Annotated in this window: 52 protein-coding genes and 1 tRNA gene (1 of these 53 running past the window's edge); 16 read left to right on the top strand and 37 right to left on the bottom strand. The window is 62.7% G+C overall.

Annotated features, from left to right (window positions below; genetic code table 11):
- Positions 1-687, top strand: partial view of an L-rhamnose catabolism isomerase gene (rhaI, locus tag LCF60_RS04960; RefSeq protein ID WP_292290065.1) — the 3' portion only. Its footprint begins 588 nt before the window's first position; 687 of the gene's 1,275 nt are visible here — the last part of the coding sequence; its start codon lies off the left edge, out of view; the stop codon is at positions 685-687.
- Between the two features lie 29 nt (positions 688-716).
- Here the strand turns inward: rhaI and LCF60_RS04955 are convergent, their stop codons facing one another.
- Genes LCF60_RS04955 through LCF60_RS04940 form a run of 4 tightly spaced genes read right to left on the bottom strand, consistent with a single transcriptional unit; the run spans position 717 to position 4,371 of the window.
- Positions 717-1,475: an aspartate/glutamate racemase family protein gene (locus LCF60_RS04955; RefSeq protein ID WP_292290063.1), complete on the bottom strand. Its 759-nt coding sequence runs from the start codon at positions 1,473-1,475 to the stop codon at positions 717-719.
- Positions 1,472-2,752, bottom strand: coding sequence for a TRAP transporter large permease (locus LCF60_RS04950; RefSeq protein ID WP_292290061.1), 1,281 nt, complete (start codon positions 2,750-2,752; stop codon positions 1,472-1,474). The genes LCF60_RS04955 and LCF60_RS04950 overlap by 4 nt, the downstream gene beginning before the upstream one ends.
- On the bottom strand, positions 2,739-3,350 hold the full coding sequence (locus LCF60_RS04945) for a TRAP transporter small permease (protein ID WP_292290059.1): 612 nt from the start codon (positions 3,348-3,350) through the stop codon (positions 2,739-2,741). The genes LCF60_RS04950 and LCF60_RS04945 overlap by 14 nt, the downstream gene beginning before the upstream one ends.
- Positions 3,343-4,371, bottom strand: a complete 1,029-nt coding sequence (locus LCF60_RS04940) for a TRAP transporter substrate-binding protein (RefSeq protein WP_292290057.1) — start codon at positions 4,369-4,371, stop codon at positions 3,343-3,345. Before LCF60_RS04940 ends, LCF60_RS04945 begins: the two co-directional genes overlap by 8 nt.
- Positions 4,372-4,789: 418 nt before the next feature.
- On the opposite strand from LCF60_RS04940, the gene LCF60_RS04935 reads away from it, so the two are divergent.
- Entirely contained in the window at positions 4,790-5,521 is a 732-nt protein-coding gene (locus tag LCF60_RS04935) for an aspartate/glutamate racemase family protein (protein WP_292290056.1), read from the top strand.
- A 12-nt stretch (positions 5,522-5,533) separates the two neighbouring features.
- Here LCF60_RS04935 and LCF60_RS04930 read toward each other — a convergent pair whose 3' ends face one another.
- Positions 5,534-6,481: a DMT family transporter gene (locus tag LCF60_RS04930; RefSeq protein WP_292290054.1), complete on the bottom strand. Its 948-nt coding sequence runs from the start codon at positions 6,479-6,481 to the stop codon at positions 5,534-5,536.
- 358 nt (positions 6,482-6,839) lie between these two features.
- Between LCF60_RS04930 and LCF60_RS04925 the strand changes: the two genes are divergently transcribed.
- From LCF60_RS04925 to LCF60_RS04910, 4 genes are all read left to right on the top strand, one after another.
- The gene (locus tag LCF60_RS04925) at positions 6,840-8,102 is read left to right on the top strand and encodes an imelysin family protein (protein WP_292290052.1); all 1,263 of its coding nucleotides are present in this window, start codon (positions 6,840-6,842) and stop codon (positions 8,100-8,102) included.
- A 61-nt stretch (positions 8,103-8,163) separates the two neighbouring features.
- Positions 8,164-9,720, top strand: coding sequence for a di-heme oxidoredictase family protein (locus LCF60_RS04920; protein ID WP_292290050.1), 1,557 nt, complete (start codon positions 8,164-8,166; stop codon positions 9,718-9,720).
- Positions 9,717-10,703: an imelysin family protein gene (locus tag LCF60_RS04915; RefSeq protein WP_292290048.1), complete on the top strand. Its 987-nt coding sequence runs from the start codon at positions 9,717-9,719 to the stop codon at positions 10,701-10,703. Before LCF60_RS04920 ends, LCF60_RS04915 begins: the two co-directional genes overlap by 4 nt.
- A gap of 4 nt (positions 10,704-10,707) precedes the next feature.
- The gene (locus LCF60_RS04910; RefSeq protein WP_292290046.1) at positions 10,708-11,778 is read left to right on the top strand and encodes a DUF1513 domain-containing protein; all 1,071 of its coding nucleotides are present in this window, start codon (positions 10,708-10,710) and stop codon (positions 11,776-11,778) included.
- Between the two features lie 36 nt (positions 11,779-11,814).
- Here the strand turns inward: LCF60_RS04910 and LCF60_RS04905 are convergent, their stop codons facing one another.
- Positions 11,815-13,353 (bottom strand): cation:proton antiporter family protein, encoded by a 1,539-nt coding sequence (locus LCF60_RS04905; protein ID WP_292290213.1) that lies wholly within the window; start codon positions 13,351-13,353, stop codon positions 11,815-11,817.
- A 419-nt stretch (positions 13,354-13,772) separates the two neighbouring features.
- On the opposite strand from LCF60_RS04905, the gene LCF60_RS04900 reads away from it, so the two are divergent.
- Positions 13,773-15,272: a phospholipase D-like domain-containing protein gene (locus LCF60_RS04900; protein WP_292290044.1), complete on the top strand. Its 1,500-nt coding sequence runs from the start codon at positions 13,773-13,775 to the stop codon at positions 15,270-15,272.
- A 123-nt stretch (positions 15,273-15,395) separates the two neighbouring features.
- Here the strand turns inward: LCF60_RS04900 and LCF60_RS04895 are convergent, their stop codons facing one another.
- From LCF60_RS04895 to LCF60_RS04880, 4 genes are all read right to left on the bottom strand, one after another.
- The gene (locus LCF60_RS04895; protein ID WP_292290042.1) at positions 15,396-16,382 is read right to left on the bottom strand and encodes a universal stress protein; all 987 of its coding nucleotides are present in this window, start codon (positions 16,380-16,382) and stop codon (positions 15,396-15,398) included.
- Positions 16,379-18,100: a cation:proton antiporter family protein gene (locus LCF60_RS04890; protein WP_292290040.1), complete on the bottom strand. Its 1,722-nt coding sequence runs from the start codon at positions 18,098-18,100 to the stop codon at positions 16,379-16,381. Before LCF60_RS04890 ends, LCF60_RS04895 begins: the two co-directional genes overlap by 4 nt.
- A gap of 224 nt (positions 18,101-18,324) precedes the next feature.
- Complete coding sequence (locus LCF60_RS04885; RefSeq protein WP_292290038.1) at positions 18,325-18,660, bottom strand: DUF983 domain-containing protein; 336 nt, start codon at positions 18,658-18,660, stop codon at positions 18,325-18,327.
- A 261-nt stretch (positions 18,661-18,921) separates the two neighbouring features.
- The gene (locus tag LCF60_RS04880; protein ID WP_292290036.1) at positions 18,922-19,557 is read right to left on the bottom strand and encodes a sulfotransferase family protein; all 636 of its coding nucleotides are present in this window, start codon (positions 19,555-19,557) and stop codon (positions 18,922-18,924) included.
- 99 nt (positions 19,558-19,656) lie between these two features.
- Here LCF60_RS04880 and LCF60_RS04875 point away from each other — a divergent pair, with 99 nt between their 5' ends.
- On the top strand, positions 19,657-20,610 hold the full coding sequence (locus LCF60_RS04875) for a LysR family transcriptional regulator (protein WP_292290034.1): 954 nt from the start codon (positions 19,657-19,659) through the stop codon (positions 20,608-20,610).
- A 115-nt stretch (positions 20,611-20,725) separates the two neighbouring features.
- On the opposite strand, the gene LCF60_RS04870 is transcribed toward LCF60_RS04875, so the two are convergent.
- Both LCF60_RS04870 and LCF60_RS04865 read right to left on the bottom strand, forming a co-directional pair.
- Positions 20,726-21,508, bottom strand: a complete 783-nt coding sequence (locus LCF60_RS04870; protein ID WP_292290033.1) for a ZIP family metal transporter — start codon at positions 21,506-21,508, stop codon at positions 20,726-20,728.
- A 187-nt stretch (positions 21,509-21,695) separates the two neighbouring features.
- A complete protein-coding gene (locus LCF60_RS04865) occupies positions 21,696-22,109 on the bottom strand; it encodes a universal stress protein (protein WP_292290211.1) in 414 nt (137 codons plus the stop codon).
- A 484-nt stretch (positions 22,110-22,593) separates the two neighbouring features.
- On the opposite strand from LCF60_RS04865, the gene LCF60_RS04860 reads away from it, so the two are divergent.
- The 4 genes from LCF60_RS04860 (at position 22,594) to LCF60_RS04845 (ending at position 28,320) form a co-directional block, all read left to right on the top strand.
- Complete coding sequence (locus tag LCF60_RS04860; RefSeq protein WP_292290032.1) at positions 22,594-23,667, top strand: efflux RND transporter periplasmic adaptor subunit; 1,074 nt, start codon at positions 22,594-22,596, stop codon at positions 23,665-23,667.
- Positions 23,664-26,732: an efflux RND transporter permease subunit gene (locus LCF60_RS04855; protein ID WP_292290031.1), complete on the top strand. Its 3,069-nt coding sequence runs from the start codon at positions 23,664-23,666 to the stop codon at positions 26,730-26,732. The genes LCF60_RS04860 and LCF60_RS04855 overlap by 4 nt, the downstream gene beginning before the upstream one ends.
- Before the next feature lie 126 nt (positions 26,733-26,858).
- Positions 26,859-27,116, top strand: a complete 258-nt coding sequence (locus tag LCF60_RS04850; protein ID WP_292290030.1) for a hypothetical protein — start codon at positions 26,859-26,861, stop codon at positions 27,114-27,116.
- A 10-nt stretch (positions 27,117-27,126) separates the two neighbouring features.
- The gene (locus LCF60_RS04845) at positions 27,127-28,320 is read left to right on the top strand and encodes a hypothetical protein (protein ID WP_292290028.1); all 1,194 of its coding nucleotides are present in this window, start codon (positions 27,127-27,129) and stop codon (positions 28,318-28,320) included.
- A gap of 140 nt (positions 28,321-28,460) precedes the next feature.
- Here the strand turns inward: LCF60_RS04845 and LCF60_RS04840 are convergent.
- The 14 genes from LCF60_RS04840 to LCF60_RS04775 form a co-directional block, all read right to left on the bottom strand.
- Positions 28,461-28,537: transfer RNA gene (locus LCF60_RS04840), tRNA-Met, on the bottom strand.
- A 135-nt stretch (positions 28,538-28,672) separates the two neighbouring features.
- Positions 28,673-29,977 carry an ATPase gene (locus LCF60_RS04835; RefSeq protein WP_292290026.1) on the bottom strand — a complete coding sequence of 435 codons (1,305 nt, stop codon included), beginning with the start codon at positions 29,975-29,977 and terminating at the stop codon, positions 28,673-28,675.
- Positions 29,978-30,073: 96 nt separating this feature from the next.
- Positions 30,074-30,565, bottom strand: a complete 492-nt coding sequence (locus tag LCF60_RS04830) for a prepilin peptidase (RefSeq protein ID WP_292290025.1) — start codon at positions 30,563-30,565, stop codon at positions 30,074-30,076.
- Positions 30,566-30,574: 9 nt separating this feature from the next.
- The gene (locus tag LCF60_RS04825) at positions 30,575-31,435 is read right to left on the bottom strand and encodes a tetratricopeptide repeat protein (protein ID WP_292290024.1); all 861 of its coding nucleotides are present in this window, start codon (positions 31,433-31,435) and stop codon (positions 30,575-30,577) included.
- A gap of 27 nt (positions 31,436-31,462) precedes the next feature.
- On the bottom strand, positions 31,463-32,023 hold the full coding sequence (locus LCF60_RS04820) for a tetratricopeptide repeat protein (protein ID WP_292290023.1): 561 nt from the start codon (positions 32,021-32,023) through the stop codon (positions 31,463-31,465).
- The gene (locus LCF60_RS04815) at positions 32,020-33,003 is read right to left on the bottom strand and encodes a type II secretion system F family protein (RefSeq protein ID WP_292290022.1); all 984 of its coding nucleotides are present in this window, start codon (positions 33,001-33,003) and stop codon (positions 32,020-32,022) included. Before LCF60_RS04815 ends, LCF60_RS04820 begins: the two co-directional genes overlap by 4 nt.
- A 10-nt stretch (positions 33,004-33,013) precedes the next feature.
- On the bottom strand, positions 33,014-33,982 hold the full coding sequence (locus tag LCF60_RS04810; RefSeq protein ID WP_292290021.1) for a type II secretion system F family protein: 969 nt from the start codon (positions 33,980-33,982) through the stop codon (positions 33,014-33,016).
- 2 nt (positions 33,983-33,984) lie between these two features.
- Complete coding sequence (locus tag LCF60_RS04805; RefSeq protein ID WP_292290020.1) at positions 33,985-35,427, bottom strand: CpaF family protein; 1,443 nt, start codon at positions 35,425-35,427, stop codon at positions 33,985-33,987.
- An 11-nt stretch (positions 35,428-35,438) separates the two neighbouring features.
- Positions 35,439-36,680 carry an AAA family ATPase gene (locus LCF60_RS04800; protein WP_292290019.1) on the bottom strand — a complete coding sequence of 414 codons (1,242 nt, stop codon included), beginning with the start codon at positions 36,678-36,680 and terminating at the stop codon, positions 35,439-35,441.
- A 193-nt stretch (positions 36,681-36,873) separates the two neighbouring features.
- Entirely contained in the window at positions 36,874-37,548 is a 675-nt protein-coding gene (locus LCF60_RS04795; protein ID WP_292290018.1) for an OmpA family protein, read from the bottom strand.
- A gap of 4 nt (positions 37,549-37,552) precedes the next feature.
- On the bottom strand, positions 37,553-38,974 hold the full coding sequence (locus LCF60_RS04790; RefSeq protein ID WP_292290016.1) for a type II and III secretion system protein family protein: 1,422 nt from the start codon (positions 38,972-38,974) through the stop codon (positions 37,553-37,555).
- A 194-nt stretch (positions 38,975-39,168) separates the two neighbouring features.
- Positions 39,169-40,026, bottom strand: a complete 858-nt coding sequence (gene cpaB / locus LCF60_RS04785) for a Flp pilus assembly protein CpaB (RefSeq protein ID WP_292290014.1) — start codon at positions 40,024-40,026, stop codon at positions 39,169-39,171.
- 211 nt (positions 40,027-40,237) lie between these two features.
- Positions 40,238-40,426, bottom strand: coding sequence for a hypothetical protein (locus LCF60_RS04780; RefSeq protein WP_292290013.1), 189 nt, complete (start codon positions 40,424-40,426; stop codon positions 40,238-40,240).
- Positions 40,427-40,499: 73 nt separating this feature from the next.
- Complete coding sequence (locus LCF60_RS04775; protein ID WP_292290012.1) at positions 40,500-40,700, bottom strand: hypothetical protein; 201 nt, start codon at positions 40,698-40,700, stop codon at positions 40,500-40,502.
- A gap of 356 nt (positions 40,701-41,056) precedes the next feature.
- On the opposite strand from LCF60_RS04775, the gene LCF60_RS04770 reads away from it, so the two are divergent.
- Entirely contained in the window at positions 41,057-41,866 is an 810-nt protein-coding gene (locus tag LCF60_RS04770) for a lytic transglycosylase domain-containing protein (protein ID WP_292290011.1), read from the top strand.
- On the opposite strand, the gene LCF60_RS04765 is transcribed toward LCF60_RS04770, so the two are convergent.
- The 11 genes from LCF60_RS04765 to coxB all read right to left on the bottom strand — a co-directional run bounded on the left by LCF60_RS04765 (position 41,858) and on the right by coxB (position 51,815).
- Positions 41,858-43,279 carry an FAD-binding oxidoreductase gene (locus LCF60_RS04765; protein WP_292290010.1) on the bottom strand — a complete coding sequence of 474 codons (1,422 nt, stop codon included), beginning with the start codon at positions 43,277-43,279 and terminating at the stop codon, positions 41,858-41,860. The genes LCF60_RS04770 and LCF60_RS04765 overlap by 9 nt on opposite strands.
- A 22-nt stretch (positions 43,280-43,301) precedes the next feature.
- On the bottom strand, positions 43,302-44,138 hold the full coding sequence (locus tag LCF60_RS04760; RefSeq protein ID WP_292290009.1) for an MBL fold metallo-hydrolase: 837 nt from the start codon (positions 44,136-44,138) through the stop codon (positions 43,302-43,304).
- 161 nt (positions 44,139-44,299) lie between these two features.
- A complete protein-coding gene (locus LCF60_RS04755; protein ID WP_292290007.1) occupies positions 44,300-44,884 on the bottom strand; it encodes a GNAT family protein in 585 nt (194 codons plus the stop codon).
- On the bottom strand, positions 44,884-46,146 hold the full coding sequence (locus LCF60_RS04750; protein ID WP_292290006.1) for a pitrilysin family protein: 1,263 nt from the start codon (positions 46,144-46,146) through the stop codon (positions 44,884-44,886). The genes LCF60_RS04755 and LCF60_RS04750 overlap by 1 nt, the downstream gene beginning before the upstream one ends.
- Positions 46,143-47,531: a threonine synthase gene (gene thrC / locus LCF60_RS04745; protein WP_292290005.1), complete on the bottom strand. Its 1,389-nt coding sequence runs from the start codon at positions 47,529-47,531 to the stop codon at positions 46,143-46,145. The genes LCF60_RS04750 and thrC overlap by 4 nt, the downstream gene beginning before the upstream one ends.
- A gap of 6 nt (positions 47,532-47,537) precedes the next feature.
- On the bottom strand, positions 47,538-48,221 hold the full coding sequence (locus LCF60_RS04740) for an SURF1 family protein (protein WP_292290004.1): 684 nt from the start codon (positions 48,219-48,221) through the stop codon (positions 47,538-47,540).
- 102 nt (positions 48,222-48,323) lie between these two features.
- The gene (locus LCF60_RS04735) at positions 48,324-49,124 is read right to left on the bottom strand and encodes a cytochrome c oxidase subunit 3 (RefSeq protein ID WP_292290003.1); all 801 of its coding nucleotides are present in this window, start codon (positions 49,122-49,124) and stop codon (positions 48,324-48,326) included.
- Between the two features lie 22 nt (positions 49,125-49,146).
- Positions 49,147-49,734, bottom strand: a complete 588-nt coding sequence (locus LCF60_RS04730) for a cytochrome c oxidase assembly protein (RefSeq protein WP_292290002.1) — start codon at positions 49,732-49,734, stop codon at positions 49,147-49,149.
- Entirely contained in the window at positions 49,731-49,895 is a 165-nt protein-coding gene (locus LCF60_RS04725) for a hypothetical protein (protein WP_292290000.1), read from the bottom strand. Before LCF60_RS04725 ends, LCF60_RS04730 begins: the two co-directional genes overlap by 4 nt.
- The gene (gene cyoE, locus LCF60_RS04720; protein ID WP_292289998.1) at positions 49,892-50,833 is read right to left on the bottom strand and encodes a heme o synthase; all 942 of its coding nucleotides are present in this window, start codon (positions 50,831-50,833) and stop codon (positions 49,892-49,894) included. The genes LCF60_RS04725 and cyoE overlap by 4 nt, the downstream gene beginning before the upstream one ends.
- Before the next feature lie 103 nt (positions 50,834-50,936).
- Complete coding sequence (gene coxB / locus LCF60_RS04715; protein WP_292289996.1) at positions 50,937-51,815, bottom strand: cytochrome c oxidase subunit II; 879 nt, start codon at positions 51,813-51,815, stop codon at positions 50,937-50,939.
- A 188-nt stretch (positions 51,816-52,003) separates the two neighbouring features.
- Here coxB and tldD point away from each other — a divergent pair, with 188 nt between their 5' ends.
- The 3 genes from tldD (at position 52,004) to topA (ending at position 57,544) form a co-directional block, all read left to right on the top strand.
- Complete coding sequence (gene tldD / locus LCF60_RS04710; RefSeq protein WP_292289995.1) at positions 52,004-53,425, top strand: metalloprotease TldD; 1,422 nt, start codon at positions 52,004-52,006, stop codon at positions 53,423-53,425.
- A gap of 134 nt (positions 53,426-53,559) precedes the next feature.
- Positions 53,560-54,690 carry a DNA-processing protein DprA gene (gene dprA / locus LCF60_RS04705; protein WP_363318384.1) on the top strand — a complete coding sequence of 377 codons (1,131 nt, stop codon included), beginning with the start codon at positions 53,560-53,562 and terminating at the stop codon, positions 54,688-54,690.
- 211 nt (positions 54,691-54,901) lie between these two features.
- Entirely contained in the window at positions 54,902-57,544 is a 2,643-nt protein-coding gene (gene topA / locus LCF60_RS04700) for a type I DNA topoisomerase (RefSeq protein WP_292289992.1), read from the top strand.
- The last annotated feature ends 127 nt before the right edge of the window (positions 57,545-57,671 follow it).

The raw sequence follows: 57,671 nt of genomic DNA, 5'->3' as shown, positions 1-57,671 counted from the left end.
GACGCGATGGAGCAGGTCTATGCCGGTTTGCCCGACGATTGGCGGTTGTTCACCGAACACAAGATGTTCGAGCCCGCGTTCTATTCGACGGTCGTTCAGGATTGGGGCAGCAACCTGATGATAGCCCAGCATCTGGGAGCCAAGGCATTCTGCCTGGTCGACCTGGGGCATCACGCGCCGAACGTGAATATCGAGATGATCGTCGCCCGCCTGATCCGGGCCGGCAAGCTGGGCGGTTTTCATTTCAACGACAGCAAGTATGGCGATGATGACCTCGATACCGGGTGCATCGATCCCTACCGCCTGTTTCTCGTCTTCAACGAGCTGGCCATCGCCGAGGGCAATCCGGATTTCCGACCGGCTCACATGCTGGACCAGAGCCATAACGTGACCGATCCGATGGAAAGCCTGATGGTCTCGGCCATGGAGGTGCAGCGTGCCTATGCGCAGGCGCTTCTGGTGGATCGGCAGGCATTGGCAGGCTACCAGGACGCCAATGACGCACTGATGGCCACGACGACGCTCAAGACGGCGTTCCGCACCGATGTCGAACCGATTCTTGCCATGGCGCGCGCAGACCAGGGGGCCGCGATCGACCCGGTCGCCACCTTCCGGGCCAGCGGATACCGGCAACGGGTTGCGCAAGAGCGTCCAGAGGTCACAGGCGCCGGTGGCGGGATCGTCTGATCCTTCGAGACATGGTCGGGCGCGTTCGGTCAGCAGGTCCTTCCCGGCAGGTATGTGCCGGCAATCAGGTCGGTCAATTCGCGCGACAGGTTCCGTGACGGGCCGACGGGTTGCCTTTGCAGGCTCCCGGTTCCTGCCCCCTGTTCGATCTGGGCCACACAGGAGTCCAACGCGCAAAGGCCATCAAAGAGCGGCAGGTCCGAACGGGGTTGCAGCCGCGCTGCGATGCCGGCAACCGCGGTGCCGTAGATGGCGATCGCTTCGGCCCCTGCGGCCTGAAGCGATGCAATCGCCTCGGCGACGGCCTCATCCCTGGACTCGGGTCGCAGATAATCGTCGACAGAGGTGAAATTGATGGCGCGATATCCGACCGGGGTGATCCCGTAACCCGCGGTCAGATCCTCGTAAAGCTGGCGACTGGCCTCGCCGAAGAAGACGACTCCCACGCGCCGCCCGCCCCGTGACGCGGCTTGCAGGGTGGCCTGGGTGATCCCGATGACGGGAACGGGCAGGACCGACTGCAACGCCTTCAGACCGGAATCAAACGAGATCGCGAGGATGATCCCGTCAAATCCCTGCGCGTGTCTGGCGGCCAGTTCCAGCGCGGAAAAGGCCGCGACCACGTTCTCGGCTTCGATCGACACGATCTGTGCGCCGAACGTGCCGGTCACACCGGTCAGCTCGACCCGATCCGGCGCGTCCCCCGCCATGGCCCCGACAAACGCGGTTGTGACCGCGTCCGAAATGTTCGGATTGACCACAAGGATGCGGGTTCGAGGCTTGGTCAAAACAGGACGTCCGGAAAGACTGCGATCAGGGCCACGACGAACAGGATGCACAGGATGAAGGGCAGGACGCCCTTGATGACGGTCCCGACATTGCCGCGCCCGCGCACGCTTTGCGTGACATAAAGGTTCATTCCGACGGGCGGCGTGATCAGCGCAAGTTCGCACATCAGCACGAGGAAAATTCCGAACCACACGCTGTCATAGCCGATCAGCAGAACGATCGGCAGGACGATGGGGATCGTGGCGATCATCATGGCAAGCGCGTCGAGAAAGCAGCCCAGCACCATGTAGAGACAGACCAACAACAGGATCATCACCACCGGTTGCACGTCAAAGGAGGAGACAAAGGCCGACACCTGTGCCGGAACGCCCAGAACCCCCAGAATGAAGTTCAGATAGAACGCCGCGATCAGGATGAGCAGGGTCATGCCGGTTGTCGTGACGCAAGACAGGAAGGCCTCGCGCAGCATAGGCCAGTTGAGCGTGCGGTAAAACGCCGTCAGACCAAGCGCCGCGATGACACCGACGCCCGCGGCTTCGGTGGGTGTGGCAAAGCCAAGGTAGATCGAACCCATGACCAGCAGGAAGATCACCACCGGAGGCACCAGATCGACAAGGCGTTGCCGCCGCTCTGGCCAAGGTGCCATGGCCTGTGGCCGTCCCGCGATATCCGGGTTCCACAGGCAGGCGACGATGATGATGCCCATGAAGGAGGAGGCCAGCACGATGCCGGGCAGGATGCCTGCCGTGAACAGGGCCCCGATCGAGGTGTTGGTGATTGCACCGTAGATGATCAGGTTGATCGACGGCGGGATCAGGATACCCAGCGTGGCCCCCGAAGCGACGCTGCCCGCAACCCAGCTTTCCGCATAATTCTGTCGGCGGAAGGTGGGAAAGGCGACCGTGCCGATGGTGGCCGCGGTGGCGACGGACGACCCGGAGATCGACGCGAACACGGTCGAGGCGGCGATATTGGTGTGCAACAGGCCACCCGGCAGCGGGCGGGTCCAGTCGGCCAGCGCGCTGTACATGCGTTCCGTCACCCCGCCGCGCACGAGGATTTCGCCCATCAGCACGAACAGCGGGATCGCCACCAGCAAGAAGTTGTTCAGTGTGCCCCACATCATCGTGCCGAAGGGCCGGATCATCGCGTCCCCGAAAAACAGGTAAGCGCCGGTCAGGGCGACGACGAAAAGCGCGGTTGCGATATGCAACCCGATGAACAGCAAGAACAGCAAAAGGCCAAACCCGATGGCCGCTCCTTCAATTCCGAGCATCGTCACCCTCTTGCGTATCGGCCCCGACATATTGGTTGACCTCTTCCTCGACCGTCACGGGGCCGTAGACCCGCGCAACCGATGGCCTGTGGCGCGCCAACAGGTAGAGGGCATGTGCCGAGGTCAGACAGGCCGTGATGCCGAAGAACGCGGTACCGAAAACCCAGATTGCCTGCGGCACCCAGAGCGGGGTTTGCAGCGGCGTGTTGGTGATTGCGCCGAACCGCAGGGTGGTCTGCAACTCGGACCAGGCGTGCCATGTCATGAAGACGGCCAAACCCGCGATCGTGACCTGCGCAAGCACATGCAGGACATCACCGGCCAGCCTTGGAAAGAACCGAAAGAAAAGATCGATCCGGGGATGCCCGCGCCGCAGCAGCGTCAACGCCATGCCCAACGATCCGACAAAAGCCAGGACATAACCGCCGATTTCATCGGTGCCCTGTACCGATACGCCGAGGAAATCGCGGCCGATGATGTCGATGAAGATGAGCACCGCCAAGAGGGCGACAGCCCCTCCGGCGCAGAGCGCCAGAAGGACCGCCATCTTTTCGGCCAGCACCAGGAACTGCGGCCGACGGACTGTGTGGTCACTCAAGGCTCAGACCACGTGCAGCGCCCACTGTTTCATTCCAGATCGCCTTGCAACCGGGATAGGAGGCTTCGCATTTCGCCGCCCATTCCGGCAGCACGGCAGAGACCGAGATCTCGGCAACCTTGGCCTTGTCTTCATCCGAGACAGGTACAAGCGCCATGTCGTAAGAGGTATAAAGCCCGCCTTCGGGGCAATCGCCCGCGGTCGAACATGCCTGTGCCGTGCCGTTGGTGTTGATCGCCAGCTCCCACATTGCGGCTTCCATGTCGGCCATCGCGGTGTCAAACGCGGCGCGCTCTGTCTCGCCAAGGCCATTCAGCCATTCAAGGTTGACCATGTGGGACTGGATCGAGCCGGAAACGGACAGCGGATAAAGATGCGTCGTCACCTCTGGCCATTTGCCAGTATTCGACGACGTGGGCGACGTGACTCCACAAGAAGCCACGCCACGTTGCAAGGCCGGGTAGACCTCGGGGAAAGACAGCGTCACCGGCGTGGCACCAAGGTTTTCCAGCAGCGTCGACATGGATGCCGTGAAAGACCGCACCTTCAACCCGTCCAGATCGGCAAGCGATGAGATCTCGGCATTGCACAGGAACACCTGCGGCCCGAACGGCCAGATCGCGGCCGCCTGCACGCCGAATTTTTCGCCCAGACGCGCATTGAACACGTCGCGGTATGCGTCGACGGCGGCCTTGAGGTCGGTCATGTTGGTCGAAACGCCGATGAGGTCGATGCCTTCGAGGAAAGGATCGTCCTTTGCCACGCTGCCGACCTGGATCGTCGCCATGTCAAACGCGCCGGTGCTGAGCAGGCGCAGACCATCGGCAAGGTCGATGCCGACCGCCTGGAATTCGCTCCGTGCAACAGTGAAACCGGTGTCGCCCAACGCGGCCATCCCGGCGATCTCGGGGGCGTGCTGTGCGCGGCCTTCCTGGTTCTGGGTCAGGATGCGCATGTCCTGGGCAGCGACAGAAGTCGCAAGGCTGGCAATAATCGAGAGAGAGGAGAGCAGTGTCTTCATCAGGGAAATCCTTTTTGCAAACGACCATGAAATCAAACCCGCGTGCGGGTTTCAGGTGATCTGTGATAGATCAGGATGACGTTTGCCCTTGAGGTCAAGAAAATAAATTTTATCCGAATCGCCAAGAAGAAAAGTGAATTTCATGAAAGAGATGAATTTTTATGATTGAAAACAGGGACCTGGAGAAAACACGTCTGTTTGACGCCCGTTGCCACACTCGACTCCGCATCATATCGGTGCGCACCCGGCGCCTGAGTTTTCATCTGGCCATCACAGGGCCGCCTCATAAACAGGCGCACTGAGAAAACGATCACTTGGAATACGCTCCGACAACATCCACCCCTTGTTGCGCCACCGGGTTTGTCCGATTCAGTGGCACGAGCCCGCAACAGGCGTGCGAGAACAAGGAAAAAAGACCATGAGCGGAACAGTGCAACGTGTCGGCATGCTGACCCCGTCCTCGAACACGGTCCTGGAGCCCTATACCTCCGCGATGTTCGCAACGCTGGGAGGGGCCGCAAGCGTGCATTTCGGGCGCTTTCGCGTGGTCGAGATCTCGATGAGCCAGACCTCCCAATCGCAATTCACCCTTGCGCCCATCCTCGAAGCCGCAGAGCGCCTGTCGGAAGCACAACTGGGATGTATTGCCTGGAACGGCACCTCCGCGTCCTGGCTTGGGTTGGACAATGACCGTGACCTTTGTGACCGGATTGAACAGACGACGGGTTGCCAGGCCACATCGACGGTGCTTGCCTATGAAGATCACTACCAGCGCGCGGGCATCGGAAAGCTTGGCTTGGTCACGCCTTACCTGAGCGAAATCCAGGATCGCATCATCGCGAATTACGCCGCGCGGGGCATTGATGTCGTGGCCGACAGACGGCTCGAGGATCGCGGGAATTTCAGCTTTGCCGAATACAGCCCCGATGTGATCGCGGACATGGTGCGTGACGTTGCCCGGGCCAAGCCAGAGGCGATCGCCGTGCTGTGCACGAATTTCCGCGGCGCGCCCATTGCTCCGGCGCTGGAGGCGGAACTTGGCATTCCGGTCATCGATTCCGTGTCCATCACCGCTGCCCAAACCCTGCGCCTGGTCGGACTTGATCCCGCGCGTGTGACGGGCTGGGGCAGCATCTTCGCGACCCTATAGGCGCTCGCCGGCTCAGATCGGAGGCGCGGCGCGTTCGGTGACCAGTTGCCGGGCGGTGACCCGTTCGCGGTGGATCATGTAAAGCCCGGAACCGATGATGATGGCGATGCCCGTCAGGGTCAGCGCGTTGGGAAAGTCGCCGAACACCAGGTAGCCCAGCAGGGTTGCCACCGGCAGTTCCAGGTATTGCAGCGGCGCCAGCGTGGCCGACGGCGCCAGCGACAGCGCGTAGGTCATCATCATGTGGCTCACCGTGGCGAAAAACCCGACCCCGAACAGCCAGAACCACGCGATGCCTTGGGGCCAGACCGGATCAAGCAACTCAGCGCCCGTGCCTTGGGCCAGGATCATCACCGGCAGGCAAAGCAGGCTGGCGATCAGCCCGGTATGGAATTGCAGGGTCACCGGATGTACCCGCCGCGACAGCCCCCGTGTCACGAGGATGTAGAACGCGAACCCCACCGCCGTGCCCAGCGGAAACAGCGCCACCGTGCCGAAGGCCGCAAAGCTGGGCTGGATCACGAACAACACGCCCACGAAGCCCACCAAAGCCGCCCCGACGCGGCGCGGGCCGACATCTTCGCCGAGGTAGAACTTGCCCACGAGGAGCACGATGAACGGGGCCACGAAGACAATCGCCAGTGCATCGGCCAGCGGCATGACCCGGATCGCCGCGATGAAGCAGAAGGTCGAGACAAACAGGAACAGCGCGCGCAGCAGGAGCGCCGGCCAGTGTTCGCGCGGAACCCGCAAGGACAGCCGCATGATCCAGACAAATGGCGCCATCAGGGCACATTGAACGATAAACCGCGCGGCCGTGATCTGTCCCACTGGCACAGTGTCCGATGCCAGCTTGGCCGCCACATCGAGCAGGGGGGCGGTGACGCAGAATCCCAGCATCAGGGCGACCCCGGCAAGGATGCGGTCGGTGGAGTGTGGGGGCGCGGGCAGGGTGGTCATGGATCCCCCATAGGGTTTCATCTGACGCAGGTCCATCGTTTTTGCGACGGTCGACAGGGCAGGATTTGCGCCGCCTTCCGTTCGAGGGCGACAGGTTTTTCAGGCCCAGCCTGTCGGTAGATGCGGTTTCCCACCTCATATCTGACTGAGTTACTCGGGTATTGCTTAATCTGACGGAATCTGTCAGCTATTCCCGCAAGTGCAATGAGTCACCAAGCGACGTCAGGCAACCGGGGCGCGGTGCGGAAACGGCAGACCTCGCCGCAATTTCCGGTGGACTGCCTGTCGCATCACGTGACCTGCGCGCGGAAAACCGGCGGCCTCATGCGCGCTTTGAAACACAGAACAGGACAGAGAGATGCTTCGCACCATATTGACCACAACCGCCATAGGGATTGCATTGGCGAGCACTGCACAGGCCCAAACCGCAGCAGAGGTGCTTGACACCTATGCCGACATCGCGGAAGCAAACTATGGCGACAGCCTGGAATCCGCGCGCGGGCTGCAAGACGCGGTGAACGCCCTGATCGAATCCCCCTCTGCGGGAACCATGGCCGCCGCCCGCGAAGCCTGGCTGGAGGCGCGCGTGCCGTACCAGCAGACCGAGGTCTTCCGCTTCGGCAACCCCATCGTCGACGACTGGGAAGGCAAGGTGAACGCCTGGCCGCTGGACGAGGGCCTGATCGACTATGTCGACGGTGCCTATGGTGGCCCGACCGATGCCAACCAGCTGGCCGCGCTCAATGTCATCGCCAACCCGAACTTCACCCTCTCGGGCGAGGAGATCGACGCCAGCGAGATCACACCGGAGCTGCTGGAGGGCAAACTGCACGAGGCGGACGGAATCGAAGCGAACGTCGCCACGGGCTATCACGCGATCGAATTCCTGCTCTGGGGGCAGGACCTGAACGGTCATGGCGATGGCGCGGGCAACCGGCCATGGACCGACTATGCGCAAGGTGAGGACTGCACCCATGGCAATTGCGACCGCAGGGCCGATTACCTGTCTGCTGCGACCGATCTGCTGGTGTCGGATCTCGAATGGATCACCGGCCAATGGGCCGAGGGCGGCGACGCGCGCGACCACCTGATGCAGGACGAACAGGCCGGGTTGTCGGCGATCCTGACCGGCATGGGCAGCCTGTCCTATGGCGAGACCGCAGGCGAGCGGATGCGGCTGGGCCTGATGCTCAACGACCCCGAGGAAGAGCATTCCTGCTTTGCCGACAACACCCATAACGATCACTTCTACAACGGTGTCGGCATTCAGAACGTCTACCTGGGCCGATACGTGCGCATTGATGGAGAGACCGTCAGCGGACCGTCCCTGTCCGATCTGGTGGCCGCCGAAAACCCCGATCTCGACCAGGAAATGCGCGCAAAGCTGAACAATGCCGTGCAAGCCCTCGGCCAGATCAAGACCGCGGCCGAAGCGGGCTTTGCCTATGACGAAATGCTGGCCCGTGGCAACGAAGGTGGCGAGGCGCTGATCATGGGCGGTGTCGACGGGCTGATCGATCAGACCCGGTCGATCGAGCGCGTCGTTGCCGCGCTGGATCTTGGCGGGATCGAGATCGAAGGCTCCGACAGCCTCGACAATCCCGACGCCGTGTTCCAGTAAACGCACAAGATCGTGGGCGCGCGTCATTCGCGCCCCGGTCCTGCCGACGAGCGTGAGCCCCATGCGAAAAAACCTGATATTCCTGTTGCCGCTCGCGGTGGCCTTTTCCGTTCCGGCCCCGGCAAGAGAGGCCGAGGCGCCGCTTTGGTCCGGGCTGGCGGATGTGCATCTTGATATCATCCCCCGCACCCAGGAGGAGCGCGCTCGGGTGGCTGCGGTGACTGCGCCGCCGACGGATTTCTCTTCCGCCTGGGCTTTCGAGCAGAACCCCGCAGGCGCCCAGACCGTCCGGGCCCGCAACACGGCGGACGCGTTTTCCCAATCCGCCGCCAACCTGACCTTCCAACAGGAAATGGAGTTCAAGCTTGGCAACGGCATGTTCGAACGCGTCTGGGTCTCGGCCCCCGCGTCGACTCTGGCCTCGGACGGGCTTGGACCGCTCTACAACGCGCGGTCCTGTCAGCGCTGCCACCTCAAGGACGGGCGGGGCCATCCGCCCGAAGGCCCGGATGACAGCGCCGTGTCGATGTTCCTGCGCGTGTCGGTTCCGGCCCCGAAGGTCGATGCCGACGCAATCGAGTCCTACATCGCCGGCACCCATCCGGTGGCGCCCGAACCCACCTATGGCACCCAGTTGCAGGATTTCAGCCTGCCGGGCCACGCGCCCGAATACCGGCTTCGGATCGACTACGACGACATCGAGATCGCGCTTTCGGGCGGCGATGTCGTCACCCTGCGCGACCCCACCTATTCGGCTGCCGATCTCGGCTTCGGCCCTCTGCACGAGGAGGCCATGCTCAGCCCCCGCGTCGCGCCGCAGATGATCGGGATGGGGCTGCTCGAGGCGATCCCCGCGCAGGATATCCTTGCTTGGGCTGACCCCGATGATGCGAATGGCGATGGTATCTCGGGCCGGGCCCAAGTCGTCTGGTCCGATGTGCATGACCAGCCGATGCTGGGCCGCTTCGGCCTGAAAGCGGGCAACCCGACGGTGCTCGAACAAAGCGCCAGCGCCTTTGCGGGCGACATCGGTATCTCGAACCCGATCCACCCGGCGGGCTCTGGCGAATGCACCGATGCGCAGACCGATTGCACGGCGGCCCTGCATGGCGGCGACGCGGAACAGGGCGGCTTCGAGATCGACCGGGTCGGCCTCGACCTCGTGACCTTCTACAGTCAGACACTTGCCGTCCCGGCCCGACGCGATGTGGATGACAGCCAGGTTCTGCAAGGGCGCGAGGTGTTCTTCGAGACCGGCTGCGCCGACTGTCACCGTCCGAATTACGTGACCCACAGACTGGAAGGCGACAACCCGGCCAGTTTCCAGTTGATCTGGCCTTTCACCGACATGCTTCTGCACGACATGGGGCCAGGATTGGCAGACAACCGCCCTGAAGGCCGCGCGAGCGGTCAGGAATGGCGCACCGCGCCGCTCTGGGGGATCGGCATGACCGAAACCGTGTCCGGTCACACCTATTTCCTGCATGACGGGCGCGCCCGGTCGCTTCTCGAGGCGATCCTGTGGCATGGCGGCGAGGCGCAGGCGGCCCGCGACCGGGTCGTGAACATGCCGCCCGCCAACCGCGACGCCCTGATCCGTTACCTGGAGAGCCTATGAGATACCTGTCCATCCTTGTCCTGAGCCTCGGGTTCGCCGCGCCGACCTTTGCCGGGGTGGATCAGTCGCTTGACCAACACATCCTGCCCGGGTTTGACAGGTTTGCCGAGAGCGCAGACGCGCTTGCGAAAACCGCCGCACAGGATTGTCGGCCGCAGGCCGTACGTCCGGCGTATCAGGCCGCGTTCGATGCCTGGATGCCTCTGGCCGACCTGCGCCTCGGTCCGTCCGAGACCGGCGCCTTGTCCGTTGGCTTCTGGCCCGATCCGCGCGGCTTTACCCCGCGCACGCTGACCCGGCTGGTCGCGGACGAGGACCCGATTGCGCGCGATCCCGAAGGCTATGACGACGTGTCCATCGCCGCGCGAGGGTTCTTTGCGCTGGAGATGCTGCTCTTCGATCCGGCCTTTTCGCATTATGCGCCCGGCAGTTATACCTGCGATCTCGTCGCCACCATCGCCGCCGATCTGGAACATCAGGCCGATGATCTGAAATCGGACTGGCAGACGGGGTTCGCCGCCACCTTGCGCAACGCGGGGGAGGTGGGCAACGCGACTTACCTGTCGCGCGACGAGGCGCTTCGCGCGCTCTACACGCAGGTTCTGTCGTCGCTGGAGTTTACCGCCACCAAGCGACTTGGCGAACCGATGGGCACCTTCGCGCGGCCGCGCCCGGCATTGGCCGAAGCACGCCGATCCGACCGCAGCCTGCGCAATGTCGTGCTGGCCGCCGAGGCGGCCCACGGGCTGGCCACGGCACTGGCGGATTGGCCTGTCCCCGAGATCGATGCGGCGCTCGACAGGGTTCACGAGGCCGCCGCCCGAATCGAGGATCCAGGCTTTCAGGATGTGGACAACCCACAGGGTCGGCTGCGCGCCGAGGTGCTGCAACAAGCCGTCACGGGATTGCGCGCCTCCATCGAGGTCGAACTTGGCGCCCGCTATGGCATCGCGCCGGGCTTCAACGCGCAGGACGGAGACTAGGCCGATGACCACGCGGCGCGGCTTTATGGCATCGCTCTTGGCCACCGGGTTTGCCCCCCGGCTTGGCTGGGCAGCCGTCGGGAGCCCTGCGTATCTGGCTGCCGCGAAAGACCCGGAGGGCGGCTTTGCGCTCTACGGATTGTCCGAGGCGGGTGCCGTGACGTTCCGCGTGCCGTTGCCCGGCCGGGGCCATGCCGGGGCAGGCCATCCACGACGCGCCGAGGCCGTGGCCTTTGCCCGACGTCCCGGCAGCTTTGCGCTGGTGATCGACTGCGCGACGGGCGACGTGATCCATCGGCTGACGCCGCCCGCGGGGCACCACCTGAACGGACACGGCGCCTACGCTGCGGATGGAGCGATCTTGCTGACCAGCGAACAAGAGATCGACAGCAGCGCGGGCAGGATCGGCGTCTGGGACGTGACAGCAGGATATGTTCGTGTCGGGGCGTTTCCGACGGGCGGGATCGGCCCGCACGAGATCCGCCTCATGCCGGACGGCGCGACCCTTGTCGTGGCCAATGGCGGCATCGCCACCGACCCAGATGATCGCAGCAAGCTGAACCTCGACACGATGCGTCCGAGCCTGACCTACCTGACCTTGCAGGGCATCCTGAAGGACCGGGTCGAACTGGATCGGGATTTGCACCGGAACTCGATCCGGCACCTCGCGGTCCGGTCTGACGGGCTTGTGGGGTTTGCACTTCAATGGCAGGGCGGGGCAGGGGCCGCCATGCCCCTGCTTGGCCTGCACCGGATGGGTGACGCTCCGATCCTGGCCGAGGCGCCGCTGGCCGACGAACTGGCCATGCAGGGCTATGCCGGCAGCGTCGCCTTCAGCGGGGATGGGTCCGAGCTTGCCATAACCTCGCCGCGCGGTGGACGGTTGCACCGGTTCGCCGATGACGGAGCGTTCCTTGGCGCTGTGCCCAGGGCCGACATCTGCGGGCTGGCCCCCTTGCGCGGGGGCTATCTGGCAAGTGACGGTCTGGGCGGGCTGATTGCCATCGGCCATGACGGCCCCGCCGCTCTGGCGCGTTTGGACTGCGCCTGGGACAACCACATCGTGCGGCTGTGACAGAGGCCGGTTCTGGAGCACCAGAGGCGCGCCCGGTCAGGTTTTCGCCATCGCTTCGGTTGTCTGCTCGGCCAGGCTGATTCCGGCCTGGTTCATGGTCAGATAGGTGTAATCGGCGCCGGCCTCGCGGATCTGATCCTGGTGCGCTTCGTGCAGGGCATGCGCGACGATCGGACCGGAAAAGCCGCGTTGCCGCAGGGAGCGGGCCGCGATCAGCTTGGCCTCGAGATCGTCCATGGCGAGGATCGCGGCTTTCACCTGGCCAAGGTTGCAACTGCGCCAGAAATTGCTGTCCTCGGCATCGGCGAACAGGACATTGCGCCCGGCCTCGTGATGGGCCTTGGCCGTGTAGGTGTCGGCATCCAGACCAAGCGGCTTCAGGCCCTGTTCCTCGATGGACCTGTAGGCGGCGCTTCCGGTTCGCCCCATCCCGAAGATCAGCACATCCGCATCGCCCATGTTCCGGGGTTGCTCATCGGGATGCATCGTATCCCGTTCATAATGGCGCAGCCTGTTCTCAAGGTGTTCGAAAATCGGATGCGCGTACCGGTTCAGGGGGGCCGAAATCACAAACGAGATCGACACGGCGATGGCCAGCGGCACGAGATATTCGGGCAGAACCCCCGCCGCCACGATCAGGCCGAACTCGGAATAGGCGGTCAGGCTGAGCGCGGTCAGGAACGCGCTGCGCGCGCGCAGCTTGAACGCCACCATGAGCGCAAAGAACAGCACGCCCTTGAGCGCCAGAGCGATGCCGACCGCCAGTGCAAAGACCATCGCCCCCCAATCGGGCAAACCGGTCAGTCCGATTTGCAGGAAGAACCCGACGAGGAAAATCTCCTTGAGCGACCACAGCGAGGCGCCAAGTTCCTTGGCACGGGTATGGGTCGACAGGAGAACGCCCATCACGAGCGCGCCGATTTCCGACGACAGCCCCATCGCCTCGAACCCCATGCCGCCGATGACCAGCGACAGCATCATACCCATCAGAACCAGCAATTCGTCATGTCCGGCAAAATCCAGCAGCCGATGCAGAACCGGGCGCAACAAGGGCACGCCAAAAATCAGAAGCGCCCAGATGTTCGGCACCTGGCCCGACCAGACGGCCAGCACCACCAATGCGATGATGTCCTGCACGATCAGGATGCCAATCGCGGTGCGGCCATGAAAGGCGCCCAACTCGCGCTTGGTTTCCAGCAGCTTCGCGGCCAGCACGGTCGAGGAAAAGGACAACGCGATGGACAGAAGAAGCGCGGCGTTCCAGTCAAGCCCCATGAACAGCTTGAGCCCGGGCATGAACACGGCGACAGAAATGGCGAAGTGCAACAATGCGCCCCCGATGACCTGGGGTTGGGCGATCTGGGCAAGCTTCAGCTTGAGGCCGACCGTGAACAGCAACAGCAGCACACCAAGATGCGCCACATGCCCCAAGGTTTCACCTGTATAGTCCGGCATCCCCAGCGTGGGGCCCGCGATGTTGATGGCGAACCCGGCGGCCAGAAAACCGACCAGCGGCGGCAAGCCGACCTGCCGGACGCACAGGCCGAAAAAGAAGGCAAAACTGATTGTGATCACTTCAAACAAGACGCGTCATCCCCCTGTCCCGATGTGACCCACTTTGGCGCATCCTGCCCGTGGAAACCACATCGTTTGCCGCATCTTTTCGCTGTCATGTGCGCAGCCCGGCCCCTGACAACGAAGAGATCTGCTTGGTCCGACAAGGTGATCGGACGGAACACCGCCAGTTGGTGGTCTTGTGGAACGAACTCATCACCGGCACGTTCAATGCCCCAATGGCAGTCTCATCCCTTCCCAGGACGTTTGCGGTCGTCAACGGGTCTGTCACGCGCCGGAACGAACCGCCTGCTTGCGTCTATCGCGCTTGTTGTGGAACCCTGCGGGCAGGTCGCCATTCCCCCTCAGGAGGCATGCGTGAAGGAGGCAACAATTGAGGTTTAGATTGACTGGAAGCTTTGAAATCCACACCGTCTCACATGGCGATTGATCGCTCGGGCGGACGTGAACAAATGGAACCGACCACTTCTCCACCTTCCGAGGCAGCGGCCACAATATTGCGCCCGGATGACACGTGCTGGCGTATCGCGCATGCGGATCGCCTCTCGGTCATAATCGACGCGGCGCCTTACTTTGCGGCATTGCACGCGGCGCTGCAGAAGGCCCGGCACAGCGTCGTCATGATCGGCTGGGAGTTCGACACCCGCGTCTCGCTCGTTCCGCAAGAGGAGGACGACGTCGTCCCGACCCGGCTCGGCCAGTTTCTCAACTGGGTGGTCGGCCAGAATCCTGATCTGAACATCTACCTCCTCGAATGGGACACGGGCATGGTCCAGGTCCTCGGGCGGGGCTCCACCCCCTTGCGGATCGTCGACTGGGTCTCCAGTCGCCAGATCCACATGAAGCTCGACCACGCGCATCCGGCGGGTGCCGCGCATCATCAGAAGATCGTGGTGATCGACGATACTCTTGCCTTCTGCGGCGGGATCGACACGACGACCGACCGTTGGGACACACGCAATCACCGTGACGACCACCCGTTGCGCAAAAGACCGACCACGGGACGCAGCTATGGTCCATGGCATGACGCCACGGTCGCCGTCGATGGCGACGCCGCGCGCGCGCTGGGGTGTCTCGCCCGTGAACGCTGGAAGCAGGCGACGGGGGACGACCTGGAGCCGCCTCCCCCGACTGAGTCAGCCTGGCCGAAAGAGCTGCTGCCGACCTTCGAACATGTCGATATCGGGATCTCGCGAACGGCGCCGGCCTATGGCGGACGCGATGCCGTGCACGAAATCGAGCGACTGTATCTGTCGATCATCGCGGGCGCGCGCCAGAGCGTCTACATCGAGAGCCAGTATTTCGCAGCCCGGAAGATCGCCGAAGCGATTGCCGAAAGGCTTCGCGAACCCGACGGCCCGGAATTCGTCATCGTGAATCCCGAGACGGCGGATGGCTGGCTGGAAGAGGAGACCATGGGGTCTTCGCGGGCACGTCTCCTTGCGCTGATCCGCGCGGCGGACCACCACGGGCGTTTCCGGATCTACACGCCAGTGGCAGAGAAAGGCACGCCCATCTACGTGCACGCGAAAATCGTGGTCATGGACGACCGGCTCATGCGGGTGGGGTCCTCGAACCTGAGCAACCGGTCGCTCGGGATGGACACCGAGTGTGACGTAAGCGTCGCGGCGCGGCAGGACCCTTTCGGCGACCCCGACCTGCGACGCCGGATCGCCACGCTTCGCAATGATCTCATTGCCGAGCACCTGGACGTGGAAACGGCGGATGTCGAGCGAGAGATCGAACGGGCGGATGGCGGGTTGATCGGCGCGATAGAGGCGCTGCGCGGGACCGGCAAGACCCTGGTTCCGTTCACGCCGCCGGATCTCAACCTGGTCGAAGGGGAGGTTCTGGGCGAGAACGACCTGCTCGATCCCGAACGCCCGGCCCGGCGATGGCGACCGTTCCGCCTGTTCTGACCTCGCCGCAGCGCGCGGCCAGGGTCATCGCATGCGGGTGTGTCGCGCCGGATCGCGACGGCCGCTTTGCCGTTCTTCCCGCTTGCTTTCTCCGTTCGCTTCGGTCGAAGACTGAAGGCTGCGCTATCGCGCGGCCAGTGGGCTGGCGAAACCGTCGGGTTTGACCGCAAGGACAGGGCAGTCGAGACCGTTGATGATGTTTTCGGCCGTATTGCCGATGAAGACGCCGCTCAAACCGGTCCGGGCAACCGTTCCCATCACCACGAGGTCGGCGCCAAGTTCCCGGCTCTGTTCGACGATCCGCCGCTCGGGCGCTCCGCGAACGAGGACGGGAACAAGGCGGGGCGCCGTGAGGGAGGGGTCGTCGGCCGTGACCTCGCCAAGCAGGGTTTCCAAAGCCTTCCGGCGGGTGCCCAGCACGTCGTTGACATAGGTATCGGCCGAGACCCGCGCGCTGCCGCTCGCGCCGAAAGCCCAGACAAGACCCTCTCCGATGGCGTCCCAGGCATGGAGGACGAACACCTCGGACCCGGCCGGCGCGGCGACCTGTCTTGCCACGTCGATCACCCGGCGGTTCAGAGCGGCGAGCGTCTCGGGTTCGTCCGCGTCGAGGTCGTCGATGTCGACCGTGGCCAGCACGCGGTTGGGGACGGGGCGCGCGCCTTCGGTCTGAAGCCAGACCGGGCAGGGACACTTGCGAAGCAGATGCTGATCCGTGCTCGCGTAAAGCAGCCGGGACGCCCCCGTCAAAGGTTCGGCGGCCTTGACCACGAAGTCGCTTCCGCTGGCCATCACGTGCCGGATGATTTCGACAAATGTCTTTCCGACCGCGATCCGCACTTGGCCATGGTGGCCGGGCAGGTGACTGGCAAGCAGCGCCTGCATCTCGGAGCGCGTGCGGTCGCGCAGCGCATCGAGAAGCTGTTCCGGGGCACGCCCCGACAGGCGCGCCAGAGTGGCGATGTTGTGCGGAGGCTCCACGCAGGCCATCACCTCGAGCGCCGCGCCATACCTGTCGGCAAGCGCGGCGGCGCTCAGAAGGGCGGTCTGGGTTGTGCCGGACTCCATGACGGCAAGCACCTGTCGGGGCGGGAAGGCGCCTTTGATCATGCCGGAAGCTCCTTTTGTCCGTCCGCGTCGGCCGGGGGCGGCCCCGGTGTGGCGGTGTCGTCGACGATCATGCGGGCCGCTGCGAAGGCCGCGTCGCGATAGGGCATCAAAACGAGGTCCGCCCGCGCGGCGGTGAGGCGTTCGGCCATCAGTTCGCGATGCGCGGCCATGGCGACCTTGCCGCGAAAGCCGAGGTCGCGCGCCGTCTGCAGCAGGCTCAGACGCGGGTCGTCATGGGTCAGCCCGGTGTCATGTTCGGGAACCGCCATGACAAGCCAGCGGGTTCTTTCCAGCGGGAGATGCGCGAGGAACTCGGGATCGGAGGCATCACCGAACAGCACGTCAAAGCCCTGCGCCTTCGCGTTGCGCACGGCCTCGGGGCTGAAGTCGATGCCAAGGACTTGCCTGCCGCTCGCCCTGAGCTCTGACGCGATTCCGAGACCGTAGCGGCCAAGGCCGAACAGGATCACGTCATGCGCGCTGGTGGCGGCACCGGCGTCGGGCTCGGCCCCCATGTCTCGGCGCTCGAACACACCGAGCACCGGCTCGAATAAGGCATAGAACTGATGCGAGAAGGTGATCATGTAGGTCGAGGCCGCAATCGTCACCAGCCCGACCAGCGTGACAAGGCCAAGCGCCTCTTCGGTCACATGTCCGATCGCCACGCCCATTGCCATGAAGATCAGGGAGAATTCGCTGATCTGCGCCACCGTCAGCCCGGCGAGAAACCCCGTGCGCTTGCGGTAGCCCATCATCCCCATGATCGCGAGCACGATGAGCGGATTGCCGATGAGAACAAAGAGCGACAGCACGATCGCAGGTCCGACGCTTGCGCCGAGCACTGACAGGTCAAGCGAGGCACCGAGCGCGATGAAGAAAAACAGCAGGAGGAAATCGCGCAGGCTGGCCAGGCGCGCCGCGATTGCCTCGCGGAACGGGGTGGAGGCAAGGGAAATGCCTGCAAGCAGGCCGCCAAGCTCCTTGCCGAAGCCGAGATAATGCCCAACGGCCGCCAGCAGGGCCGCCCATCCTATGGCGAACGAGACCAGCAGTTCAGGCGCTTGCGACAGGCGCTCGACCAGCGGATTGGCAAGGTAGCGGACGAACAGCAGAACGAAAGCGAGCATGGCGCAGCCATAGCCCAGCACGCGCAGAACCTCGGTCAACGCGCCTTCGCCCTCGGCCGCGCCGCCGACACCGATGGCCGACAGCGCGATCATCGCGATCACCACTACCACGTCCTGCACGATCAGGAAGCCAAGCGCGATCCGGCCATGCAGGGAGTCGATCTCGCGCTTGTCCGACAGCAGCTTCACGATGATGATCGTCGATGAGAAGGTGAGCGCGACGGCGACATAGAGTGCGGTGCGGGCATCCAGCCCGAGCGCCAGCGCAATCAGGAAACCGAAGATCGTCGTGAAGGCGACCTGCCCGAGCCCGGTGATCAGGGCCACGGGACCCAGCGTGCGCACGAGGTTGAAGTCGAGCTTGAGGCCAACGAGAAACAGCAGCACCGCGATACCCAGTTCCGCCAGCAGGTCGATCTGGGCGTCCGACCGTGCAATGTCGAGCACGGATGGCCCTGCCATGATGCCCACGGCAATGAAGCTCACGATCAGTGGCTGGCGCAGTAGCAATCCGACAAAGCCGACGCCTGCGGCCAACACCAGCAGCGCCGCGATTTCGTAGAACAGATAGTCGCCTATGGCGGCCGTCATGCCTGCGCTCCTGACGTCGACTTGCCTGTGCCAGAGGCCCTTTGCCACGACACCGCGAATGCAGCGCAATCATACAGCAGACGGCAGGATCCAGACCGCGACAATCCATTTCAGCCGCATTATGTCGCACCTCGGAACGCCTGGTGCCAAACCTCCGCGCGCCCGGTGGCGGGGTGAGGCTGCCCGTCAGGGCCATTCGCGACCTTCAGGCAGGTCCCGGCATTCTACGCCCCCGGGTCTCGTTCATCTATCGCCCACAAGTAGCCGACGTTTGCGCCTTTCACCAAGCGCAGAAGCACCAGTGTCAGGAGTACCGTCAAAACGCTGATATACCCGAAGAGCACGAGCGGTTCTGGCCGGAACACGGCGAAGCCCACCCAGAGGATCGGCACCAGGAGAACGCCCACAAGCAGGATCGTGAAGACGGCGGGCAGGTCCGCGGTCTTGTATGCGCTCAACGGCTCGTCGCAGTCACCGCAGCGATCTCTGACGGTCAGGTAGCCGGTGAACACCTTGCCCCTCCCGCAATTCGGGCAGCGGCCAAGAAGACCGCGGCCCATGGCTTTCTTGAGATCTTTTTTCGGCTCATCAGATTCCATTCGCCGGACCCTAAGCTTTGGCGAAGAGATTACAACTCCTGGTCGTCAGCCCGCGTCACGCTGCATCGGGGCCGACCTCGGACATGCCGATGCCGGCGTTTGTCACAGCATGGAAGGTCGCTCCTTCGCGCCCGGTGCAGGTGAGGGCCGATCGGAACAATCGGCCCCTTCAAGCGATCCAACATGTTTGCGACGACAATGGATGGCGGAAGACCCGGCACGTCAGGCCATCGCCGGTTCGCCCCCGAAAAGCGCCCAGAATTCGTCTCTCGCATTGCTGCGCGGGAAATTTCCTTCGGGCACAGGCACGTCGAGGAAGCGGCACAGCGGGTCCCAGCCGTCCACCGGGTTGAAGATCAGCAGTCGGTCCGCCGGAATCGTCGCCCGCACCTTTTCATTGTTGCGCCGGTAGGCGGCCAGTGAGGCGTCCCGGTCGAGGCCGCCGAAGACGCGTTCCAGCAGCAGCGTATCCATCGTGTCGAAAATCTCCGAGACCGGCGGCGGCAGGTCCAGGCTCTTGCGGTGTTGGAAGAACTTCCCGATCGTCGCGGAATAGCTTGCCCACCAGTCGTCCTCGGGGCGTTCGGTGTGGATGATCTTCGCCTCAGGAAAGGCAATCGACAGCTCGTGCCAGACCGAGGCACCGGGGAAATCGACCTGGCTCGTGTAACCGTCGAAGACGTCTTCCCAATCCACGTCCTCGCCCCGGGCCAGGGCCGCCCAATGCGGTGGCTGAGCCGGATTTCCCATGACTTCGACCATGTGATGGCACGGTCCGAACCCGAGCTCTTCCAAGGCCATTTTCGTCGACATCGTGCCTGTCCGACCGAAGCCGGAGCCAATAATCTTCAGTCCCATCTGTCCGGGCCCTTTTCTTTTGTTGCCATAACTTGTTGTGAAGTGACAGAAGATTGCGCGAAGATGCCGTGTCGCTCAAACGAAAGGTTTTCAGCGGTCATGAAGGAAATTCAGCTACATCGCATCGACCTGAATCTCCTGGTCGTTTTCGAGGCGCTGATGGTCGAGGGCAGCGTGGCCGGCGCCGCCGAGGCGCTGGGAAAGACACCGTCGGCCATCAGCCATGCCCTGGCCCGGCTGCGCGAACAGGTCGGCGATCCGCTTCTGGTGCGTGTGGGCGGGCGCATGCGACCCAGCCCGTTCGCCTTGAGCCTGATCGATGACGTGCGCCCCATCCTGCGCAGCATCAAGCGCGTGCTTGCGCTACCCGAGCCGTTCGATCCCGCCACCAGCGACCGTGTATTCCGGGTCGCTTGTCCGATCACCGGGCGGGTGTTGTCCGAGGTGCTGAACCGCCTGCATCACGCCGCCCCGGCGGCAAAACTGGAATGGCTCTCGGCGCCGCGGCAGGTTTACGACGCGGTGGCGGAGGGGCTGGTCGATGTCGCGCATCTTGCCGGCGAGACCCGTCTTCCCGATGGTCTGGACGCGGCCGAGGTTCCGGGCTTCCACTGGACGAGTTTCGTACGTGCCGACCATCCGGCGGTGTCGACCTGGGGGCCAGAGGCCTGGTCGACCTACCCGCATGTGCAGGTGAACATCTCGAACGATGCACCCAGCCCCTTCAATCGTCCTGCCGGGGCGGCGCCGCTTGAACGGACAATCGGGGCGCTGATCTCGGAGTTCTCGAGCCTCGGGCCGCTTCTGGCAAACACCGATTTCATCGGCACGTTTCCGACCGTTCTCATGGCTTGGGACATGGAAACCTACGGGCTGCGGCCGCTGCCGCCGCAAATCCACCTGCCGGAGTTCAGAACCCGTTTTTTCTGGTCCTCGCGGCTTGCCAAGGATCCGGCGTCGCACTGGATCAGGGATCTTGTCATCCAGAGCTATGTCGAGGTGCACGAAGAGGCGGAACGGATGGTGGCGCGCGCTGTCTCGGCGGTTGACTGACGGGCAGGGACTTGGTCTGTGATGGGGGCAGCGTTTACGTTCAGGAAACCGGAAAGACGCGGTGTGATCGCCTGTGGACCATCCATCCACGATAGACAGGACCATCGCCGTCGGTTCACCCCAACCAGACATCCAGGAACAACATGAGGACAAGCCCGATAGACAGGCCGAGTGTTGCCCGGTTCTGATGGCCGCTTCGGTGGGTTTCGGGAATGATTTCATGGCTGATGACGAAAAGCATCGCCCCGGCCGCGAAGGCGAGCCCCCAGGGCAGGAGTGGCTGGGACAGCGTGATGATGCCGGCGCCCAGCAGGCCTCCGATCGGTTCCACCAGCCCCGTGAGCGCCGCGATGCCCCAGGCTCGCCCCTTGGCATAGCCTTCGCCCAGAAGTGCGACCGCCACGGCCAGCCCTTCCGGCGCGTTCTGGAGGCCGATGCCGATGGCGAGCGGCAGCCCGCCCGAAAGACCATCCGCGCCAAAGCCCACGCCAACGGCGAGACCTTCCGGGAAATTGTGGATCGTGATCGCGAAGATGAACAGCCAGACCCGTCGCAGGGATGCAGCTTCGGGGCCTTCCCGACCGGACTTGAAATGCTCGTGTGGCAGGCGTTCATTGATCAGCGCGACCGCGCCCATACCCAGCAGGATCGCAACGCAAACAACCGCTGCGGGCGCTGCCCCGCTCTCGAACTGGCGTTCCGCCGCGTCCAGTGCAGGAATGATGAGCGAGAAAAAGGACGCGGCCAGCATCACGCCCGCAGCAAAGCCGAGCAACAGGTCGCGCGTGGATCGCGACGGAATGCGCCCGAATAGGACAGGCACAGCGCCTACCGCGGTCATCAGACCGGCGGCCAGACTGCCCAGTATTCCGAGCGTGAGTGGCGACATGGTCTCCACCGGGTCTCTCCATTTCGACGTCGTAGCCCTGTGACACCATACAAGCTACAGCAGGGAGAGATTCAAGCGTCTTCGGCTGCGACGCGCGATACGGGCGGATTGGAACGGGACCAAATATCTCGATGACCCCTGTCGGGCGCAAAGCAATGGCATCGGTAGAGAATGGTCCTGTCGCCGGACCAACCCGTTATCCGCGCACGATATAGACCGAGCATTCGGCGTGGGTCACCACATGGCTTGCCGTGGTTCCCAGCAGGTAGTCCGAGATTTTCGGGTTGGCCGCTTCCATCACGATCAGGTCGACCTTGCGCTCGTCTGCCAGCTTGACGATCTGACGATGCACCGCCCCCTTGCGCACAACCGTTTCCACTTCGACGCCGGCTGCCGGGTTCTCCGACACAAACTTGTTCAGTTGGTCGGCCCAATACGCTTCTGAGTCTCGTATGTTCAGATTTCGCTCCATCTCTGGTGCAACCGTTGCGACAAGGAGCTTTGCGTTGCGTCGTTTCGCCATCGCAGCGGCTTCTTGGTATGCACGTTGCTCCAGTTTGACATGTCGCAGATTTACCGGGCAGAGGATCAGATATGTCGTGTCAGGCATCGTGGGTGCTGTTTCCTCGTCCATGCGCAATTGTGCAGCGCCGTTTCCATTGGGTCGACTTGGTCACACAGCCTGCATAGCACAGGACAAGCCAATCTGTCCGTTTCAATCCAGACCGCGATTGCCGGTTGCATGGTTGCCGTGTCGATTGGACCGTTGCATCCGGCTGTGTTGGCCGACCTCCATACTGCGCTCTCGAAATTTCCGGTCAGGGGGAGATTGGTCATAGGTGGACAGGCAAATGCGCCAACTTTGATGGACCCAGATCTTAATTAACGCTGTCGCCGCGCTTTTGGATGCATCAATTCTTTCTGATGGAAAGCCGAGGCTTCAGGTCGCGGTAGAAAAATTTGTTCAAATACAGAGGGTTGATCCACGCAAGCTGCATGAAAATTGTGAGTTGGAATGTCAGTGACGTTGATCGGGACCTCGATGCCCTACGTCCAGCATCACAAATTTCGAAAGGTGGACTGTGGAAGGGCTCTTGAAAATCGTTGTCCGCGTTTGCGTCGTCGCGGCCTTCATTGCAGGTGGCGTGCTTGCGACCGAGGCACTTGTCTCAGGGGACGACGGGTCCTCGGGACAGGACGATACACGGCAACCCATACGGGTCGGGGTTGCAACGCCCGACATGCGGACGATCGAAGACGACGTTTCGGCGGTCGGTACGCTGCGTCCGGCCCGCGTCGTGCAGATCGTTCCCAATGTCGACGGCCGCGTGACCGAGGTGCCGGTGTCGTCCGGGCAGCGCGTATCCGAAGGGGATCTTTTGATCCAGTTGGACGATCGTGCTGCGCGTGCCGACGTCGCGGAGGCCGAGGCAACCCTGAGCGCAGCAGAGCAGGAGTATCGCCGGTTCCAGCGTCTTGAAGACACCAATGCCGCCGCCGAAGCCCGTCTCGAGGAAGCGCGTGCAGCCTTCCTGCGGGCCGAAGCGGCAATGATGAGTGCGCGATCCACACTTGAGGACCGCACGGTGACAGCGCCTTTCGGCGGAACCCTGGGTGTGATCGACACCGAAACCGGCGCCTTTCTGACCGGCAGTGAAAGCGTGACCCGGTTATCCGATCTTTCCGTGGTCGAGGTTTCGGTTGCCCTGCCCGAGAGGTATTTCGACCGTGTGACGCCGGGCCAGACCCTCGAGATCACCACGCCCGCCTATCCGGACGAAACCTTTGAGGGGCACGTGACCCTGCGCGCGCCCCAGATCGATCTGGGCACCCGCAGCTTTGAGGTCCGCGCCGAAGTCGACAATTCCGATGGCAGGCTCGTCGGCGGCATGTTCGCCAATTCCCGGCTGGTGCTGGGCTCATCCGAAGGCCTGGCCATTCCCGATGATGCGATCATCAGCGAGGGGCTGACCACTTATGTCTACACGGTCACCGACGGCACCGCGTCGCGCACCGCGATCGAGGTCGGGGCGTCGCTGGGTGCGTTGACCGAAATCCGTGCGGGTCTGGACACGGAGTCCCGTGTTGTCGTCGCGGGGTGGGATCAGCTCTCCGATGGCGCGCCCGTCGACATCGACGAAGACTTCGCCCGGGACGGTCTGGAATGACCCTTCCCGATCTTTGCATCCGCCGCCCCGTCTTTGCCACGGTGATGTCCATCCTGATCGTGGTTCTGGGAATCGCGGGTCTGACGCGGATGCCCGTGCGCGAATTGCCGGACACCTCCACGGCGCAGGTTACCGTCAGCGTCGGGTATGTCGGCGCGGGTCCCGGCGTGGTCGACAGCGAACTTGCGACGGTGATCGAGGGCGCGATCTCGACCGTTGCGGGGATCGACCGCATCTCAACCGAATCCGAACTGGGCGGGCTGCGTACCGTCATCACCTTTCGCCAGGGTCGCGACGTGGATCAGGCCGCGTCCGACGTGCGCGCCGCGGTTCAAGCCGTCTCGGGTGACCTGCCCGAGGAAGCGGACGAGCCGCAGGTGGAAAAGAACGACAGCCAGGGCGATCCGATCATCTGGATGACGATGACGTCGGCCAACATGTCGGCGCCGGAACTGACCGACTACGCCGACCGCTTCGTGACCGACCGGCTGGAAACGCTGACCGGCGTGGCCGCCGCACAAATCTACGGGGATCGCCCCTACGCGATGCGCGTGTGGCTCGATCCCGCTGCGATGGCCGCACGTGGTGTCACCACGATCGAGATCGCGGATGCCCTGCGCGGCAACAACCTCGAATTGCCGGCGGGCCAGATCGAAAGCAGTTCGCGCACCTACCTGCTGCGCACCGAAACGCGGCTGTCCAGCGTCGAAAGCTTTCAGGACCTGATCGTGACGAACACGGAGTCCGGTCAGATCACGCTTGGCGACGTGGCCCGCATCGAGATCGGCACGGAAAATGACGACAGCCTGTTTCGTTCGAACGGAGACACGGCCATCGGCATCGGCGTATTGCGCCAATCCTCGGCCAACACCCTGACGATCTCCTCTGCCGTTCAGGCCGAGGTCGAGGATATCCAGTCAGACCTGCCCGGTGGCACGACCTTGCAGATCACATCCGACGATGCCGACTTCATTCGCAATTCGATCCGGCAGGTTCTGATAACCTTGGCGATTTCGGTCGCTGTTGTCGTCTCGGTGATCTTCCTGTTTCTGACATCACTGCGCGCCACCATCGTGCCCGCCATCACGATCCCGATTGCCTTGGTGGGCGCCTGTGCGGGGATTGCCCTTGTCGGCTTTTCGATCAACATCCTGACCCTCTTTGCGCTGATCCTTGCCATCGGACTGGTCGTCGATGACGCCATCGTTGTGCTCGAAAATATCGAACGCCGGGTCGAGGAAGGCGACGACCCGACAGAGGCCGCACGCACCGGGGCCAATCAGGTGTTCTTTGCCGTCGTGTCCACTTCGGCTGTGCTGATCTCGGTCTTCGTGCCGTTGTCGTTTCTGCAAGGCGAGATCGGCAAGCTGTTTCAGGAATTCGGCATCACGCTGGCCATTGCCGTCGCCCTGTCGACCTTTGTCGCGCTCTCGCTGTGTCCGGTGATTGCCAGCCGGGTTCTGAAAAAAGGCATGAACACAAGCCGCTTTTCCAAGGCCGTCAAGTCGGCCACGGACAGCATGGCGCGCGGATATCGACGGGTTCTGACACGCGCCATCGGCATGCCATTGGTCGTCCTTGCCATTGCCGCAGCCATTTCCGGCATGTCGTGGACGCTGTACCAGCAACTCCCGTCACAGCTGACCCCGAGCGAGGATCGCGGTATCTTCTTCGTCTCCGTTCAAGCGCCCGCGGGCTCCGCCCTAGGATTGACGGATGCCGCCGTGCAAGAGGTCGAGGACCTGATCGCGCCCTACCGCGAAGACGGCACGGTCGAGGACGTCATCAGCATTGTCGGCCAATACGGCGAAACGGGGCGCGCGTTCCTCGTGGCGACGATGGCGCTTTGGGGCGAACGCGAGATGGGCCCGCGCGACGTTCTGTCGGAACTGCGCCCGCAATTCGCGGAAATCACCTTGGCGAATGTGCGCAGTTTTGCGCCCTCCGGTCTGGATGCCGGCGGCGGGTCGGGGCTCGAGGTGATCGTGACCGCTCCGAGTTTCGAGCAGGCGGCAGACTATTCCGCACAGATGGAGCAAGCCTTGCGCGACTCCTCCGACATCGTCGGCGTCCGCCGCGCCTATGACGTGAACACACCGGGCTATGACATCAACGTCAACCGTGCTTTGGCCCGTGAGATCGGCGTGGAGGCCCGGGCGATTTCCGATGCCGTGCGCACCTTCTTCGCATCCGCCGAGGTGACCGAGTTCATTTCGCAGGACCGGCAATATCCGGTGATCCTGCAAGCCCCGGATGACCGCCGCGCGGCCGCCGATGACCTGCGCGGGATCAACGTGCGCGCGGCCAATGGTGAGCTCGTGCCGCTGGACGGCCTTGTCACGCTGGAGCGCCGCGCCTCGGTGGCGGCGTTCAACCGGTTCAACCGCCAGCCCTCGGTCGAGATTTCCGCCTCGCTGGCCGATGGCGTCGATCTCGGGTCAGCCATCGCCACGGTCGAACAGATCGCAGACGATCTGCCGCCGCAGATGCAGATCTTCTATTCGGGGCAGGCCGAGAGTTTCCAGGAAACGTCAGGCGGGATCGTCATCACTTTTGCCTTGGCCTTGCTGGTGGTGTTTCTGGTGCTCGCCGCGCAATTCGAAAGCTTCATTCAGCCGGTCGTGATCCTGCTGTCGGTGCCTCTGGCGGTGGCCGGTGCGTTGCTCACGCTGTTCATTCTGGGCGAGGCGGTGAACATCTATACCCAGGTCGGCATGGTGATGCTGATCGGGCTGATGGCCAAGAACGGCATCCTGATCGTCGAATTTGCCAACCAGTTGCGCGTGGACGGCTACGCCGTGCGAGAGGCCGTCATCGAAGCCGCAACAGTCCGATTGCGCCCGATTCTGATGACCGTGCTTTCCACGGTGCTCGGTGCCGTGCCGCTCGTGCTGTCCAGCGGGGCGGGTGCGGAAAGCCGGACGTCCATTGGCCTTGTCATCATCGGGGGCTTCATGGCGGCGTCCATCCTGACGCTGTTCCTGACGCCTGTTCTGTATGACCTGATGCAATGGGATCAGGAGGCCGAAAAGGAGCCCGCCGAGGGTGTCGCATCACGCGCTTGAAGACGCGATCACAACCGAAATCCGTGCGACTTGAAAACAGGAACCGGCCCGCGCCGCAAAGCATTGGACCCCGGAGCAGCCATCTTTCTCTGGCTGGTTCCGGCACCGACATCCAAGGGGAAGGAGATGGCATTCCTGACGACGATCCTGGACGGACTCGGCCTCGTCACCGCCGCGGCGGCGGCTTGGTTCTGGTATCTTTCAGGAAATCGCAGGTTGCGCCGGGTGTCTCGTTTCGAGAAACTCGATTACGCCGACCTCAACCGGATCGTGACCGCCTTCAACCGTGCGTCGATCCTCAATCGTCAGGCGGCCAAGGCCGCCGCGGCATCCGCTGCCGCGCTCGCACTGCGGTTCGCGGTGGATCTCGTGGCGCGGATCTGAAAGGGCGACCATGCGAGAGCAAGAGCGCGACCAGATTTCGGCGAACGCGGAGGTGCGTCCCAAGGTCGAGATCGGCTGGCTTCTTGAAGGCGACCTGACCTCCGCAGAGCGTGAAGCGGCGAAAGAGGCCGCCGATGCAATGCAACGATCACTGGCCGCCGTCACGCAGGACTTCGATTGGGTGATCGAGACGCTGGATCGTTCGCCTGCAACTGACCGTGGCCGGATCGAGCCGGTGCGGCTTCTCGATGCGGCGGAGACCGATCGAGACCTGCGGGGCTGGGATTTTGTGCTTGTGGTCACGGCGCGCGAACTTCGCGGGCGCACTCGGTCGCGCGTATTGGGTGTCACATCCGGCATCTTCGCCACGGCGCTCGTGTCGACGGCGTTCCTTCAGGAGTCTCTTTCCCCGCAGCCGCCTCTCGCGTCGCGGCTGCACGCATTCGCCATGCATCTTTTCGGGCGCCTGAACGGGCTGATGCCCGGAAGTTCGCCGACATGGATGCGCCAGGTCGATGACCCAGAGGACCTTGACGGGATGGACGGATTCGCGCCGGCGGAACTCTCGGAGCTTTCGAAGCGGTTGGGCGAGGTCGCGGATCTTCGGGTCGAGGAGATGGGAGATGCGCGACAGGGCCGGCTCGGCTTTTACGCGCGCTCGCTTTGGCAGAACCGCAGCGCCCTTCCGAGCGCCATCCTGCGGATGCGACCCTGGAGCTTTCCGCTCAGGCTGCGCCGCCTGACGACGGCAGCGGGCTCGGCGCTCGTCGTGCTTGTCATGACGGCGGAGTCATGGGAGGTGGCGGCCAACCTTTCGTTCGCGTTCATCGTGGCTCTGTCGCTTGCCGCCGTGGCGGCGACCAGCGTCTACCTCATCAGGATCCAGCGCCTCATCGCTTCCCGGAAGGGGCCACTGCGCGAACAGCGGGCGATGAGCAATGCTGGAACGGTCATTGCCGTCGGAACCGGCATGGCCGTGACCTATGCCGCGGTTTTCGCCGTGGCCTGGTTGCTTGCCTTTGGCCTTTTCGGCGATCCGCTCATCGCATCCTGGACTGGCGCGTCACATGCAGAGAGCACGTCCATCCGCATCCGCCTGTCGGCGCTCGCCGCCTCGCTCAGCATCGCGATCGGAGCGCTTGGGGCCTCTTTCGAACCCTATGGATATTTCCGGCACGTGACCCAGATCGACGCCGAGATATGATCGTCCACGACCATCTGTGTTCGGCGCTTTTCGTATCCGCGATCGGCACTGGCAGGGCAGAGAGGGCCGCCGCGTGACATATCCCGCCAGCAAGACCGACATGCCGTGAAAGCCGAATCAGCCAATTGCATGAGAATAGTTGGTGGCGGTGCAGGGACTTGAACCCCGGACACGCGGATTATGATTCCGCTGCTCTAACCAACTGAGCTACACCGCCAGAACGCCGTGGTGATTACGGGCGACCGTGCTTGGCGTCAAGTGGAAAACTGCCGATTTTTGACCAGTTTCCAGGAACGGCCGGACGGGTTTTCGCGCCCGGTGTTTCCCATTGCCCGAAAACGCCCGGGACGGGTCATTTCACGATCTTTTCGTCCTTCACGAACATGTTCGCCCAGGCCCGGTCGATCAGCTCGGGTGTCATCTTGTAGGGCCAGCCTTCGAAGTCGCAGACCGCGATCATCTGGTCGATCAGGAAGATCGGTTGATAGTTCGCGTAGACGTTCTTGATTGTCGGATACTTGGTCTTGAGAAGATGGATCAGCGACCTCTCGCACAGTTGCATCTTTTTCTTTTTCGCCACCATCGAGAAGATCTTGAGAAAGTTCTGCTGATCCGGCCCGTCGATCTTGATCTTGAAGAAAATCCGCCGCAGGGCGGCCTGGTCGAAGATTTCATTCGGATGGAAGTTGGTCGAAAAGATCACCAGTGTATCGAAGGGCACTTCGAATTTTTCGCCCGATTGCAGGGCCAGGATGTCGCGCGATTCCTCGAGCGGAACGATCCAGCGGTTGACCAGCTTCTGGGGCGGTTCGGCTTGTCGGCCAAGGTCGTCGACGATGAAGATTCCGCCGGTGGATTTGAGCTGCAGCGGCGCCTGGTAGGTACGGGCGGTCGGGTTGTAGACAAGGTCCAGCATGTCGAGCGACAGTTCACCGCCGGTGATCACCGTGGGGCGGGCGCACAGCACGTAGCGCGTGTCGAACCGGTTGGTCAGGCGCAGGCCGATGTTGTTCGCGGCGGTTTCCGCGGCGCTATGCACGATGGGGTCGTAGACGGTGATCACCTGACCGGCATATTCGATCGCGTGCGGGATATAGATCTTGTCGCCCATCGCGTCGCGGATGCCGTTCGAGATCGAGGACTTGCCGTTGCCCGGCGGGCCGTACATCAGGATGGAACGACCGGCCCCCACGGCAGGGCCGAGGTTGTCCAGAAGGTCCGGGGGCAGGATCAGATGCCCCATCGCATCGGTCAACTGGTCGCGACTGATATGGATGTTGCGGATCGACTGGCGCTTGATCTGTTCCGAGTAGACCGCGAGAGGCACCGGCATCGGACCGTAATATTCGGATTGTGCCAGCGCATCGAGCGCCCGCGCCTTGCCCGCATCGGTCAGCTGGTAGCCCATCTCGGTGCCATTGTTGGCATTCAGAGTTCCGGTCGCTTCGAGCAGGAGCTGACCGCGTGCGTAGTCGATCATTTCCTGCGTGATCGGCACCGGAAGGCAGACCGCGGTGGCGATTTCCATCGCGGTCGAGATGTTCTTGCGAAAGATCGTCTTGAGTATGATGTCCCGCATCATCACCGGCTGAAGCTGCATGTCTTCCATGCGCTTGGGCGGAGGAGGCGCCATGACGGCGCTGGGTTGCATGTTCATCGAAAGCCCCGGATCGGTTAAGCCGCATTTGATTGCGTCACCGTGGCAGGGCAATGTGGCAACAGCAGGGCCAGGACTGGACCCCTTGTTGGCGGCTCACCGGCCGAACACGGCCCCGAGGCCAAGGTAGATCGCGAGGGTTCCGCCCAGGGCGAGGCCCATCGGAAATTTCGGATGTGTCCAACTTTTCCAGTGCGGCGCGATGGTTTTCAGGCGACTGTGCTTGCCAATGCGATGGGTGACGAAGGCGGCCAGCAGGTTCGCGGCAAACAGGGCGACCAGAAGTCGGAGATCGCCGACATGGACGAGGGGTGCGGCGGCTGCTGCGAACTTGGCATCACCGGCGCCCATGACACCGCCGGCATTGAGCGCGATCCCCGCGATCAGCACCACGACCATATGCAGGTAGCGCCAGCCGTAGACATCGAACGGGAGCGCGATCAGGCCGACCAGCGCGAACACCACGAAAAGCAGGATGACCATGTGGTTCGGAATGCGCATGTCGCGCATGTCCGAGAAAGCCACATAGATGCAGATCGGAACGACGAAAGGCAGAAAGACCAATGCCGAGAAGGCCGAGATATCCATCACGGCCCCTTAGTTCACGACATTGGATTCAAGTGCCTTGAGGCTGCGGGACGCAGCTTCGAAATGTTGCGGATGAGTGTCGATCGCCTCGCGCATCAGGCCCTGGCCCGTGACGACATCGCCGCGTTTGACCGCCGCCAATCCCATCGAATGCAGCAGCTCGGCCCGTTCCACCTGGGACATCGGCACAACCGGCAGCACGTAATTGCCCTGTGCGCCGCGGGCAAGAACAAGGTTGTTCTTCGCCGTAAAGAGTGAATTGTCGTTCTGGATCGCTTCGGTGAAGAGCCGTTCTGCCCCGGTGAAGTCTCCGCGGGTCAGCTTGGAGAAGCCCCAGTTGTTCATCACGGATGCCGGGGTGGTCGTCAGGCCCACGGCGGTCTCGTAAAAGCTGTCCGCGCGGTCCCATTCCCTGTTGCTGTCGGCGATCATCGCTTCGAGCCGGTAGCGCTTGAAGGTTTCGTGGGTTGGCGGGATCGCGTCGAGGACGGTCTCGGCCCTTTCCCATTCGTTGTTGCGGATCAGGGCGTCCGCCAGTTCCACCCGATCGCCGCTGGTGGCGTCCGCATGTTCGACGACCTTGGCCCAGGCGACAACGCCCTCGGTATGGCGTTTGGCCCGGATCAGCGACACGGCGAGCCCGCGCGACAGGTCGATACGCTCGGGTTCGGCACTGGAGGCGCGCTGGAAATAGGATACGGCCTCGTTCGGGTCGGACACCGTGAGCATCACCTCGTTCAGGTTGGTCCCGTCAATGACGTTGACCCCCTGGAATTCCCGATCGACAGCCTCGGTATCAATGCCTTGCTCGCACCCAGCGAGCGCGAATGCCCCTGTCATACACAGGGTCACGATAAAGGGATGGCGCATGTTTGCGTCCTTTACTGCTCTGCCTCATCACTGTGTCGGGCGGATTAGAAAATCGCTGCTGCCGCGCCGCACAAGCTTGTATTCTTGTTCTATTTCGGAACCATACTGCGAATTTTCCATTTTTGCGAGTGCCAAGCGAAGATTATCGCGAATTGCAACACTTTCGCCATTATCCAGCGCAAAGGCGCGTCGGAAGACCTGTGCCGCTTCGGCGGTATTGCCGCGTTCGATCAGGACCACACCCAGATTGTTCCAGGCATCCGGGCTGTCGGGATCGTCTTTCGTGGCGCGGCGCAGCAGGTCTTCGGCCTGGTTCAGTCGCCCCAGGGCAAGATTGACAGACCCCAGCGACGCCAAGACCTCGGGGGTCAGGCCGTTTTCGGCGGCGGCAAGGCGAAACGCGCCAAGCGCCAGTTCATGTTCCCCGGCGGCCATCAGGCGATGGCCCACGGTCAACTGGTCGACAACGGCCCCGCGGGGATCGACGCTGGGCGCGAAAACACCGTCGTCAGACGCGGAAAAGCCGCCTTGCGAACAGGCGGCCAATCCGAATGCAAACAGGATTGGCCAAAACTGGCCTTTTGTCATTGCCCCACCGAACTTCCGAGACTTCCAAGCTTCTGGATGCCGACGACCGATGGACCCACGAGGATGATCAACAGCGGCGGCACCGTGAGCATCATTGTGGTCAATGTCATTTTGGTTGGCAACTTGTTTGCCTTTTCTTCCGCCCGCATGACGCGTTTGTCACGCATTTCTGCCGCATAGACCCGAAGGGCATCCGAAATCGGCGTACCGAAACTCTGGCTCTGGTTCAGAACGGTCACGAAAGACATCACGTCCTGCACGCCGCAGCGTTCCCCCATGTCGTTCAGCACCACCGATTTGTCTTTGCCGGCCTTCATCTCGTGGCTGACAAGCTCGAATTCGTCGGCAAGGCTGGGGTAGGAGGCGCGCAGTTCGTTGCTGACGCGCACGATCGACTGGTCCATGGACTGTCCCGCTTCGACGCAGACAAGCATCATGTCGAGACTGTCGGGAAAGCCGCTTTCGATCTCTTCCTGGCGCGTCTGGACGCGCTTGGTGATCCAGTATTTCGGAAAGAGATAGCCCGCAGCCCCCGGACCCATCGTGTACATCACGGTCTGCTGGGTCGTTGCCTGCGCGGGGTCGAGGACGAACATGAAGTAGGCCACACCGATAACGAGGCCGCCAATGCCAAGCGCGAACTGGGAAAAATAGTAGAGCTGAACCGCATCCTTGGTCCGATACCCCGCCTGAAGCAGCTTCAGACGGACGTCGGACAGTTCCTTCGCGTCCTGCGGCTCCAGGAACTGGGCGTATTTGTTCAGTTTTTCGTTCTTCTTCTTGTCGCGAAGAACTGCGCGGGTTTCGTCGTCGAGCGCCTTGCGTCCTGCATGCGCGTCCAGACGGTCCATCGGGTTGGACCGCGAGGCGAAGAACATCGGGATCGCCAGCAAAAGCAACATGACGCCCAGCCCGGCGATGATCATCATGGGGCCGGCGGGGCCGAACATGTTGACGGCGAATGCGGTGAAAGCTTGCATGATCCGGACCTCAGACTTTGATGTTCACAAGAGCGCGCATGACGATCAGGTTGGCCAGAAGAAAGGCGCCAACCACGAAACATGCCGGGATGAACCAGGGGTGATCGAGAACCTCGTCGTAATAGTTCGGATCGGTCAGCTGGATGACGATCAGGGCACCCACCGGGAAACCGGACAGGAACTTGCCCGACCACTGCGCCTCGGCGGTGATCGCCTTGACCCTCCGGAACAGCCGGAACCGCGCGCGGATCACCTTGGCCAGACCCTCGAGAATCTCTGCAAGGTTACCACCGGACTGCTGCTGGATCGCCACGGCCACGGCCAGAAAGCGCAAATCCTGCATGTCCAGACGTTCGGCCATCGCCTTGAGCGCTTCGCCGATATCCCGGCCATAGCTCGATTCATCGGCGATGACGCCGAACTCCGTGGCCAGCGGATCCTTGATCTCCTTCGACACGATCGAGATCGCAGAGGAGAAGGGATGACCGACGCGCAATGACCGCACCATCAGTTCGACGGCATCGGGCAATTGCTCTTCGATCATGCTGATGCGCTTGCTGGCCTTGGAATTGATCCAGAAAAAGACCCCGCCGACCCCCATGAAGACGCCCATCACCAGGCGCACGGCCAGCCCGGCCTCGGTACCGAGGGTCAGACCGAGGAAGGCGACAATGCTCACCGCGACCATCACCAGGATCAACTGCTTGGGCGTAAAGGCGATGGCCGCCTTCTGGGCGCGGTCCGCAAGAATGGAATACAGCGGAAGCCCGCGCGACGCCATGTGCTGGTCCATCTCCTTGCGGAGCTTGGCAAGCACCTCGTCGCGCTTTGAGCCCTTGTCGAGCATCTCGAGGCGGCGGTTCACACGCTTGTTCAGGCTGATCGACTTGCCGAACGCGACAAGATAGACGCCTTCCACAAGCACCAGGACAGCGATGAAGATGAGTCCGTAGACGATGGGTTCTGCGCTGAGGGTCATGGTCAGGATTTCCCGTTGAAGGGTTCATAGATCGACGGCGGCAGGTCGTAGCCCCACATCTTGAAGCGTTCCGAGAAGTTGGAGCGCACACCGGTTGCCGTGAAATGGCCGATGATCTTGTTTTCCGGGGTCAGGCCGACGCGCTGGAACCGGAAGATTTCCTGCATCGAGATCACCTCGCCCTCCATCCCCGTGATTTCGGTGATGGACGTCATGCGGCGCGACCCGTCCTGAAGACGCGAGGCCTGCACGATCAGGTTCACAGCCGACGAGATCTGCGACCGCATCGCCTTGAGCGGCATCTCGATACCGGCCATCGCAATCATGTTTTCCAGACGACTCACGCCGTCGCGCGCGCTGTTGGCGTGGATCGTGGTCATCGACCCATCGTGGCCGGTGTTCATGGCCTGAAGCATGTCGATCACTTCCTCGCCGCGCGTTTCGCCGACGATGATCCGGTCCGGGCGCATCCGCAGCGCGTTCTTGAGACAGTCCCGCGGACTGACAGCGCCCTTGCCCTCGACGTTGGCGGGGCGGCTTTCCATCCGGCCCACATGGGTCTGTTGCAACTGAAGTTCCGCCGTATCCTCGATCGTCAGGATACGTTCGCTGTCGTCGATGAACGAAGACAGCGCGTTGAGCGTCGTCGTTTTACCGGAACCCGTACCGCCCGACACGATGATGTTCAGACGTGTTGCCACGGCAGCCTGAAGGTAGACAGCCATCTCTTCGGTGAAGGCGCCAAAATTGACCAGATCGTCGATGCTCAGCTTGTCGGTCTTGAACTTACGAATGGACACGAGGCTGCCATCCACCGCGATGGGCGGCACCATGGCGTTGAAGCGCGATCCATCCTGCAAACGGGCGTCCACATAAGGGTTGGATTCATCGACGCGACGACCCACGGCCGACACGATCTTGTCGATGATCCGCATCAGGTGCTTTTCGTCCTTGAACGTCACATCGCTGAGTTGAAGCTTGCCTTCGCGTTCCACGAAGATCTGGCGCGGTCCGTTGACCAGGATATCGCTGACGGTCTCGTCCTTCAGAAGCGTTTCAAGGGGACCGAGCCCCTTGACCTCGTCATAGAGTTCCTGGTTCAGGGCCGTGCGCTCTTCGCGGTTCAGAACCATCCCGCGTTCCTGAAGGCTCTCGGCGGTGATCGCGTTGATTTCTTCCTTCAACTGCGCCTCGGTCGCCTGGTCGAGCGCTGCAAGGTTGAGGTTGTCGAGAAGCGCGCGGTGCAGCTCGAGCTTGATTTCCCCAAGCCGCTCCCTGCGCTTCTTGTCGCGGTCCGCAGAATCCGCGACGGCGGCCTTTTTCGGGGCCAGCTTGCGCATGGCCTTTGCCGGGTTCGGCGAGTTTGCGACAGCTTCGAGTTTCGGAGCGATCGCCTTGGCCGCGGCGGCGGGTTCAGCAGTGGCTTTCTTGTATCGAGAAAACATCCGTGTCCTCCTCAGGCCGCTTCAGCGTCGGAACGGCCGACTTCGAAAAGCGATTGCGCCAGTTTGCCGATTTCCTTGCGAAGCGGATTTTTCGGTTGCTGCAACCCCAGAGGCTGCCCGTGATCTCCGGCTTCGCTGACTGCCTTGCCACCGTCGGGCATTTGAAGATCCACAGAAATATCAAGGCTTTCCTGCATCCGTTTCAGCCGGCTCTTGCCCTGAAGATCGGTGAACTTGGGGGCACGGTTGAGAACGAAGCGGATCTTGTCGAAAGGCAGGTCTTCGGCTTGAAGCGCGCGCTTGAGGCGGAAGGTGTTCTGCGCCGACCGCATGTCGAGTTCGATCACGCCGAAATAGACCTGTGCCGCATAAAGGACGGTTTCCGACCACTGCACGAGGCTGGGGGGCATGTCGACCACGACGAAATCGAAATGCCGTGCCGCCGTGTCCAGGAGTTTCTGAATTTCGGATTGCCCGACCACATCGAGCGGCGGAAGATCGGCCGGGGAGGTGAAGACCTGAAGCTTGTCCTCGAAGGTGACGAGCGCCTGTGCGAAACTGTCATCGTCCATCGTGTCGATGTCCGTCAGAAGCTCGAGCACCGAATCCCGACGCTGCACGTCAAGATATGTCGCGACCGCGCCGAATTGCAGACCGAGGTCGATGATGCACACACGGGGGGCGTTTTCCTTGGTCACGGTGGCCAGTTCCCAGGCGAGGTTGGTCGCAAAGGTGCTTGCCCCGCAGCCGCCCGCCATGCCCTGAACGGCGATGATCACGCCGTCGCCGTCATGCGAAAGCTTGACGCCGCTGCCATCGGCGCGCGCGACGGGTTGTGGAACGTCGGGGGTGCTCATGCGCTCGATCGCGGCGGCCAGTTCGCCTTCGGGAAGAGGGTAGGGGACAAATTCATCCGCCCCCTGCCGCAGAAGGTGGTGCAGCGCCGACGGTGTCACATCATGCGCGATCAGGACGACCTTGATCTTGCGGGCCTTGGCCGCGGCAATGATGGCAGACAGATGATCGACATTCGCCTCGTCCTGCTCGTCGATGGCCAGCGCCACGAATTCGAGATGCTCGCCATCTTCCTGCAGGAAGAAATTCATGGCCTGATCAAAGCCGAGGTCGCCCCAGGCCTCCCCGAGGGCGGCCTCCATGTCTTCGATGAGAAGATCGAATTCCTGGACATCCCGGCTGATCGTGCACGCAACAAGGGGCGCCGGTTGCGGGGTGCTGGGAAGGGTACTCGTCATTTGCCTCGTTTCCTCTAACTTCGCGTCGTTCACGGCGCGCGATTTTCGCGCATCACGAACGTCGGCCCCGAGTCGCTCGGGAAAGACTGCTACTGTTCGAAGATCGGTGGAAAACTTGGCAACATTGGGGCCGAATTACCAAAATTGTACGGTAATTCAGGCCGATGGCAGGGCCCCTTTCGGGGCCGTGCCTTTATTGTTCAGACTGGAAATCGGCACCGGTGATGCCGGTCAGAGCGGTGCGCGGCACAGCGCTGTTGACATATTCGCGGTAGATGATTTCGGCGTATTTGCCTTCGATGACCATCGGATGCGATCCGACAAAGCCCGACACCTCTGTCACCGTGCGCCGGTTGCGTCTTTCGCGGCCTTCGGTCACGATAAGCGGCTGCGTTTCGCCAAACGATACGACCGCCTCGAGCCGGTTCTTGCTGATCCCTTGCGATGCAAGGAAATTGACCACGGCAACGGCTCGGGCCAAGCCGAGACGCTTGTTGTAGGCTTCGCTGCCGACCGCGTCTGTGTGGCCGTACACGCGGAAACTGACCTCGGGGAACTGGCGAATCCAGTTGGCTTGCTCGCGCAGGGTGTCGCGGGCGCCGCTGTCGAGCACCGCGCTGTTGAAGGCGAAGTTGACAGTGCTCATGACCTCGCTGGCGAACCGTTGCGACAGATCATAGGTGTACTGCTTTTCGCCGTTCATGATCTGCGTGTTGTTCATGGTGGCGTTGCCAAAGTTTCCCGTGTCCAACAGGGCTCCGGCCTCGCGATGGAACGAACTGTAGACCGGGTCGCTTCCGGCGCAGGCTGCAAGAAGGGCCAGTCCGGTCAAAGCGCTGGGAATGCGAAGGTTTTTCTGAATTGCCATTGCCTCAATCCATCACATAGCCATAGGAGCCGCTGAAATCCTGTTTCGCCACTTCGCCCGCCGCACCACGCAGGTTGCGCGAGTCGCTTGCGACGCGGCCAAAGAGGAACAGGTCTTTTTCGCTCGGGGGCCGCACGCGGTCCGTCGGCAGCGCAAGTGCCTCGCCACGGGTCGGCGTGACAAGATGTGGCGTGATGATGATCACAAGCTCCGACTGCTCGCGCTGGTATTCAGCACTGCGGAAAAGCGCACCCAGGACCGGAATATCACCCAACCAGGGAACCTGGCTGTTCAGGTCGCGAAAGTCATCCTGCAAGAGACCGGCGATGGCAAAGCTTTCCCCGTCCCGCAATTCGACCGTGGTGGTCGTTTCGCGACGGGTGAAGCCGTCGATCCGGATGGCCCCGATGTCGATGCCGCTACTGGGGTCAATCGACGAAACCGCCGCCTCGAGTTCGAGGTTGATCTGATCGCCGTCCAGGACGCGCGGGATAAAGTTGAGTTCGACGCCGAAGGGTTTGAATTCAACCGTGATTGCGCCGTCTTCCTGCGAAACGGGGACAGGATATTCACCGCCGGCAAGGAACGTTGCCTCTTGGCCGGACAGCGATGTCAGGTTCGGCTCTGCAAGGGTGCGCACCACGCCTTTCGATTCGAGCGCTTCAAGCAGGATGCCGACTTCGAGCCCCCCCGCGTTGAACCCGAAGAGGATTGCTCCTTGTGAGCTTGCACCCGCGCCCAGTTTGTCCGCGACGGAATCGACCGCTGCGAATGGCGCGGCGTTGCCTGTTCCCAACTCCAGACCAAGGTCTCCGTCAAGAACCGAGCCGCCAGTGGCTAGCGAAGCTTGCAGGGACTTTGAAACGGACCGTTGCATTTCGGCAAAGCGGACCTTGAGCATGACTTGCTGGACGCCGCCCACCGTCATCAGGTTCGACACCCGTTCCGGCGCGTAGCGCGTAGCGAGGTCCAGGGCACGCTGCATGCGCACTGTGCTGGACACGGTGCCCGAAAGAACGATGCCATCATTCGCGGTGCGGACTTCGATCTTCTCGTCGGGAAGGATCTGGCGAAGCCGTTCCTTGAATTCACTCAGATCGGGCGCGACCTTGACGTCGACATTCGTGATCAGCTGTCCGTTTCCGTCCAGAATGGTCAGAGTGGTCGTTCCGGGCGACTTGCCCAGAACGTAGATCGTCCTGTCCGACAGCGAAGAAATATCGGCGATCGACGGGTTTGCAATGCTGAGTTCTGCAAATGGAACTTCGCTTTCCACGACAACGGCCCGGTTCATGGGAACGTTCAGGGAAGATTCAGTATTCGTGCGGATGACGCGCAGCGTGTCAGCAAATGCGGAGTGCGCCATCGGAGTAATAGCAAGTGCCGCGCCCAAGAGGGCGGCCTTGATTGGACTGCTCATATACATGTGACCTGCCTTTCCGATCACGCCTCAGATGTGGGTCTTCGTGCCCGATATTGGCGACAGCCTGCGCCAAGTCGCGTTTTATTGCAAGAATCAATGATTTCAGGGGTCCGCTTCATGTGGATAAGGCGCAACATGACGCTGCGCCTTTCCGAGAAGCATATGCACGTTCCGCACCAGATCCGGTGCGATGCGTTTCAGTTTGTACAAGGGATGGGCACTTCGACGACTTCTGCGCCCTTGCGGGTCCGGATGGTGCAAACGTCGACGGCGGCGGTCGTTTCGGTCTCTTGCACTTCGCGAAGGCCCAGAAGCGACCGTTGATCGACCTCGATCACTTCCGCGACCGAAGAGTCGTTGCGCCCCAACAGCGAGAGCGACAAGCGGCCCGTGGATTGCGCCTGCGCCAGCGACGCGACCTGCTGCGGGGTGGCTGCAACGGTGACCGTGCGGGCAATCGTTGCATTTGTGGACTGCGTCTGCGACGTCTGGTCAATGGCAATCAGTTCGACGCCGGTCTCGATCAGCTTGGTCACTTCTCCAACGGGCACATCGTCGCCACGCGCCCTGACGCGACCCGTCCAGTAGACATCGACGCGGTCATTTGGTCTCAGGAAGCCCGAAACACCAGTGGCGACATCCACCTTGATGGCGAATGCGCGCTGCCCACGGTCAAGCCGGGACGTAAGACCGGCATCCGCACCGGGTTCGCTCACCTTGACCTCCATGAAGGCCTCGAATTTCTCGATCGGACGCACCGCGATGCGCGGTTCTTCACCTTCCGAAGTCAGCGGTTTGCTGGCGTCGTAATAAGATTCCGGCAGGATTTGCTTGGGCCAGGGCTTGAGCGCCATGTCCTCTTGCGTGATGATTTCGCCGTAGTCGATCTTTCGGGTGGCAACGTAGATCTCGTGCACGGGCACATTGCCCTGCGCCTTGGTGCGTTCCTGCTCGAGCGCGGTCTGATAAGAGCCGATGTAGTTCTGTGCCATGTAGACGGCAAAGCCGGCCAGTGCCAGGCCAGCCATGAGGACAAGTCCAAAAACGATACGCATTTTGCCTCCTTACATGTCCCGGTCCTGCACGTTGGCCGTGCTGAGACATGATTCACCGTAAAGATCTATCGAACCAATGTGTCTCCGTATGGGGAACATTATGGCGAAACTGAGAAACCGCCGGAAAGAAAAAAGGCGCGCTTTCGCACGCCTGTCATCCGGATCGAACACGATGCTCAAGGATCATTTTCCTCGATGTTGGTTCGGCGCCTTACCACTCAAGGCTGTCATTGTAGTCGCTCAATGTCGCACCTGTCGCATCGGAGACTGTGGTCACGTTTTCCTGAAACAGCATCATCGCACCAAAGGCGATGCCAACGACTGCGGCCGTGAGGATGACCCAATCGACGGTCACTGCACCATCTTCATTTTCGACAAACGATTTATACAGCTTGAACATGGCGTGGCCCTACTGGTTAACTTGAGGGAAGGCGCACAAGGCGCGCCTTCCCTGTTTTGTCAAAGCCGTGCGATTATTCGGCCGCAGGCGCGGTCAGGTAGTCTTCTGCGCCCAGAACCGCATCACCGGTTGCGGTCAGAACGGTGTTGGTGTTCTCCTGAATTGCAGCATATGCAGCAATCGCGAGACCCACGACAGCAGCGGTCAGAACGACCCAGTCAACTGTCACGGCGCCGTCTTCATCCTTGCGGAAGTTTTTGATGAACTTGATCATTGTAATCTCCAAATCCTAGTTTTGCTCACGTTGGCCAAGCTCGGGACTGTGTGTTGAGCGCTCTCTCATTCGCTCCATCCCGTCTTGGATGACCTGTTATAGTCGCCGGATTGGGGCAGCAGTTTGACAGCTTTGGTCCGATTTTGCAGCGTCCTAAAAAAGTCCTAATATGCTATTTAAGTAAATGATTTTAAATGATATTAATTTTCAAAATTCGTTAAATTATCCGACGAACCTGCGAAATCGAGAGCCGGTTTTAAGCCAATTGGTCCCAAATCCGAAACGAAATGGCCTTGCGGTACGGATTGTGCCATAATGTCTGCAAAGAAAAACGGGCATCGAGCAGGAGCCTGAATATGAGACGCATGATCGGCGTGGCTGTACTGGCCGCAACGCTTGGCATGGGCGCCGCCTGGGCCGAGCCTCCACCTTTTCCCGAATTTTCAGCCAAGCGGGTCAAGCCGCCCGGCGCCGATGCAAAAAAGCGGATCACGGTGCAGATCGCTCCGCAGGCGCCCGCCGCGCCCTCTGCGCCTGCCGGCAGCGCGCCGCAGCCGCGTGCGCCCGGGGCCGAAACCCTTGCCTGGTTCTGGCAGGACGTGTCTCCGTCGCTGGACGCGAAAGGTCCCGGTCGACTGGAGCCGGCCCTCGTGCGTCTGGCCAATCCGCCCTCGGGGCAGGGCGTGTCCGCGCCGCGACTGCAAGACTTGCAGACCATCGCCAATGCCTATGGGCGCGACATCCTTCTGAGCACCGTGGGGACGCGTGTCTCGCCCGCATTGGCCCTGGCCGTCATCGCGATCGAATCTGCGGGCCGCGTCGATGCCCAAAGTTCGGTCGGCGCGCAGGGGCTGATGCAGCTGATGCCCGCCACTGCCGAACGGTTCGGCGTGGCGGACAGCTTCGCACCGGACGACAACATCAAGGGCGGCGTGGCGTTCCTCGACTTCCTGATGGAGAAATTCGACAACGACGTCATTCTCGTACTGGCAGGATACAACGCCGGCGAAAATGCCGTGCTCAAGAACAACGGTGTGCCGGATTACGCGGAAACCCGCGCCTATGTGCCGAAGGTCCTGCAGGCCTTTCAGACTGCCAAGGGGCTGTGCCTGACACCGCCGCAGCTTGTCACCGATGGCTGCGTCTTCCGCATGGCCTCACGATAGGACCGCCCCCGGGTTCATGATTCCATTCGGATCGAGCGCGTCCTTGATCGCGCGCATCGCGGCAAGCTTGGCCGGATCGCCGTAGCGGGCAAGGTCGGCCTTCTTCGCCCGGCCAACCCCGTGCTCGGCGCTGAAGGTGCCGCCGACTTCGGTTGCGATGTCATGTACGCGCCGCTTGATGGCTTTCGTCTCTTCAAGGAAGGCATCGCGGGATTGGCCTTCGGGAGGAAAGACATTGCAATGCAGGTTGCCATCTCCGACATGGCCGAAGCAATTGATCCTGAAGTCACCGATTTCGGAAATGCCCTGGCGGATGCGCGCGATGAAGGCCGGCAATTCACCCAGCGGCACGGACACGTCGTGACTCGACACCGCGCCGATCCGGCGATTGGCTTCGGGGATGTGTTCGCGCACCGACCAGAAATCCGCCCGCTGCCCATCGGATTGGGCGATCAGCGCGTCCGACACGATGCCCTCCGCTTCGGCGGACATGAACAGCGTCTCGAGCGCGTCTTGCGGATCAAGCCCCTTGGGAAGGCCGATATCCATCAGGATCGTCCATTCCGGGTGACGGTCTGCGAAAGGCAGACGCACCTCTGGCATGGTCTTCGACAGGAATTCGAACCCAGTGCCGTTCATCAGTTCGAACGCGCTGATGCTGTCTCCCAGCTGCGACTTGGCCAGCGACAACAGGTCCAGCGCGGCGTCCACATCCCGGATCACGAACAGGGCGGTTCCTGTGGCAACCGGTTTCGGGAAAAGCTTGAGCGATGCCCCCGTGATGACCGCAAGCGTGCCCTCCGATCCGATCAGCAGGTTGCGGAGATCATAGCCGGTGTTGTCCTTTCGCAGCCGTCTCAGGCCGTTCCAGACCGATCCGTCCGGCATCACCGCCTCGAGCCCAAGGCACAGGTCGCGCGTGTTCCCGTAGCGCAGCACGTTGACGCCGCCCGCATTGGTGGCAAGCAGTCCACCGATGCGCGCCGACCCTTCCGAGGCAAGCGACAGGGGAAACAGCCGGTCAATCTCGGCTGCGGCAGACTGGATGTTGGCAAGGATCACTCCGGCATCGGCGATCAGGACGTTTTCCTGCGGATAGACCGCCCGGATCTGGGTCATCCGCTCCAGCGACAGGATCAACGGCGTGTTCGGTTCGCCCTCGGGGGCGATCTGAGCGCCCACCAGGCCGGTGCCACCGCCATAGGGCACGATGCCGACCCCGGACTCGTTGCAGGCCGCCACCAGCTGCGACACCTCGGCCGTGCTGCGGGGGCGGGCCACGAAGCCTTGGGCGCCCTGGAACCGGCCGCGCGGCTCTTCGAGATAGGATTGTTCGGCGCGGGTGAACATGTCCGCAGGAAAACGCTGCGAAAGCGCATCGATGAAGCCGCTATCCGCGGAATCGCGTGGCATGAGGAAAGTGTCTCCGAATAAGTCAGTCAGGCGCGTCCCGGAGCCACTCGGGCCGCAGGACCACCACCGTAGGACGCGGCGGCAGATCGCGCAACGACAACTCGATGAAGGAACTGTCCCGGCGGTCGATGACGAAACTGTCCTGGACCTCTTCGAGAAACGCCTCGAGCGCGTAGCCCGAGAACCAGTGCATCGGGATGACGATGCTCGACCGCAGCCGGTCGACGATCCGCACCATCACCTCGCGCGGCAGGGTGTAGCCGCCATCCACCGGCGCCATGACCACGTCGAGCCTGCCGATCGCGGCGTATTGCTGGTCGTTGGGTTCGTGGTGCAGGTGACCAAGATGGCCGATACACAGGCCCTCGACCTCGAAGATGAAGATCGAATTGCCGTTGTCCTCGGTCCCGCCGAAGCGGGACCGGATATCAGTCGACACGTTGCGGATCAGCATTTCGCCAAGGTCGACATGATGGTCGATGCCTTCGCCGAACGGCCCCCAGCCGGGCAGGACATGGGGGATGGCGGGGTCGGGATTGGCGGTCCAGTGGGTGTCATGGGCGTGGTTCATCGTCACCACGTCCGGGATCATCGCGGTATTGCCCAGAAACCCGGTAAAATCGGTCGCCACATTCAAACCGCCCGGCGTCTGCAACAGGAAGGTCGCGTGGGCGACATAGTTGATGCGGACGCTGAACTCGGGCACCGGGTTGGTCCAGGACGCCGTCTGGATGTATTCAAGGCCCGGCGCGGCATCGGCGATCGCCAGGCAATGGCTCGAGCGGCGCGTCTCCTGCGCCAGGGCGGCGGTGCCCGCAAACATGACGGCCAAGGCCATGAAACCCGATCTGATATGCATCGCAACACCTCCTGTCGGGAAGATAGCGCATGTGCAGGGGCGATCCAGTGGCGCAGGGCGGGCGGGACGCCGCTTCGAAGCGGCGTGGAAAAAGCGCGTTTCAACGCGCTTGTCACGCGGTTTCGAAACCGCGTTGCAAAGGACTTTCGAAAGTCCTTCGCCTAGCCGGCATCCGTGCGTCCCCGACGGTCCAGCCGAAGCGCGGCATACAAGACGTGCGTGCGCCAGCGTCCGTCAATCTGCAAATAGCTTTGCGCGACGCCCTCGTATTTGAACCCGGCTTTTTCCAGAAGCCCACGCGACGCCTTGTTCTCGGGCAGGCAGGCCGCTTCGATCCGGCTCAGGTCCAGCCGGTCGAAGGCATGATGCACCACCGCGTCGATGGCCTCGCGCATGTATCCCTGTCGCGCAAATGGCTCTCCGACCCAATATCCCAGCGTTCCGGCCTGTGCCGGTCCGCGGCGGATATTGTCGAGCGTGATCGCGCCCAGAAGCATGTCGTCGCCGCGCCGGATCAGGAACAGCGGCACCGCCGACCCGTTGCCGATGGCGCGGTTGGCCCAGTAGACGCGATTGGTGAAAGCCCGGCGCGACAGGTGGTCTTCGGCCCAGCTCGGTTCCCACTTGGCCAGAAAGCCCTCGCTGTCGCGCCGCAAGGCGCTCCAGGGGTTGAAATCGCTGTGCATCGGGGGGCGCAAGACCATCCGCTCGGTATCGAGCCGAAGTTTACGCCGCAGGCTGAGCATCAGGCCACGCGTCGTTGGGACAGGGCAGACAGGTCCGGCGCAGTGCCGACCGGGCCGTACAGCGCCAGCGCCGCCGGAGCCTCCCGCACAAGCCGTTCACCAAAGGCGCGGACATCGCCCGTGGTGACGCTGTCGATGCGCGACACGGTGTCCTCGAGCGACGGCACCTCGCCCCAGATCTGGATCATCCGGGCCAGCCGTTCGGTCCGTGACGACGGGCTTTCCAGCCCCATCAGAAGCCCGGCCTTCATCTGCGCACGGGCGCGGGCCACCTCGGCGGGCGACATGTCATCGGCGGCGCGCTTCATCTCGTCGATGGTCAGGTTGGTCAGGTCCTTGATCTCGTCGCCGCTCGTGCCGGCATAGATCGTGGTCATGCCGGTGTCGGAATAGGCGCCCGTCTGGGCAAAGATCGTATAGCACAACCCGCGCTTTTCGCGGATTTCCTGGAACAGGCGGCTCGACATGCCGCCGCCAAGCGCCACGGAATAAACCTGGGCGGCGTAGAAATTCGGATCGCGGTAGCCCGGCGATTCAAAGGCAAGTGCCAGATGTGCCTGTTCCAGGTCCTTGACCTTGCGGCTTTCTCCGCCCTGAAAGCGCGCGGCATCGGCCCCCAGTGCGGGACGCGCCACCAGGTCTCCGAACAGCTCTTCGGCCTGTCTGACGACCACGTCATGATCGACGGCACCCGCCGCTGACAGGATCATCTGGTCGGGGCCGTAATGTTCGGTCACGAACGTCGCAAGGTCTTCTTTCGAAAACCCCGACACCCGGTCGGTTTCGCCAAGGATCGTCCGGCCGATCGGCTGATCGGGATAGGCGCGCTCCTGCAACCAGTCGAAGATGATGTCGTCCGGCGTATCCGCCGCCTGGCCGATTTCCTGCAGGATCACGTGGCGCTCGACCTCGATTTCCTTGGGGTCGAAGACCGGGTTGCGCAGGATATCGGCAATCACGTCAAGCGCCAGCCCGGTGTCATTGCGCAGCACGCGGGCGTAATAGGCCGTCACCTCGCGCGAGGTATAGGCGTTGATATAGCCGCCCACGTCCTCGATGGCCTCGGCGATCTGCAAGGCGCTGCGGGTCTCGGTGCCCTTGAAGGCCATGTGCTCGAGGAAATGCGCGATTCCGTTCTGCTCGGGCCGTTCGTGCCGGCCTCCGGCAGTGATCCAGATCCCGATGGCGGCGCTTTCCAGACCGGGCATATGCTCGGTCACGATGCGAAATCCGTTGGGAAGTGTGGCGGTCTGGACGGTCAAGAGGCGATCCGATCTTTGATGAGGGTTTCAAGCTGGTCGAGGTCGTTGGGCACGCGGGTCATGCGCTCTTCGCGGTCGAAGAGATCGGCCATGCGCTCGGGCAGGGGCGGGCGGATGCCGCTGGCCTTTTCGACCGCATCGGGGAATTTGGCGGGGTGTGCCGTGGCCAGTGTGATCATCGGCACGTTCGGGTCGCGCTGCGCCTCGGCCACGGCGACACCGATGGCCGAATGCGGACAGAGCAGTTCGCCCATATGGCTGTTCGCACGGGCGATCATCGCCAGCGTTTCGTCTTCGGAGACCCGCCCGCTGTCAAAATGGTCGCGCAGCACCTGCATTGCGCCCTGGCTGACATGGAATCCGCCCGCCTTGAGCTCGTCCATCAACTGCGCCACGGCATTGCCATCGCGGTTATAGGCATCGAACAGCGCGCGTTCGAAGTTCGAGGAGACCTGAATATCCATCGACGGGCTGATCGACGGGGTCACGCTGTCGGTCTTGTAGTCACCGGAGGACAGGCAGCGGTGCAGGATGTCGTTCTGGTTCGTCGCGACCACCAGACGGTCGATGGGAAGCCCCATGCGCTTGGCGATATAGCCCGCGAAGATGTCGCCGAAATTGCCGGTGGGCACGGAAAAGCTGACTTTGCGGTCCGGCGCGCCCAAAGACACGGCGGACGAGAAGTAATAGACCACCTGCGCCAGGACGCGGCCCCAGTTGATCGAATTCACACCGGCAAGCTTCACCCCGTCGCGGAACTCGAAATCGTTGAACATGTCCTTGAGCCGCGCCTGGCAATCGTCGAAATCGCCATCCAGCGCCAGCGCATGCACATTGGCTTCGGCAGGCGTCGTCATCTGGCGGCGCTGAACCTCGGACACGCGGCCATGCGGATAGAGGATGAACACATCCACCGCATCCAGCCCCCGGAACGCCTCGATCGCCGCCGATCCGGTATCGCCCGAGGTGGCGCCGACGATGGTCACGCGCTTGCCGCTGCGGGACAGCGCCTCCTGGAACATCTGACCGATGAGCTGCATGGCGAAGTCCTTGAAGGCCAGCGTTGGCCCGTGGAACAGCTCCAGCAGGAAATGACCTGATCCCAGTTGCACCAGAGGCGCACGGGCGTCGTGGCCAAAGCCCGCATAGGCCTTGGCGATCAGGTCGGAGAAGACCTCGTCGGTGAAGGCATCGCCCACGAAAGGCCGCATCACGCGAAACGCGATCTCTTCATAGGACAGTCCGTGCATCGCGCGGATGTCCTCGGTGCTCAGCGTCGGGATGGTTTCCGGCACATACAGGCCACCGTCGCGGGCAAGGCCCGACAGCATCGTGTCTTCGAATCCAAGCGCCGGGGCTTTGCCACGGGTCGAGATATACTGCATCAGGCTTCAGCCTTCCTTCGTCTGTCGCAAGCGCCATACCAGCGCGATGGTTCCGATCAGCCACACAACGGCCAGCGAATACCAGGTGATCGCGTATTGCAGGTGATCGTTCGGAATGCCGCTTGTGTCCACCGGCAGGGGCGTCACGCCCGGATCGGGCGGCGACATGTTGCGGGCAATCACCAGCAGGGGGTCGGTGTCCAGTTGCTCGGCCATCTGGGCAACGTCACGGGCGAACCATGTGTTTCCCGCGATGTCGTTCTGCGGCGTCGAGGACGTGCGATCATCCGGCCAATGCAGGTTGCCGACAACCTGTGCAGGCCCTGTGCGGCGCTCTGCCTCGCGATCGCTGACCGGGATGAAACCGCGATCCAGGAGGATGCGGCGGCCGTCTTGCGTCACGAAGGGGGAAATCACCCGGTACCCCGCGCCGATGCGTTTCTGCGAGACCAGAACGTACAGTTCGTCCGGTTCGATCGTACCGTCCAGCTGTACGGGCTGGTATCGGTCTGCCATTGGCTCCGCCGCGCCCGGTTCGGGCAGGGGGGCGGGGTCGCCGACGATGCGGGTTTCGATCTCGGTCAGGATGCCCTGCTTCCAGTCGAGCCGCTGCATCTGCCAGGTGCCGAGCCACACGAGGATCGCGGTGCCGATCAGGCCGGACAGGAGGGGCAGGGCGATGCGGGACAATGGGTGGCTCCTGAGAATGGCAAAGGCGCGCCGATCCGGCGCGCCTTGCTTTATCCTTGTTGGCACGTCCCGTTCAAGCCGGAACGCCACCGCCGAGGCAGGTTACTGACCCCAGACGTAAACGGCGGCAAAGAGGAACAGCCAGACCACGTCGACGAAGTGCCAGTACCATGCCGCGGCCTCGAAGCCGATATGCTTGTCCGGTGTGAAGTGTCCGCGCATCAGGCGGAGCAGACACACGAACAGGAAGATCGTGCCGATGACCACATGCGCCCCGTGAAAGCCGGTCGCCATGAAGAAGTTGGCTCCGTAGATGTTTCCGGCAAAGCCAAAGCCGGCATGGGTGTACTCGTAGACCTGAAGCACGGTGAAGATCGCGCCCAGTGCGATGGCGAGGATCAGGCCCCACTTCATGTCTTCGCGGTTGTCTTCGTGCACCAGCGCGTGGTGTGCCCATGTCGCGGCAGCCCCCGAGCAGAGCAGGATCAACGTGTTGATCAGCGGCAGATGCCACGGATCGAAGGTTTCGATCCCGACCGGCGGCCAGACACCGTCGATCGCCGGGCTGTCCGGTCCCATCGGGTAGAGCGCGTGCTTGAAGAAGCTCCAGAACCAGGCGGCGAAGAACATCACCTCGGACATGATGAACAGGATGAAGCCGTATTTCAGGCCGATCCGCACGACGGGCGTGTGATCGCCCACCTGGCTTTCGGCGACAACGTCCGACCACCATGCAAACATGACGTAAAGAACGCCGACAAGTCCGATGAGGAACAGCCACGGGCCATTGCCGTGCATCCACAGCACGGCCCCGAAAAGCATCGCGAACCCGGAAACCGCGCCGATGAACGGCCAGACGGAGGGGTTCAGGATGTGATAGTCATGATCTTTTGCGTGCGCCATTTTGGTCCCTCAAAGCTAGGCGTTAGTTCAGTGAACCGCTGTCGGTTTCGTTTGCATCGAGCATCGCCTGCATGTCTTCGGGCAGGTCGATCTCGTGGAACGTGTAGGACAGGGTGATGTGTTTCGCGAATTTCGCGTCCGCGTCGTTCAGGATGTCGGGATCGACGAAAAAGCTCACGGGCATGTCGACCCGCTCTCCCGGCATCAGGATCTGCTCTTCGAAGCAGAAGCAGGCGATCTTCGAGAAGTAGAGGCCGGCACCGTAGGGGGCCACGTTATAGCTGGCCGTGCCCGCGATGGGGCGGTCTGTCGGGTTGTGGGCTTCGTAGAAGGCCAGGCCTTCTTCTCCCAGGCGCAGCTCGACCTCGAGCTGCTTGGGCTTGAATTCCCATGGCATGCCGCGTTCGAGCGACGCGTCGAACCGGACCTTGATGGTCTGGTCGAGGATTTCGGTACTGCCCGCTTCGGCAACATTGGTCGATCCGCCATAGCCGGTGACGCGACAGAACCAGTCGTAAAGCGGCACCGACGCCCAGGCGAGCGCGCCCATCACGACCACGACGCCGACACCCTGCAGGGCGGTCTTCTTCTTTGGATCCATCTGGCTCATTGGCTCACCGATTGCGTGGCCGGGGTTTCATAATCCCCGCGCGTGACCTTGACGACCGTCAGGCCGAACACGATGGCGATCAGCCCGACAAGGACAAGGCCGACACCGACATTGCGTCCGAAACGGCGCTCGTGGAGTTCATGCTGCTTTGACAGGCTCATGCCCATACTCCGAACCGGTCCAGTCCCGCTTCGATCAGGATCGCGCCGAAATGGGCGAAGAGATACAGCAGGGAGAGTTTGAAGAACTTGCGCTCGGCAAGGAAATTATCGTCTTCCGACATGTCCTCGTCCCGACGCCAGATGCGGATCGCCCCGCGCAGGAACATCGCGTTCAGCACGAGCGACGTGGCGATGTAGACCGGCCCGCCGATCGAGGTGAAGCCCGCCGCCACGGCGAGGATCGCCAGCAGTACGGTATAGGCCAGGATGTGATTGCGGGTCGCGCGGCGACCGTGGGTCACGGTCAGCATCGGCACGTCCGCGTTGTCGTAATCCTTGCGCATGAACAACGCCAGCGCCCAGAAATGCGGCGGCGTCCACATGAAGGTGAGGCAGAACATCAGCACGGATTCGACGCTCACGCCGCCGGTGGCCGCCGCCCAGCCGATCATCGGGGGGAAGGCACCTGCTGCACCGCCGATGACGATGTTCTGCGGTGTCCAGCGCTTGAGCCACATCGTGTAGATCACGACGTAAAAGAAGATGGTGAAGGCCAGAAGGCCGGCCGCGACCCAGTTGGTCGCGAGGCCGAGGAACACGACGGAAAAGGCCGACAGCGCGATTCCGATGGCGAAGGCTTCGTCGCCCGTCACCTTGCCCGCCGGGATCGGACGGCGCTGTGTGCGCTTCATCACGGCGTCGATATCGGCGTCCCACCACATGTTCAGTGCGCCGGACGCACCGCCGCCGATGGCGATGAAGAGGATGGCGCAGAACCCGACGAAGGGATGCAGCGGCGTCGGGGCCGCGAGCAGACCGACAAAGGCCGTGAAGACGACAAGGGTCATCACGCGCGGCTTGAGAAGCGCGAAATAATCGCTGAACTGCGCGTCGGTCTCGGCGCTGCGCGATTGGGTGTTGATGCTTGTATCTGTCACGGGCGTCTCGGCTGGGTTGGGTCAGGTCGGGCGGTCAGGTCGGCCAGTCTGTCTGGCCGCTCGGAGAGGCGCACGCGGCGATCCGCATGCGCCCCTTCGGTGCCTAGTTGGTCAGGACGGAGCGCACATCGACATAGGCGCCTTCTTCTTTCGAGGCTGTCAGCCAGGCGTCATAGGTCGCTTCGCTGACCACCTTGACGGTAATTGGCATGTAAGCGTGCGCGAGGCCGCAAAGTTCCGAACACTGGCCGAAATAGATGCCTTCCTTTTCGGCGGTGAACCACAGTTCCGCAAGACGACCGGGCACCGCGTCCTGCTTCACGCCGAAAGCCGGGATGGTCCAGGAGTGGATCACGTCGGCGCCAGTGACCTGCATCACGACGGTCTGGCCGACCGGAACGACGATGGCGGTGTCAGTCGCCAGAAGGAAATCCTCCTTCTGGTAGCCGGCTTCGACCAGCTGTTCCTCGACCTCGGGGGTCAGGCGGTTGTCCCCACCGGTGAAGGGCGACCCGATCATGTAGCCGTCATAGGCCAGATCTTCGCCGATATATTCATAGCCCCAATACCACTGGTAGCCGGTGACCTTGATCACGACATCGCCTTCGGGGATTTCCTGCTGCTTGAACAGCACCGGCAGCGAGAACGCGCCGATGAACACCAGAATCAGGATCGGACCCACGGTCCAGGCGATCTCGATCGGGGTGTTGTGGGTAAAGGCCGAAGGTGTCGGGTTCGCGCGCTTGTTGTAGCGCACGATGCAGTACGCGAGCAGCGCGGTCACAAACAGCACGATGGCGGTGATGATGATGAGGATCATCCCGTCCAGCCATTGAAGGTCGCGCGCCAGTTCGGTTGCTGCGGGTTGAAAGCCTGTTCCACGGTCCACCGGGGTGCCAATTGTCTCGAGCGTCTGCTGGGCAAACGCGGGGGCTGCGGCGAAGGGGGTGGCCAGAGCCAAGAGCAAAGATTTGAGTTGCATGTCTTACCCTGATCGGTTGCGAATTCTGTACGATTTGCAAGGGGCGGCGGAGATCGTCAGAGACCTGACCACACATCCCGTTGTCTTGGGAGCGGTTAAAACCATATTCTGTGCATCAGTGAAAGAAGCTTGCTTGCGGCAAAAACGCGCTTTCTTTGATCTGGATCAAATTCACCTCTGGGGGTTTCATGGCCGATACGTCATTCCAACCATTCGACACGCATCTCGATCAGGACCGCGCGCTTGCGCTTCTGAGAGAGGCTGTAGCGGGGGCCGATGACGGGGAATTGTTCCTCGAACGTCGCCGGTCCGAGGTGCTGGTCTTCGACGATGGTCGTATTCGCACCGCCAGCTACGACGCCTCCGAGGGATTCGGATTGCGGGCCGTGCGCGGTGAGGTGGCCGGATATGCCCATTCCACCGACATCTCCGAATCGGCGATCAAGCGCGCCGTGGAAACCGCGCGGCTTGCCGTGGGCGAGGGCGGCGGCACATTGGCCGACAAGCCGGCGGGCACCAATACCAAGCTGTACACCGATGGCGACCCGATCGAAGGACACAGCTTTCCGGTCAAGGTCGACACCCTCCGCGAGATCGACGCCTATGCCCGCGCACTGGACCCCCGCGTGGTTCAGGTGAGCGCGACGATCGCCGCGTCCCTGCAGGAGGTGGCGATCCTGCGTCCCGAGGGCACGCTGGTGTCGGACATCCGCCCGATGACCCGCGTGAATGTCAGCGTGATCGTCGAAGAGAACGGCCGTCGCGAAGGCGGCACGGCGGGCGGCGGCGGGCGCGTCCTGCTGGACGGGCTGCTTGATCCCGCCGATTGGCAGGACAAGGCGCGCGAGGCGCTGCGCATCGCGCTGGTCAACCTGGATGCCGTTCCCGCCCCTGCCGGTGTGATGGACATCGTGCTTGGCCCGGGCTGGCCCGGTATCCTGCTGCACGAAGCGGTCGGTCACGGACTCGAGGGCGATTTCAACCGCAAGGGCTCATCGGCCTTTGCCGGGCTGATGGGCCAGCAGGTGGCCGCCCGCGGCGTGACCGTTCTGGACGATGGCACCATCCCCGACCGGCGCGGGTCGATCACCGTGGATGACGAGGGCACACCCTCGGGCAAGAACGTGCTGATCGAGGATGGCAAGCTGGTGGGCTTCATGCAGGACCGCCAGAACGCGCGGCTGATGGGGGTCGCCCCCACCGGCAACGGACGCCGCGAGAGCTATGCGCATATCCCGATGCCGCGCATGACCAACACCTACATGCTGGGTGGCGATGTGGCGCCGGGCGATATCGTCGCCGACCTCAAGGACGGGATCTGGGCCGTGGGTTTCGGCGGCGGACAGGTGGACATCACCGACGGCAAGTTCGTCTTTTCCTGCACCGAGGCGTATCGCGTGAAGGACGGCAAGGTCGGCGCGCCGGTCAAAGGCGCCACGCTGATCGGCGACGGGGCCACCGCGTTGCAGCAGATTCGCGCGCTGGGCAACGACATGTCGCTTGATCCGGGCATGGGAAATTGCGGCAAGCAGGGCCAATGGGTGCCTGTAGGCGTGGGGCAGCCCACGGTGATGATCGGCGGGTTGACCGTCGGCGGGGCGCAGACCTGAGAAAAGACTCGTTCGAAAACAGCGGCTTGGCAGGAAGGTGGCGATTTTCTTGCCGGTCGCTGGTCGGGATTCATCCCTGATTAACCAGTCGACGCCTATCCCTGTCTCAGCAAGCAGACGGGGACAGGACGACATTGGAGCAGAACTCTTCCACTCACCCCCTACTCCCACCCACCACGGAAGACCAAAGGTTCGCCTGGCTCCGTCTCTTGCGCTCGCGCCGCGTGGGCATCAGCACCTTCTACCGGCTCATGGGCGACCACGGCAGCGCCGCGGCGGCATTGCAGCACCTGCCCGAGATCGCCCGGGCGGCGGGTGTCCCGAATTACGAGCTTTGCCCCGAAGCGGTGATCCACGCCGAGTTCAAGGCGGCCAAGGGGGCCGGGGCGGTGCTGATCTGCCGGGGCGACGCGGCCTATCCCCTGGCACTTTGCGATCTTGACGACGCGCCGCCGATGCTCTGGGCCATCGGCAACACCGACATCCTGTCGCAACCGCAGATCGCGCTTGTCGGCGCGAGAAACGCGTCTTCGCTGGGCGGGCGCATGGCACGATCTCTGGCCACGGCGCTGGGCGAGGCGGGGTACGTCATCACCTCGGGCCTGGCGCGCGGGGTCGACACCGCGGCCCATATCGCGGCGCTGAAAACCGGCACGATCGCGGTTCTGGGGGGCGGTGTCGATATCCTCTACCCGGCGGAAAACGCGAAACTGGCCGACGACATCGTCGAACAGGGCGGCGCACGGATCAGCGAGCAACCGATGGGCCTGCAACCGCAGGCGCGGCATTTTCCCGCCCGCAACCGGATCATCTCGGGGCTGGCCCGTGCCGTGATCGTGGTCGAGGCGGCGGCGAAATCCGGATCCCTGATCACCGCGCGCACGGCACTTGACCAGGGACGCGACGTCATGGCGGTGCCCGGTCATCCCTTCGATGCGCGGGCAAGCGGTTGCAACATGCTCCTGCGTGATGGCGCACGGCTCGTCCGGAACGCCGAGGACGTGATCGAGGCGCTGGCCCCGCTCGCCCCACAGTCGGCACCGGAATTGCCGCTCGAACCGGCGCGGGACGACCGCCCGCTTGCCGAGATCGCAAAGCTTCACCAGAAAATCCTCGACCGGCTCGGACCGTCGCCGCTGGGCGAGGACCAGTTGATCCGCGATCTTGGCGCAACGTCGCGGGTGGTGTCCCCGGCGCTCACCGATCTGGAGCTTGAGGGCCGGATCAACCGGCAACCCGGCGGGCTGATTTCACGCACCGCCTGACCGGCGCACCCGGAATGTGGGGCCGATTTCGTCTTGTCCCTTTCGGTCAAATGCCTGCCCGGACACAGGACGCGAAACCATTGTCGCCAGCACCCGCACCCAAGGTCAGGAGCGTGGAGCGATTGACAATTGACGCTTGCACACCACATGCTGCCCGGCCATACGCAGCCGGACCGGACCGGTCATCCGCATGTAGAAAGGTGTTCATTTTATGCCAGTTGTCGTCGTCGAATCCCCGGCAAAAGCCAAAACGATCAACAAGTATCTGGGGTCTGACTACACTGTTCTGGCGTCTTACGGACATGTCCGCGACCTGCCGCCGAAAGATGGATCTGTCGATACCGACAACGATTTCGACATGAAATGGGAGGTTGCCGCCGACTCGCGCAAACATGTCGCAGCCATCGCCGAAGCGCTGAAATCCGACGACGCCCTGATCCTCGCAACCGACCCTGACCGCGAAGGCGAAGCGATTTCGTGGCACCTGAAAGAGGCGCTGACCAAGCGGCGGTCGATCAAGAAGACCACCGATGTCAAGCGCGTGACCTTCAACGCCATTACCAAGGCCGCCGTGACCGAGGCGATGGCCAATCCGCGCGACATCGACGCGCCGCTGGTCGAAGCCTATCTTGCGCGCCGCGCGCTCGATTACCTTGTCGGGTTCAACCTGTCGCCGGTGCTGTGGCGCAAGCTGCCCGGTGCACGGTCTGCGGGCCGGGTGCAATCGGTCTGCCTGCGCCTCATCGTCGAACGCGAGATGGAAATCGAGGCGTTCCGCGCCCGGGAATACTGGTCGGTCAAGGCGCTGCTGTCGACGCCGCGTGGTCAGGAATACGAGGCGCGGCTCACCGTTCTGGCGGGCAAGAAGCTGGATCGTTACGACCTGGAGAACGAAACGCAGGCCGAGCTCGCCGTGCAGGCGATCACCAGCCGCGACCTGACCGTGCAATCGGTCGAGGCAAAGCCGGCCTCGCGCAACCCGTCCGCGCCTTTTATGACCTCGACGCTCCAGCAGGAGGCCAGCCGCAAGTTCGGCATGGGTGCGCGTCAGACGATGAACGCGGCGCAGCGGCTCTACGAGGCCGGGCACATCACCTACATGCGGACCGACGGCATCGACATGGCCCCAGAGGCCGTGCAGGAGGCCCGCGCGGCGATCAAGGATCGCTATGGCGACGATTACGTCCCGCAAAGCCCGCGCATCTACAAGAACAAGGCCAAGAACGCGCAGGAAGCGCATGAATGCATCCGTCCGACCGACATGGCCAAGGACGCCCAAAGCCTCAAGATCAGCGAAGCGGATCAGCGCAAGCTTTACGATCTGATCTGGAAACGCACGCTGGCCTGCCAGATGGAATCGGCGCGGCTTGAACGCACCAGTGTCGATGTGGGCAGCGCCGATGGGCAGGTCGTGCTGCGCGCCAACGGCCAGGTCGTGCTGTTCGACGGGTTCCTGCGCGTCTACGAGGAAGGCCGTGACGACGCCGTGGTCGATGACGACGACAAGCGTCTGCCGCAGATCTCCGAAGGCGAGAAGGCCGAGAAGCGCCGCATCACGCCCGACCAGCATTTCACCCAGCCACCCCCGCGTTATACCGAGGCGACGCTGGTCAAGAAGATGGAAGAGCTTGGCATCGGGCGCCCCTCGACCTATGCCAGCATCATCACCACGATCCAGGACCGCGAATATGTCCGCAAGGACCAGAATCGCCTGATCCCCGAGGACAAGGGCCGGATCGTCACGATCTTCCTACTGAATTTCTTCAAGCGCTACGTCGAGTACGATTTCACTGCGGCACTAGAGGACGAGCTGGACCATGTCAGCGCGGGCGAAGGCGATTACAAGGAATTGCTGGCCCGGTTCTGGCGCGATTTCTCGGCCGCGATCGCCGAAACCTCGGACCTGCGGATCACCGAGGTTCTGGACGTGCTGGACGACGCGCTCGCGCCGCAACTCTATCCGCCGCGCGAGGATGGCAGCGACCCGCGCATCTGTCCGAAATGCGGGCAGGGGCAGTTGCACCTCAAGACGTCGCGCACTGGCGGCTTTGTCGGCTGCGGCAACTATCCCGAATGCACCTATACCCGCCCGATCGCGGGCGAAGGCGCCGAGGGGGATGAACGTGTGCTGGGCGAGGATCAGGGCGACGAGATCTGGCTCAAGTCCGGTCGTTTCGGCCCCTATGTGCAGCGTGGAGAACCGACACCCGAGAACAAGAAACCGCCGCGCGCCAGCCTGCCCAAGGCCAAGGGCGATTACCTGCCCGGCTGGTCGCCCGACGACATGACCCTGGAAAAGGCGGTCACGCTGCTGACCCTGCCGCGCCCCGTGGGCATGCATCCCGATGGCGGCGAGGTGAAGGCGAATCTGGGCCGGTTCGGCCCCTACATCATGCACCAGCTGCCGGATGAGGCGAAACCGGTCTACGTGAACCTCAAGGAATTCCAGGAGGTGTTCGAGATCGGCATGAACCGCGCGGTGGAATTGCTGGCCGAGAAGCGCGCCAATCCGGGGCGGGGGCGCGGGACGGCGGCCAAGGCGCTCAAGGAACTGGGCGAACACCCGCAGGACGGCGGCATGATTTCGGTGATGGAGGGCCGCTACGGTCCTTACGTCAAATGGGAGAAGGTCAACGCGACCCTGCCCAAGGACGTCGAACCGGACGATGTGACCGTGGACATGGCCGTGGCACTGATCACTGAGAAAGCCGGCAAGAAGGGAGGCAAGAAGAAAGCCGCCCCGAAGAAAGCCCCTGCCAAGAAACCCGCTGCCAAGAAACCCGCAGCCAAGAAGAGCACGGCCAAGGCGCCGGCCGCAAAGTCGACGGCAAAAAGGAAGGCCGCCTCCAAATAGGAGCCGGCGTCGGCCCGGTGGCGGTAAAGCGTCGCGGCGATTGAATTCTTTGTGATTGGTCCTTCCGGCGTCGCGCCTGCATGCTGCGCGAAAAACGGACCACAGAGCAGGAGTTCCCATGACCGCA

This window comes from Marivita sp. (assembly GCF_020055635.1).
GTDB lineage: Bacteria > Pseudomonadota > Alphaproteobacteria > Rhodobacterales > Rhodobacteraceae > Marivita.
Note: the sequence above shows the minus strand (reverse complement) of the source record. Positions and strands in the feature narration are given on the sequence as shown.

Coding starts and splice junctions, on each gene's coding strand:
- LCF60_RS04900 (WP_292290044.1), top strand. CDS start 13,773: ATGGCGATTGATCGCTCGGGCGGACGTGAACAAATGGAACCGACCACT.
- tldD (WP_292289995.1), top strand. CDS start 52,004: ATGGCCGATACGTCATTCCAACCATTCGACACGCATCTCGATCAGGAC.
- LCF60_RS04800 (WP_292290019.1), bottom strand. CDS start 36,680: ATGACGAGTACCCTTCCCAGCACCCCGCAACCGGCGCCCCTTGTTGCG.
- LCF60_RS04775 (WP_292290012.1), bottom strand. CDS start 40,700: ATGATCAAGTTCATCAAAAACTTCCGCAAGGATGAAGACGGCGCCGTG.
- topA (WP_292289992.1), top strand. CDS start 54,902: ATGCCAGTTGTCGTCGTCGAATCCCCGGCAAAAGCCAAAACGATCAAC.
- LCF60_RS04950 (WP_292290061.1), bottom strand. CDS start 2,752: ATGCTCGGAATTGAAGGAGCGGCCATCGGGTTTGGCCTTTTGCTGTTC.
- LCF60_RS04730 (WP_292290002.1), bottom strand. CDS start 49,734: ATGAGCCAGATGGATCCAAAGAAGAAGACCGCCCTGCAGGGTGTCGGC.
- LCF60_RS04805 (WP_292290020.1), bottom strand. CDS start 35,427: ATGTTTTCTCGATACAAGAAAGCCACTGCTGAACCCGCCGCCGCGGCC.
- LCF60_RS04815 (WP_292290022.1), bottom strand. CDS start 33,003: ATGCAAGCTTTCACCGCATTCGCCGTCAACATGTTCGGCCCCGCCGGC.
- LCF60_RS04795 (WP_292290018.1), bottom strand. CDS start 37,548: ATGGCAATTCAGAAAAACCTTCGCATTCCCAGCGCTTTGACCGGACTG.
- LCF60_RS04930 (WP_292290054.1), bottom strand. CDS start 6,481: ATGACCACCCTGCCCGCGCCCCCACACTCCACCGACCGCATCCTTGCC.
- LCF60_RS04810 (WP_292290021.1), bottom strand. CDS start 33,982: ATGACCCTCAGCGCAGAACCCATCGTCTACGGACTCATCTTCATCGCT.
- LCF60_RS04880 (WP_292290036.1), bottom strand. CDS start 19,557: ATGGGACTGAAGATTATTGGCTCCGGCTTCGGTCGGACAGGCACGATG.
- LCF60_RS04765 (WP_292290010.1), bottom strand. CDS start 43,279: ATGCCACGCGATTCCGCGGATAGCGGCTTCATCGATGCGCTTTCGCAG.
- LCF60_RS04865 (WP_292290211.1), bottom strand. CDS start 22,109: ATGCCTGACACGACATATCTGATCCTCTGCCCGGTAAATCTGCGACAT.
- LCF60_RS04915 (WP_292290048.1), top strand. CDS start 9,717: ATGAGATACCTGTCCATCCTTGTCCTGAGCCTCGGGTTCGCCGCGCCG.
- LCF60_RS04850 (WP_292290030.1), top strand. CDS start 26,859: ATGGCATTCCTGACGACGATCCTGGACGGACTCGGCCTCGTCACCGCC.
- LCF60_RS04940 (WP_292290057.1), bottom strand. CDS start 4,371: ATGAAGACACTGCTCTCCTCTCTCTCGATTATTGCCAGCCTTGCGACT.
- LCF60_RS04770 (WP_292290011.1), top strand. CDS start 41,057: ATGAGACGCATGATCGGCGTGGCTGTACTGGCCGCAACGCTTGGCATG.
- LCF60_RS04735 (WP_292290003.1), bottom strand. CDS start 49,124: ATGGCGCACGCAAAAGATCATGACTATCACATCCTGAACCCCTCCGTC.
- coxB (WP_292289996.1), bottom strand. CDS start 51,815: ATGCAACTCAAATCTTTGCTCTTGGCTCTGGCCACCCCCTTCGCCGCA.
- LCF60_RS04890 (WP_292290040.1), bottom strand. CDS start 18,100: ATGACGGCCGCCATAGGCGACTATCTGTTCTACGAAATCGCGGCGCTG.
- LCF60_RS04835 (WP_292290026.1), bottom strand. CDS start 29,977: ATGAACATGCAACCCAGCGCCGTCATGGCGCCTCCTCCGCCCAAGCGC.
- LCF60_RS04910 (WP_292290046.1), top strand. CDS start 10,708: ATGACCACGCGGCGCGGCTTTATGGCATCGCTCTTGGCCACCGGGTTT.
- cpaB (WP_292290014.1), bottom strand. CDS start 40,026: ATGCGTATCGTTTTTGGACTTGTCCTCATGGCTGGCCTGGCACTGGCC.
- LCF60_RS04935 (WP_292290056.1), top strand. CDS start 4,790: ATGAGCGGAACAGTGCAACGTGTCGGCATGCTGACCCCGTCCTCGAAC.
- LCF60_RS04830 (WP_292290025.1), bottom strand. CDS start 30,565: ATGGATATCTCGGCCTTCTCGGCATTGGTCTTTCTGCCTTTCGTCGTT.
- LCF60_RS04920 (WP_292290050.1), top strand. CDS start 8,164: ATGCGAAAAAACCTGATATTCCTGTTGCCGCTCGCGGTGGCCTTTTCC.
- LCF60_RS04885 (WP_292290038.1), bottom strand. CDS start 18,660: ATGGGCCGCGGTCTTCTTGGCCGCTGCCCGAATTGCGGGAGGGGCAAG.
- LCF60_RS04790 (WP_292290016.1), bottom strand. CDS start 38,974: ATGTATATGAGCAGTCCAATCAAGGCCGCCCTCTTGGGCGCGGCACTT.
- LCF60_RS04855 (WP_292290031.1), top strand. CDS start 23,664: ATGACCCTTCCCGATCTTTGCATCCGCCGCCCCGTCTTTGCCACGGTG.
- LCF60_RS04895 (WP_292290042.1), bottom strand. CDS start 16,382: ATGATCAAAGGCGCCTTCCCGCCCCGACAGGTGCTTGCCGTCATGGAG.
- LCF60_RS04845 (WP_292290028.1), top strand. CDS start 27,127: ATGCGAGAGCAAGAGCGCGACCAGATTTCGGCGAACGCGGAGGTGCGT.
- LCF60_RS04825 (WP_292290024.1), bottom strand. CDS start 31,435: ATGCGCCATCCCTTTATCGTGACCCTGTGTATGACAGGGGCATTCGCG.
- LCF60_RS04755 (WP_292290007.1), bottom strand. CDS start 44,884: ATGCTCAGCCTGCGGCGTAAACTTCGGCTCGATACCGAGCGGATGGTC.
- LCF60_RS04925 (WP_292290052.1), top strand. CDS start 6,840: ATGCTTCGCACCATATTGACCACAACCGCCATAGGGATTGCATTGGCG.
- LCF60_RS04725 (WP_292290000.1), bottom strand. CDS start 49,895: ATGAGCCTGTCAAAGCAGCATGAACTCCACGAGCGCCGTTTCGGACGC.
- LCF60_RS04780 (WP_292290013.1), bottom strand. CDS start 40,426: ATGTTCAAGCTGTATAAATCGTTTGTCGAAAATGAAGATGGTGCAGTG.
- thrC (WP_292290005.1), bottom strand. CDS start 47,531: ATGCAGTATATCTCGACCCGTGGCAAAGCCCCGGCGCTTGGATTCGAA.
- LCF60_RS04820 (WP_292290023.1), bottom strand. CDS start 32,023: ATGACAAAAGGCCAGTTTTGGCCAATCCTGTTTGCATTCGGATTGGCC.
- LCF60_RS04760 (WP_292290009.1), bottom strand. CDS start 44,138: ATGCATATCAGATCGGGTTTCATGGCCTTGGCCGTCATGTTTGCGGGC.
- LCF60_RS04875 (WP_292290034.1), top strand. CDS start 19,657: ATGAAGGAAATTCAGCTACATCGCATCGACCTGAATCTCCTGGTCGTT.